This window comes from Gordonia sp. ABSL11-1 (genome assembly GCF_030315685.1).
Classification (GTDB): domain Bacteria; phylum Actinomycetota; class Actinomycetes; order Mycobacteriales; family Mycobacteriaceae; genus Gordonia.
Map to the genome: position 1 here is coordinate 230687 of NZ_JASXSI010000003.1, position 56003 is coordinate 286689.

Consider the following 56003-nt stretch of genomic DNA (forward strand, 5'->3'; position numbering starts at 1 on the left):
CCGGACAACCCCTGGAGTTTCTCGATGATCGGCCAGAGCAGGCTGACCCGGAAGACGTCCGGACTGTCGATCGCAGCGGCGGCTATCCGCTCGAGGCCGCCGCCGTAGTCGACGTTGCGGTGGGGCAGCTCGGCGAAGCCCGCGCCGTCGTCACCGGCGGCCCGACGGTACTGCATGAACACCGAGTTGCCGATCTCCAGATACTGACCGCCGTCGGAATTCTGGTGGGGGAAGCGACCATACGCGGTGTCGTGGACGACCTGGGGGAAGTAGTAGAAGACCTCCGAGTCCGGTCCGCCCGGGTCACCGACTGGCATCTCGTTCGGTCCGCCTGCCCGCGACCACCAGTTCTTGTCCTGATAGAAGGCGATCCGGGCACCCTGATTGCCGACGTCGTTGCCGTGTTCCTCGGTGATCAGGTCGACGCGATCGGCAGAGACGCCGGCCTTCTGGAACAGATCGGTCCATATGTCGGCGCTTTCCTCGTCGCGTGGGATGCCGTGTTCCGCATCTCCGGAGAACACGCTGACATAGATTCGATTCGGGTCGAGGCCGACGACGTCGACGAGGAACGACCAGAACATCGGTATCTGTTCGGCCTTGAAGTAGTCACCGAGACTCCAGTTGCCGAGCATCTCGAAGAACGTGGTGTGCCGGTTGTCGCCGACCTCCTCGATGTCCTGCGCGCGGACACAGGGTTGGACGTCGGCGAGGCGGTTCCCGGCGGGGTGTGTTTCGCCGAGGAGGAATCGCAGCAGCGGTTGCATGCCGCTCCCCGTGAACAGTGTCGTCGGATCGTCGTGAGGGACCAGCGATGCCCGATCGATGATCGTGTGGCCGCGTTCAGCCATCATCGCGAGGTAGGCGGCCCGGATCTGCTGTGCATCCATGACGCGATTCTCCGACTCTTGGGGATGACAATGGGCGGGAACCGGACAACTCTGATGGTCGCGGCCACCGCCCTACGAGGCAGGGTAATCGGACAAATGCCGAAAAGTGTGGCGAATGTTGACTGTGGCGAATTCGCGCTGCGACCGCACCGCCCGACGGCTCAGGACGATCGGGCCGAGAGCCGCGCCTGCGTCGCGTCGACGCGGTCGGCGTGGGTGTAGACGACCATCGAGTCGCCGCGTGAGAACCCGATGAGCGTGATGTGGCGTTCGTCGGCGAGTTCGGCGGCCAGCGACGACGGCGCGGACACGGCCGACAGTACCGGGATGCCGGCCATCGCCGCCTTCTGCACGAGTTCGAAACTGGCGCGCCCGGAGACCTGGAGAACGGTGTCGTGCAAGGGGAGTCGCTGCTGGGCGGTTGCCCATCCGACGACCTTGTCGACGGCATTGTGGCGGCCGACGTCCTCGCGGACGGCCAGCAGCGCGCCGGTCGTCGCGTCGAACAGACCCGCCGCGTGTAGCCCGCCGGTCTTGTCGAAGACCTTTTGTTCGTCGCGCAGCCGGGCGGGGAGGGCCAGCAGCAGCTCGGCGTCGATCGGTGTCATGAGGGCGCCGACGTCGAATGCCGAACGGGTCGTGACCGACTCGATGCTGTCCTTCCCGCATACGCCGCAAGCACTGGTGATGGGCAGATCGCGGGCGCGCAGCGTTGCCGGGACCGCGACGCCCGGTGCGAGTGTGATGTCGAGGACGTTGTAGGTGTTGGCGCCGTCGTCGTCGGTTCCCGCGCAGTACCGCGCCGTCATCACGGACTCTGCGGTGGTGACGATGCCTTCGGACACGAGGAATCCGATCGTGAGTTCGACGTCGTTGCCGGGGGTGCGCATGGTGACGGCGAAACGATCGCCACCGATGCGGATCTCCAGCGGCTCCTCGACGGCAAGGACGTCGGCACGCGCCGTCGGCGCGATGCCGCGGCGGATCCTGGTCACCCGTCGTCGGGAGGTGATACGTCCCACGAGGTCGACACTACTGCGAGGCGGCGGGGGAGCGTGCCCCTATCAGACGTCGAGGATCAGCGTGACCGGACCGTCGTTGACGAGGTGGACGTGCATGTGGGCGCCGAACATGCCGGTCGCGACGGTTGCTCCGGCATCGCGCAACGCCGTGACGACCTGTTCGACGAGCGGCTCGGCGACCGGCCCCGGAGCGGCCGCGTTCCACGAGGGCCGCCGCCCCTTGGCGGTGTTGGCGTACAGCGTGAACTGGCTGATCACGAGGATCGGTGCGTCGACGTCGGAGGCGGACTGCTCGCGACCGTCGTCGTCGGTGTCGAGGATGCGCAGACGCCAGATCTTGTCGGCCAGCCGCGCCGCCTGCTCGCCGGTGTCGTCATGGGTCACCCCGATGAGGGCGACCAGCCCGAGGTGGCCGGCCGGGAGATCGAGCGCGCCGACGGTCTCGCCGTCGACGACCACGGATGCCTCGGAGACACGTTGGACCACTGCACGCATGCGGACCAGGCTCCCACGCCCCGCGATCAGCGCGACGGCAACCCCTGATCGCGCAGACGCGCACGCAGGTCGTCACGGCCCTTGAGGCTGTGCCGATCGGCCAACCGGGACAGCAGGGGTGCGATCCAGCCCGCGTCGCGCTCGTACTCCCGGTTGTAGGCGGCCAGACGGGAGTCGTAGTCGGCGACCGCCTCGTCGCGGGAGGGATCGTAGGTCTCCTGATGCACGACGACCCGCTGCGGTAGTCGCGGCTTGATCCCGGCACGTTCCTCGGGGTCGGGCACCCCGACCGCGAGGCCGAAGGTGGCGAACACCCGCTGCGGCAGCCGCAACTCCGCGGCGACCTCGGTGGGTCGATTACGGAAGGCGCCGACGAACACCGCGCCCAGGCCCAGGGACTCGGCGGCGACGACGGCGTTCTGTGCGGCGAGGGAGGCATCGACGAAGCCGAGGACGGTGCTCTCGAGATAGTCCGTGGCGTCGAGTGCGGCGCCGTGGCGGTCGGCCACGCGAGCGGCCCGCCCGAGGTCGGCGAGCCAGACCAGTACCAGGGGCGCGCACCGCAGGAACTGTTGGTCGCCGGCCAGCGCGGCGAGGCGTGCGCGCCGGGCGGGATCGCGGACGGCGATCACGCTCCAGGCCTGCAGGTTCGACGACGTCGATGCGGACTGTGCGGCGGCGATGATCGACGTCAGCTGATCGTCGTCGACCGGGGCGTCCAGGAACTGTCGGACGGACCTGTGTGCGAGGAGCTGATCGATGACCGGAGACCGCAGCCGCAATGCGGTGAGGTCCGGATCCCGGTACCGCCGGCGGAGGAGGTCGGCGGTGACGGCGTACTCGGGTTCCGTGGGCGAGAGGGTCATGCGGGCTCCTTCATCGTCAGGACGGCTCGATCAACTCGCATGCGATGCGGCGTCGGCGCCGGCGAATCCACTGACCGGACGCGGCAGACCGAAATGCTCACGGAGCGTGGTGCCGGTGTACTCGGTCCGGAAGAGTCCGCGTTTCCGCAGCAGCGGGACGACGGTCTCGGTGAAGGCCTCGAGCCCACCCGGGTAGAACGGTGGCATCACGTTGAAACCGTCGGCGGCACCGTGGGTGAACCACTCGGAGATGGTGTCGGCGATCTGCTCCGGCGTGCCGGTCACCACACGATGCCCGCGCGCCCCGGCGAGGCGGTGCAGCAGGGCGCGGACCGTCGGCTTCTCCCGCGCGACGATCCCGGCGACCACCTGTTTGCGGCTGCGGGTGTTGTCGGTGACATCCCCCGCATCGCCGAAGATGTCCGGTGGGACCGGGGCATCGAGATCGAGTGAGGACAGGTCGACCTCGGTGATGCCGCGCAACTGATAGAGCCCGTAGGCCGGGACGGTGAGCTGGTTGAACTCCTGCTCGAGTGCCTTGGCCTCGTGTTCGGTGCCGCCGATGAACGGGCTGATGCCGGGCAGGATCTTGATGTGATCAGGGTTGCGGCCCAACGACTCCGCACGCGCACGGATGTCGGAGTAGAAGGCCTGGGCATGCTCGAGGAGTTGATGCGCGGTGAAGATCGCCTCGGCGTACTGCGCCGCGAACGCCCGTCCGTCGTTCGACGCCCCTGCCTGGACGAGGACCGGATGACCTTGCGGGGACCGCGGCGCGTTGAACGGGCCACGGACTGCAATGTGCTTGCCGACGAACTCGGCGCGATGGATCTTGTCGGTGTCGGCGTAGATCCCGGCGTCACGGTCGAGGACGACCGCGTCGTCCTCCCAGCTGTCCCAGAGCCGGACGGTCGCGTCGACGAACTCACGTGCCCGTTCGTAGCGGATGGCGGGGTCGGGATGGGCAGGGAGACCGAAGTTCTCGGCGGCCGCCTCGCTCGACGTCGTGACGATGTTCCAGCCTGCCCGACCCTTGGACAGGAAGTCCAGACTTGAGAAGAGGCGCGCGAGGTTGTAGGGCTCGTAGTACGTGGTGGATGCGGTGGCGATCAGGCCGATGCGTTCGGTCGCCGCCGCGATGCTCGTCAGCAGGGTCACCGGTTCGAGCCGGCCGGCGGTGCTGTACCGGGCCTCCGAGCGCAGTGCCGGCCCGTCCGCGAGGAAGACGGCGTCGAACCGGGCGGCCTCGGCGGTGCGTCCGATCTGCTGGTAGTAGTCGGCGTCGAAGATCCGCTCGGGCTGCGAGGACGGATGCCGCCACGCCGCCTCGTGATGGCCCGCGGGATAGATGAACGCGTTGAGGTGGAGTTGACGTTTCGGCTCGGCAGGCATGAGTTCCTATCTGGTCGTGGTGGTCTCGACACCGAGCGCCTCGAGGAGCGCTTCGCGGTGTGCGACGAATGCGGGATCGCGCAGTGAACGGCGGGTTCCCAGGTCGGTGAGGTCACGGTCTGCGACGAATCGTCCGTCGTCGAGGACGAGGACACGATCGGCGAGGGTGACCGCTTCGTCGACGTCATGGGTGACGAGAAGGACACCGGGCCGGTACTTCTCGCAGAGCCGACGCAGCAGGGTGTGCATCCGCAACCGGGTCAATGCGTCGAGGGCGCCGAACGGTTCGTCGGCGAGGAGGAGATCGGGCCGGCGGACCAGGGACCGGGCGAGTGCGGCGCGTTGCTGTTCGCCACCGGACAACTCGTTCGGCCAGGCGGTCTCGCGTCCGCCCAGCCCGACGTCGTCGAGAGCGCTCTGTCCAGCCGCTCTCGTGTCACGCCCGGTCAGTCCCAGGATGACGTTGGGCAGCACCCGCGCCCACGGCAGCAGACGCGAGTCCTGGAACACCACTGACGTCTCCTGCGCCACATCGAGTTCGCCGGAACCGTCGACACCCGCGTCGAGTCCGGCGACGGCACGCAGCAGAGTGCTCTTGCCACTGCCGCTGCGTCCGAGGAGTGCCACGAACTCACCCGACACGATCGTCAGATCAATGCCGTCCAGGACGGTACGATTCCCATAACGGCGGGTGAGATCTCGTGTGGCGAGCACGGTTCCGTGGACGTGCGCGTCCACGGCGGGGGCGATCAGCCCAGCGACCTGCGCCATGACAGGGCCCTCCTCTCGATCGCACGGACCACGACGTCACCGACGAGGCCGAAGACCGCGTAGACGACCAGTCCGACGACGACGATGTCCAACTGCCCGTACACGCGGGCCTGGTTCATGAGGTAGCCGACGCCCTGCGTCGCGTTGACCTGCTCGACGACGACCAGCGCGAGCCAGGAAATGGTCACGGCCAGACGGAGTCCGGTGAAGAACCCGGGCACCGCGCCGGGTAGCGCGACGCGTCGGATGAACTGCCACTGGGAGAGTTTCACGGTCTGCGCGAGCTCGACGTAGCGGACATCGACCCCGCGCAGCTGGGCATGGGTGTTGATGTAGACCGGGATCAGCACGCTCGTCGCGATGATGATGATCTTCATCTGATCGCCGATCCCGAACCAGAGGATCGCCAGTGGGATGATGGCCAGCGTCGGGATGGCACGCTTGATCTGGATGGGACCGTCGACGATCGCCTCGCCCACCCGGCTCAGTCCGGAGATCAGGGCCAGGACGACTCCGAGGACCACACCGATGACCAGGGAGATCGACGCCAGACGCAGGGACGCCAGGATGTTCTCCGGCAACCGCCCGTCGGACCAGAGTTCGGCGGCGGTGGCCGCGATCGTCCCCGGAGCAGGCAGGGTTCGTTCGTCGATGACACCCGCCGCAGAGCCGACGATCCAGATGAGCAGCAGCAGTGCCGGTCCGATGAGCCATCCCCCGGGGATACGACGGCCGGGGCCGAGGCGACGGCGAGCGGTGCCGTGACGGCGCTCCAGGACTGGGGTGGCCCCGTCGACCGACGATGTGATCCCGGTGGCGGGCTGATGGATTGTCGCCGATGTCATCGCGTCACGTCCTCCGGTTGGCGGGTCGCGCCGTACTTCGTCACGGCGTCGTCGACGACCGGCGCGAAGCGGAGATCGAAGAGATCGGCGGATGTCACCGGTTCGGGCAGGGCGTCGGCATTCTCGAGCAGATCGATGGTTCCCTGCTGTCGTGCGATGAGCGCGTCGTCGAGCGCCGGGATCGCCGTCGTGCCGTTGCTCTTCAGGATCTTCCAGCCGTCGGCCTCGGAGACCTTCTGATCGTCGACGTAGTAGGACTTGATCCATTCGGCCGGATGGGTGTTGGTCCACTGGAACGCCTGCACGAGCGTCGCTGTCAATGCACGCACGGCCGCGGCCTTGGCGGGTTCGGCCAGCGACTCCCCGCGCGCATAGACATAGCTGAGGCCCTCGTTGATCTTCCCGGCGACCGCCGGGTCCACGATGGAGGCGCCGTCGCGTCCGTAGTCGCGCAGGTAACGGGTCAGGCGTGGCTCGTTGAGCGGCGCGACGTCGACCTCGCCGGCACCGAGTGCCTCGGAGAACTCGGCGAGCTGAAGTCGGGTGAGTTCGACGTCGTCGGTCGACAGGCCGGCGTTCTGCAGGGCGCGGAGGACGACGACTTGCTGGGCCGTGCCCTCGGCGTAGGCGATCTTCTTGCCGCGCAGATCCTGGAGGGAACGGATCGTCGTGCCCGGGCTCGTGGCCAGGGACATGCTCGACGGTTTGACCTCGCGAGCGAGGACGATGGGGACCTGCTGTCCGGTCGCGGCCGCGTGGATGGGCGGGACGTCGCCCACCGGCGCGACGTCGGCGGTGCCGGCGCGGAACGCCTCCAGAATGGCCGGGCCGCCGACGAAATTGGCATACTCGACGGTGAACGGAAGCGTCTTCTCGAGTCCGCTGGCACGCAGAAGCGTCTGGATCTGGTTCTGCTGGTCGGCGACGACCAACGTCGCGCCCGACGGGATCTGGGTGGGAAGCGGTGTGTCGGTGTTCAATTCCGGTCCGTCGCTCGAGGAACAGGCGGACAGCGTCGTCACGACGGCGACGAGGAGGACCAGCCATGCGGATCTGTGGCGTCGAAAGCCGCGTGCGGCCATGGCCTTTGGTGTGGACAATGCGGTCACGTCTGGGATACCCCCGGGATGTCAGGCGTCGATCTGATGTCGATGGATCACCATCACCCGATGTGTCCGGCGTTCCAACCGTTAGACCCCCGCTGGTCTTTTGTCCGTTTCGTCTGTCCGTGTCGTCGCCGGGTGACGCCAGTGAGCGGAACCGTGTGGAATCTTCTGCGGGCCCCGCGTCGTTGACGTCGACATGACCAGTGACATCAGCACGAGCACCTCGGACCCCGGCGGCGATTCGGCCAAGGCCGCGCACATCGCGAGATTCGGCACACACGGCACGTGGGGATGGCACGGGCGCTTCTCGGCCGACGAGGCACGTCAGATCGAGGAACTGGGCCTCGGCACCATCTGGCTGGGCGGCTCACCCACGGATCTACAGCCCGTACGGGCGATCCTCGCGGCCACCGATCGCATCACCGTCGCCACCGGCATCGTCAACATCTGGAACACCGACGCCGCTGTCATCGGCGACGAGTTCCACGCTCTGGAGGCCGATTTCCCCGGCCGCTTCTATCTCGGCATCGGAGCCGGACATCCGGAGGCCACCGCCGAGTACCGCAAGCCGTACGACGCGGTCCGCGACTACCTCGACGTGCTGGACGAGAAGTCGGTGCCGGTGCACCGACGACTGCTCGCCGCACTCGGGTCGCGGATGCTGCGCCTGTCGGCCGACCGCGCCCTCGGCGCCCATCCGTACCTCACACCACCGGCCCACACGAAGGGGGCTCGCGACGAACTGGGCGCCGGCGTGCTCCTCGCTCCCGAGCACAAGGTCGTCGTCGACACGAATCCGGTCGCGGCGCGGGCCGTGGGTCGTCCGCCGGTGGATCAGCCGTACCTGCACCTGCGGAACTACACGTCGAATCTGAAGCGGCTGGGCTACACCGACGCCGACATCGCCGACGGCGGCAGCGACGAACTGATCGACGCCCTCGTCGCGCATGGTGACGCGGCGTCGGTGCGCGCACAGGTAGATGCGCATCTCGCCGCCGGCGCGGACCACGTCGCCATCCAGGTGCTCGGATCCGAGACACCCGTCGACGAGCTCACCGCGATCATCCGGGCGTGACGGTCCCCGGATCGGTTGCACGCCAGGGTGTCGGACCGGAACCGCTGGAAATCACCGGAGAACTCCAGACCGACAACACTGGGGAGCGGGTTGCGCTTGGCGCGGGTCAGGTCAACGCATAGGTGACGGTCACCGAGAAGGTCAGGGTCTGCTGGCCGGGCTCGACGGGGACCGGTGCGGCCGCCACCGACGAATCCCGTTGCAGGGGAGCGGGTTGCTCCTGCCCGCTCGTCGTCTCGGAGATCTTCTGGACCTTGCCCAGCGAGTCGCCGGCGAGGGACGCGTACTGGTCGGCGCGCGACCGGGCGTCGTCGAAGGCGGCCTCCCGGGCCTGTTTCATCAACTCGGCGTCATCGTCGATCGCGAACGTCACGTTGCTGATCCGGGTGTTGTCGCCGCCGGCGGTCGCGGCCGCCGCGAGGATGTCGGACGCCTTCGCGATGTCGCGAATCGTCACGCGGATCGTGTTCGTCGCCTGATAGCCGGAGATCTCGCTCGATCCGCCTGGCGTCGCGTTCGAATAGCGGGGACTCAGATCGACCTGTTGGGTCGCCACGTCCTTGCGGTCGACGCCCTCGGCGACGACCGCGTCGGTGACCTTGGTGACCTGCGCGCTCGACTCGTTCAGTGCGCTGGAGACGTCAGCGGCGGTGGCCTCGACACCGATGTCGGCGCGCAGCGTGTCCGGCACGCCGGTCACCTTGCCGTTGCCGACGACGGTCACCGTGCGGGGATCGTCACCGCCGTCGTCTCTTCCGCACGCACTCAGTCCCAGTGCGGTGATGAGCGCGACGCCGAGTACGGCGATCCGGACGGGGCGGCACCCTCCCGGCCTCATACCGGTTCCTTGAGGAGCAACGCGAGGGCCCACCCCACGATCGAGATCACGATCGCGCCCAGGATGGCTGACCAGAAGAAGCTGTCGACCTCGAGTCCCCAATGGGTGGTGTTGCGGGTGATCCACGCGGTGATCTCCAGCATGAAGGCGTTGATGACGACGTGGATCAGCCCCAGCGTCAGGATGTACAGGGGGATCGAGAGCAACTGCACGATCGGTTTGATGATCGCGTTCACCGCGCCGAAGATCAGCGCCACCACGACGACGATCCCGACCTTCTCCCACGTCGTCGAACCACCGACGAAGTCGAGACCGGGCACGATGAGGGTGGCGATCCAGAGGGCGAAGCCGGTGAACGCGGAGCGAATCAGGAACGCGGACATGGGCACAGTGTGCCAGGAGACTCGCCGAACACCCAGCACACGTGTGTCCCGTGCGGGAAGATCGTCCGATGAGCGCCACCTTCGACGGCTGACCGACGTCGATGTCGCCATGGCGGGCGCGTCCGCCGCTGCGCTGACCCTCCTCGGGCCCGATCGCTCAGATCTGGTCGCGGCGTGCAGTGATCAGTGCACGTATCGCGTCGTCGGGTGGGGGAGCGGGCTATCGCGTAGATGGCCTCGACCGCATCGCGATCGGCGGCGTCGAGTCCGGCCGGATAGTCGTCGACGGTGCCCATGGTCTCATTTTCCCGCGTCGACGCGGATTCGGTGCCGTTCCGTGAGCTCCGACATCGAATCGAGGAGCTTGCCGAGTGCATGCAGCTCGGCGATCGGCCGGTCGTCGAACAGGATCTGCCCCTCCTCGACCATCGGCCCGTACGCCGACCAGACCCGTTGTCGTCCGTCATCGGTCATTTCGACGAGGACCTTGCGTCGGTCGGTCGGCGCGGCGGTCCGTCGGATGAAGCCATTGTCGACGAGCCGATCGATGAGTGCGGTCGTCGCGGCCGGCCGCAATCCGGTGGCGGTGGCGATCTCGCCTGCGGTACACGGTCTCTCCGACACCCAGTCCAGACAGCGCATGTCGGCCGGACCCACGCCCAGCCTGCGCGCGACCGCGTCGTCGAATGACTGGACCGTGCGCTGATACCGCTGCATCGCCCGGCCGACCTCGGCCGTCGCTGCTTGACGGGTGCCGCATTGATCCGCGACGGTGAGCTCGAGCTGGCCGGCGACAACACCTACGACCTGCCGACGGTGCCGATATGGCATCGCGGTCGGATCGGGCTGATCGGCGACGCCGTCCACGCACCCGCCCCGAGTTCGGGCCAGGGGGCCTCGATGGCGCTCGAGGACGCGGTGGGAATGGCGTCGAGTCTGGCCGGCGCCGACACGCAGGCCGGATTCCGGGCATTCGAGCAGACACGACGGCAGCGCGTGGAGAAGATCGTGGCGATGGGCGCGCGGGCGAGCAGCAGCAAGACGCCGCGTGGTCGCGCCGCATGCTCAATGACACCGCCATGCGGCTGATGTTCCGGTATGTCGTCACCGAGCGGTCACAAGAGTGGATGTTCGATCGCCGGGTGCGGATCGAGGCCCCGGCGGGCGCCCGCGACGTCGATCCGGGCCGACGCTGAGCGCGATCGCCGTTCCTGGCGGTTTGGACTGTCCTGCCAGTTCGCGTAGCATGGAACGTCGGTGTGCGTCGCATGCCGGTGCTTGCGTGTCCTCGGCCCCACGGCGGAGGGGCAGACGGGTCCGGCGGTGATCACCCTGATGGTTTCGGTCACCCGATCCGGTGCCATCACCCTAACGGATAAACATTGATTCAACCCGGCTTCGCGTCACGGTCCCGCTACCGCGGTCACCGAGGCCGCCGAGCCAGGATCGCGGAGGACATGGCGAAAAAAGACGGGGCCATCGAGGTCGAGGGACGAGTCATCGAACCCCTGCCCAATGCGATGTTTCGCATCGAGCTGGAGAACGGTCACAAGGTCCTCGCCCACATCAGCGGCAAGATGCGGCAGCACTACATCCGCATCCTGCCCGAGGACCGGGTCGTCGTGGAACTCTCGCCCTACGACCTGGGTCGCGGGCGCATCGTTTATCGGTACAAGTAAGACTTCCCCCAGATAGGGGTGAGGACAGATCAGGCGCGGCTTCGTCGTGCCTGGACCATCGAGGAGAAGCGGACGTGAAGGTTCAGCCGAGCGTCAAGCCGATCTGCGAGAAGTGCAAGGTGATCCGCCGCAACGGTCGGGTCATGGTGATCTGCGAGAACCTGCGTCACAAGCAGCGTCAGGGCTGATCATCGGCACCCCTCGGGGTCGCTTGAGACGTCGCGCCGGGAGCGAAGCGAGCGGGCGACACAGTTACAGACAACTGAATACACCTACAGAGCTGAACAGATTCTTGTGAAGCCCTCCTGGCACCAGCACCGACATACGGGTCGGCGCCCACCTCCGGTTCAGAGGCCGGAGCCCTCCGCAGAGAGAGGGGCGGACCAGGAGCAGACCTCTGAGGAGTGAAGGAAACGCCACATGGCACGTGTTGCTGGTGTGGATCTCCCGCGCGAGAAGCGGCTGGAGATCGCACTGACCTACATCTACGGAGTTGGTCGTACCACCTCCAAGGAGATCCTGGACGGAACCGGGCTCAGCCCCGACCTCCGTGCCAAGGATCTGACCGACGCAGACGTCGCAAAGCTGCGTGAGTACATCGAGAACTCGGTGAAGGTCGAGGGTGACCTGCGTCGCGAGGTTCAGGCCGACATCCGTCGCAAGATCGAGATCGGCTGCTACCAGGGTCTGCGCCACCGTCGTGGCCTGCCCGTCCGTGGACAGCGCACCAAGACCAATGCCCGCACTCGCAAGGGCCCGAAGAAGACCATCGCCGGGAAGAAGAAGTAATGCCACCCAAGTCACGAAGCGCAGGCCCCAAGAAGGGCACCCGCCGTCGCGATAAGAAGAACGTCCCGCACGGCAACGCACACATCAAGTCGACGTTCAACAACACCATCGTGTCGATCACCGACCCCAACGGCGCCGTCATCAGCTGGGCGTCCTCGGGTCATGTCGGCTTCAAGGGCTCGCGCAAGAGCACCCCGTTCGCGGCTCAGCTCGCAGCCGAGAACGCTGCGCGCAAGGCCCAGGAGCACGGCGTCAAGAAGGTCGACGTGTTCGTCAAGGGACCGGGGTCGGGTCGCGAGACCGCCATCCGGTCGCTGCAGGCCGCCGGTCTCGAGGTCGGCACCATCTCCGATGTCACCCCGCAGCCGCACAACGGTTGCCGTCCGCCCAAGCGGCGCCGGGTCTAGCGGGAAAGGAAGAGAATAGAAAATGGCTCGTTATACCGGCCCCGCAACAAAGAAGTCCCGTCGTCTGCGCGTCGATCTCATCGGCGGCGATCAGGCGTTCGAGCGTCGCCCCTACCCGCCCGGCCAGCACGGTCGTTCGCGGATCAAGGAGAGCGAATACCTGCAGCAGCTGCAGGAGAAGCAGAAGGCCCGCTTCACCTACGGAGTGATGGAAAAGCAGTTCCGTCGCTACTACGAAGAGGCCAACCGTCGCAACGGCAAGACCGGTGACGAACTGCTGAAGATCCTCGAGACCCGCCTCGACAACGTCGTCTACCGCGCCGGCCTGGCCCGGACCCGTCGTCAGGCCCGTCAGATGGTCACGCACGGCCACTTCACCGTCAACGGTGTCAATGTCGACGTGCCCAGCTATCGGGTCAGCCAGTACGACATCATCGACGTCCGTCCGAAGTCGCTGCAGACCGTGCCGTTCCAGATCGCCAAGGAGATCCAGGGCGACCGTCCGGTCCCGGGCTGGCTGCAGGTGGTCCCCTCGACGCTGCGCATCCTCGTGCACCAGGTGCCCGAGCGCGCGCAGATCGATGTGCCGCTGGCCGAACAGCTCATCGTCGAGTTCTACTCGAAGTAATCGCCCTGCAGCACAACGCTGCTCGGTTCACCCTCGAGGCCGTCATATAGCGGTCGGCCAAAGGAGAAACACGAAATGCTCATCTCACAGCGACCCACCCTGACCGAGGAGATCATCGCCGACGACCGGTCGAAGTTCGTCATCGAACCGCTCGAGCCCGGCTTCGGCTACACCCTCGGCAACTCGCTGCGCCGTACCCTGCTCTCGTCGATCCCCGGAGCTGCGATCACCAGCATCCGCATCGACGGTGTCCTGCACGAGTTCACCACCGTCCCCGGGGTGAAGGAAGACGTCACCGACATCATCCTGAACCTCAAGGGCCTCGTGGTCAGCTCCGAAGAGGACGAGCCGGTCACCATGTACGTGCGCAAGCAGGGTCCGGGCACCGTCACCGGCGCCGACATCGTGCCTCCGGCCGGTGTCACCGTGCACAATCCCGACCTGCACATCGCGACCCTGAACGACAAGGGCAAGCTCGAGATCGAGCTCGTCGTCGAGCGGGGCCGTGGCTACGTGCCGGCCGTGCAGAACAAGGCGTCGGGCGCCGAGATCGGCCGTATCCCGGTCGACTCGATCTACTCGCCCGTGCTCAAGGTGACCTACAAGGTCGAGGCCACCCGTGTCGAGCAGCGCACCGACTTCGATCGTCTGGTGCTCGATGTCGAGACCAAGAACTCGATCAGCGCCCGCGACGCCCTGGCGTCGGCCGGCAAGACCCTGGTCGAGCTGTTCGGTCTGGCTCGCGAGCTCAACGTCGAGGCCGAGGGCATCGAGATCGGGCCGTCGCCGGCCGAGGCCGACCACATCGCGTCGTTCAGCCTGCCGATCGAGGATCTCGAGCTGACCGTCCGGTCCTACAACTGCCTGAAGCGCGAGGGTGTCCACACCGTCGGCGAGCTGGTGGCACGGACCGAGTCGGATCTGCTCGACATCCGCAACTTCGGGCAGAAGTCGATCGACGAGGTCAAGGTCAAGCTGCATGCTCTCGGACTGTCACTCAAGGACAGCCCGGCCAGCTTCGACCCGTCGCAGGTCGCCGGTTACGACCCGGCGACCGGAACGTGGTCGGATGACGCGTCGTTCGACGCCGACTCCGGTGAGGATTTCGCTGAAACCGAGCAGCTGTAAGGCGCTCGCCCAACCCTGACTTCCGCATCACTGCGATCGGGAGTCTCTCCTAGGAGAAGAGAAATGCCCAAGCCCACCAAGGGTGCCCGCCTCGGCGGGTCGGCCAGCCATCAGAAGGCGATGTTGGCGAACCTCGCCACCTCGCTCTTCGAGCACGGCCGGATCACCACCACCGAAGCGAAGGCGAAGCGGCTGCGCCCGTACGCCGAGAAGCTGATCACCCACGCCAAGGCCGGTTCGCTGGCCAATCGGCGTGAGGTGATGAAGGACATCCGTGACAAGGATGTCGTGCACACCCTGTTCGCCGAGATCGGTCCGTTCTTCGCAGACCGTCCGGGCGGCTACACCCGCATCATCAAGACGCTGCCGCGCAAGGGCGACAACGCCCCCATGGCCGTGATCGAGCTGGTGCGCGAGTCGACCGCGTCGAGCGAGGCCAGCCGGGCCACGCGCGTCGCCGCCTCGAAGAAGGCCGCCGAGGACAAGCTCTCGGAGACCGAAGACGTCGTCGCAACCGAGGATGACGCCTCGGCCGCCGACGCGGAGAACCCGGTGGAGGCCGTCGAGGCCGACGCCACCGACGCTCAGGTCGAGAACGCCGAGGCCGTGGCCGAGGCCGTCGACGACGAGTCGTCCGCGGCGACCGCCCCCGATGCCGAGGCAGCGGGCGCGGACGTCGACGGCGGCAAGAAGTAAGAAGTCGGACGCCTGAGTCCGCACGTCTTGTCAGAGCCCGCCGTCACCATCTCCGGTGACGGCGGGCTCTGTCGTCTCCGGCTCGACATCTCCTACGACGGCACCGACTTCGCCGGGTGGGCAGCCCAGGTCGGGCAGCGGACGGTGTGCGGTGCCCTGCAGGACACCCTGGCCACCGTCCTGCGTGTTCCCGTCCGATTGACGGTGGCCGGCCGCACCGACGCCGGGGTGCATGCGACCGGCCAGGTCGCGCACACCGACATCCCCGCGTCGTCGCTGGATACGCGGTCGATCGACGGGGACCCGTCGCGGCTCGTCGGCCGGCTGGCGAAGATGTTGCCCGACGATGTGCGGGTCCGACGGATCGCCGCGGTGAGCACCGACTTCGATGCCCGTTTCTCGGCGCTCCGGCGCCACTACAGCTATCGGCTGACCGACTCGGTGTGGGGCGCCGAGCCGATCGCCGCCCGCACGACGGCGACCTGGCGTCGCCCCCTTGACGTCGACGCGATGAACGACGCCTCCCGGACCTTGATAGGCCTCAATGACTTCGCGGCCTTCTGCCGGCGGCGGGAGGGCGCCACGACGATCCGGGACCTGCAGCGCTTCGAGTGGACGATCGATTCCGACGGGGTGTTGATCGGACGGGTCAGCGCCGACGCCTTCTGCTGGTCGATGGTTCGGTCGCTGGTGGGCGCCGTCGCCAGCGTCGGCGACGGTCGTCGCGACGTCGACTGGTGTCGTGGACTGCTGGCGGAGCGGACGCGGAGCAGCACGGTCCCGGTCGCCGAGGCCCGGGGTCTGTGTCTCGTCGGCGTCGACTATCCGTCGGACGCGGAACTCGCCGCGCGCAACCAGATCACCCGTGACGTGCGGTCGCCGGGCGGCTGCTGCGGGGACTGACCCCGCGCGTGTGCGGGATCTCCGACGCCCGGGTGGGCAGTCATGCGGCGGCCATCGCGGATACGAAGAGGTCAACTCGCCGGTCCGTGGTGGCGGCCGAACTGCATCGTCGGGCGGCGCGGACCACCGCGTGAGGGCGACGGCTGTACGAAACGGTGATCGGAGGAGTCGGCGGTGCGGGGTCAGGACCGCAGCGGCAGTCCGTTGCGGTCGCGCACGCTGCCGGTCAGCATCATGATGCCGTCGATCAGGGCCCAGAGGCCGACGCCCATCAGGATGAACAGACCGACGATGAACACCAGGGTGATCCAGCCGAGGATGGTCAGGCCCAGCTGGATGCCGCCGGTCTGGTTGTCGCCCAGGTAGAAACGACCCACCCCGAACGTGCCGAGGAAGATCTGCAGGAGCCCGGCGACGATCTTGGACTTGTCGGAGTAGGGCAGCCCGGACATCGGATCACGCCCGAACGGTGCGGAGGGATCCATCCCGGGCACCCCACCGTACGGAGTGCCGTAATTGACATAGGGCTGACCGCCGTATGGCTGGCCGCCGTATGCCTGGCCTCCCTGAGGCACGCCGTAGGGCTGACCGGCCGCGCCGTACCCCGCGGGGTTGCCATAGGGGTCGCCGTACGGATTCGGCTGCGAGTAGGGATTCGCCTGTCCGTACGGATCGCCGGACGTGCCCGCGCGTGGGTCGCGGTACGGATCGTCGGAGGAGGGGCCCGGATAGCTCATCGGCACATCATCGCACGATCACCTGACATACCGGCACACGTCATACGGCCGGATGACCGACCACCATCCGCCGGACGGTCAGGTCGCGCTGCGACCGTCCTCGATCGCCTCCAGGACGGCCTCGACGGTCTCGTCGTCCCCGACGAACTCCTCGGGTCGCTGACCTTCGCTCATCAGGTGGCGCCAGTTGACGGGATCGAACACCACGGCGTCGTGGCGGTCGATGAAGTCGATGACGAGCTTGGCGAACCTCTCCGGATCGGACCGGAACGGGAAATGGCCACAGCCCGTGAAGGTCTCGAGTTCGGAATGCGGGATGGCGGAGTGTGCGAGCAGCGCGTGCTGATAGGGGATCACGGTGTCCTCGTCACCCCAGATCAACAACACCGGAAGACGCTCGGTCAAATAGCATCGGTCCATCATGGTGACCACCTGGCCGCGCCAGTCGACCACGGCACGCAATGTGCGCAGGAACGCCGACGACGCCGTCGGATCGGTCAGATCGCCGAGGACGCGGACGAGGTCCTCGTGATCGTTGAGCAGCCTCCGCGGCGAGACCGCGTTCGGCACACCGGGGATCCGTGGAGCGGCGGCGAGGGTCCGGGCGCCCAGCCGCAAGGCGGGCACGACGCCCGGCAGTCGGAGCATCGTGAGGATCTCGTGGGCGACCGGGGTGGAGACGAGACGTAGTGCGGGGTTCACATCACGCGTCACGCCACCGGCCGCCACCAGCACCAGCCGCTCGGCGAACCGCGGGAACTGATAGCAGAACTGCATGGCCACGCCACCGCCGAGGGAGTGCCCGACGACGGTCACCTTCGAATGTCCGAGAACCACCAGCAGATCGCGCATTCCGTTGGCGAAGGCCGGGACCGAGTAGTCGGCGCGGGGCTTGTCCGACAGACCGTGACCCAGCAGATCGGGCGCGATGACCGTGTAGTGCTGCGCCAGCGTGGGGATCACCTCGTCCCAGGTGGACGAGTTGTCGCCGATGCCGTGGATAAGGAGCAGTGCGGGTCCGCTCCCGGCGATGCGGTAGGCCCGACGGTAGCCGTGGATGGTGTGATACTCGATGCGGACGTCGGTGTCGACGACCGGACGCAGCGCTGGGGCCTTCGGCGACGTCGCACGCGGCCGTCCGCGGGCGCCCCCGGTGGGCGGGTGGGTGGTTCCGGACACGGTGGCTCCTCGTGGATCACGTCTCAAGTACGCGCTCGTCTCGCGGTGCTGCCGCGGCGGCGTCCTGACCCCGAGTAAACCCTACGTTGGCACATTCTGCCCAGGATGTTGCATCGAGTTAACGTCGGTTGAACGCTGGTGCGCCGTCTGCCGTCGCAGCGGTCGGGTGGGGTGCCTGCCTGACTAGGCTGGACATGATGAATCCGTTCGATGTCGACAGCTTCCTGGCCACCGGTGGGCTGATCGGTCTCTGTGTCCTGATCTTCGTCGAGACCGGGCTGCTGATCGGCTTCGTCTTTCCCGGGGACTCGGTTTTGTTCACCGCGGGTGTGCTTGCCGCGCAACCGGATCCGTTTGCACCGTGGTGGCTGCTGTGCCTCACGGTCCCGGCCGCGGCGATCATCGGCGATCAGTTGGGTTACGTCATCGGCCGACGTCTGGGCTCGGGTGTCGTCGAGGGGCGGGTGATGCGGATGATCGGCCCGGAGCCCCTGGAGAAGACACATCGGTATTTCGAGCGCTTCGGCGCCGTGACCGTGTTCTTCGCCCGGTTCATCGGGATCGTGCGGACCCTGACGCCCGTCGTCGCCGGCTTCACCGGCATGTCCTATCGGGTGTTCACGCTGTTCAGCGTGCTCGGCAGCATCGCCTGGGCGGCAGGCCTGATCATGCTCGGGTACTGGCTCGGTCAGGTGGCGATCATCCGCGATCATCTCGAGCTGTTCATCATCGCGTCGGTGTTGACGGTCGTGGTCCCCACCGCGATCCACTTCGGGCGCCGGTGGCGTGCGTCGCGGAAGGTCCCCGACGACGACCCGGCTGCGTGACGCGGCCGGTGTCGGCGGGACCGGTGATCAGATGACGGTGAACGTATCGCTGACCGTGACGTTCCACGTCATCTGCGTGCGATCTGCGAGCTACTGGTAAAACGGTTCGTCGCGGTCGGCGGATGCCGCCGAGAAGTCGTCGGCGATCGTCGCGGCGAGCTCGGCGAACGCCCGGCGGGTGTTCTTGCCGACCAGTTCGAGGTCGACGTCGGCGCCCTCGGAGAGGTGATCGTCGAACGGGATCTTGTGCACGGCGCGGCATCGGGTGAGGAAGTGCTGGCCGAGTTGATCGGTGTCGATCGTCGACGCTCCCGGCCGTGACGAGCTGAGGACGACGACCGCCCGCGACACCAGGTGTCCGTAGCCGTGGGCCTCGAGCCAGTCGAGTGTCGCGCCCGCACTGCGCGCGCCGTCCATCGCCGGTGAACTGACCAGGATGATCGCGTTCGCCATGTCGAGGACACCGTTCATCGCGGAGTGGCTCAGACCCATATAACATCGTCAACCGCTATGATCCTGGCATGACCACCGCACGACGCCGCGCCGCGATCTACACCCGGATCTCTCTGGACCGAACGGGGGAGGCCCTCGGGGTTGCCCGCCAGGAGGAGGACGCCAAGGCCATTCTGGCCGAGCGCGGTTGGACCCTGGCCGGGGTCTGGAGCGATAACTCCATCTCGGCGTCGGACGCGCGCAAGGTCCGGCCGGGATATGACGCGCTGGTCAAGGCCTACGACGCCGGAGCGTTCGACGCGCTGGTCTGCTACGACCTGGACCGGCTCACGCGCCAGCCGCGGCAACTGGAGGACTGGATCGACGCGGCCGAGGCCTCCGGCCTGGCGCTGGTGACCACGAACGGGGAGGCCGACCTCACCACCGACGCGGGCAGGTTGTTCGCGCGGATCAAGGCCGCGGTGGCGCGCGCCGAGGTGGAGCGCAAGTCCGCACGCCAGAAACGCGCCGAGGCCCAGCGCGCGGCGTCGGGTAAGGCCCCGGTCAAGGGTCACCGGCTCACCGGGTACGCGCACGGTGGCGCGGTCATCCCCGAGGAGGCCAAGGTGGTCCGCCGGATCTTCGCTGAGTTCCTGGCCGGTGGCGCGGTCCACGGGATCGCCAAGCGGCTGGAGGCCGATGGGGTGCCGACCCGGTCCGGTCGTCGGTGGCACCCGGCCACCGTCAAGACCATCCTCACCAACCCGCGTTACGTCGGCCGGGTGGTCCACAACGGTGAGGTCCTGGCCGGTGTCGTCGGCCAGTGGGAGCCGATCATCGACGGGGCCGATTTCGACCTGGTCCAGGCCACGTTTGCCGCGCCGGAGCGCAAGGCCCGCGCGGTGAGCACGGCGCGGAAACACCTCGGGTCCGGGCTCTACCGTTGCGATGAGTGCCGAGGCCCGATGAAGCTGGCCGGAGGACGGTCCTACCAGTGCCACGGCCACGTGTCTCGGGTCGCTCACGTCGCGGACGGCCTGGTCCGGGAGGTCGTGGCCGAGCGGCTCCGCCAGGCCGACGCGGCCGAACTCCTGGCCCCGGCCCAGGCCGACATGGCCCCGCTGGTGGCCGAGGCCGAGCGGCTCCGGGCACGGATCGCGGTGGTGGATGAGGAGTACCTGGCCGATGAGATCGACGCGCGGCTCCACCGGACCAAGGTGGAGCGGCTCCGGGTCCAGCTCACAGAGGTGGAGCAGCAGCTCGGGAGCCAGCGCAACGGCTCGGCGTTGGGGTCGGTGCTGGGTACCGAGGACCCGGCCGCGGCGTTCCTGGCCGCCGACCTCATGGCCCAGCGCGCGGTGGTTGACGCGCTGGCCGAGATCCGGCTCTGCCGAGGTGTCCGAGGCCGCAACAGGTTTGACCCGTCCACCGTGGTCATCGACTGGCGATAGCCGACACCAGAGCGTTGGCCCTGAACGGGGCGGCGTCACCCTGGCGCAGCGTGGCCAACTTGGCGGCCTTGCGCTCCTCGGCACCCACGGCCATGATCCGGCGGCCGAGGGCCACCAGCTCACCCACGGTCACCTACGCCACCGGCCGCGTGATCCCGGCCGCGCACGACGGGCACGGGACGCCGGGGCGGATCTCATGCTTGGCCCGCGCGTACCCGACCGTTACGACCTTGCGCGACGGGGTCCGGCCGGTGGGGACGTGTCCGGCGTCGGCCGCCGAGGACCCCGACGCCGCGGAGCTGGAGCCCGAACGCGTCGGCGCGTCACGGCCACCCTGGCGGTCTCCCGACGCCGCCGGTGCGGTCCGGGCCGCTCCCGAGGTCGCGCGGCGTTCCTGGCGTTGGGTGCGGGACTCACCGCGTTCCTTGTGCAGCGCGGCCAGCTTGGCGGCCGACGCCGCGGCGCGGTCCACGCCGACCTGACCGCCGTCCCGGAACCCTGAGACGTGGACGTTGACCAGGTCCACGTCCCCGATGATCGGAATGTCTCGGACACCGGCGCGCACGCGTGCGCCGTTGCCCTCCGAGGTCATCTCCCCGTCAAAGTGTCCGCCGAGGAATCCCATGTGAATCTCCCTGTGTCAGTGAGCTATTGACCAGACCGGCGGCCTCGGGAGAGGAGTCCGAGGCCGCCGGTGGTGTGCGGTTGTGCGGTGGGACTTACGCGGCCTGGGTGGCCACCTTCACCACCGCGCTCGGCTGATAGACCGAGACACCGAACCGACCTTCGACGCGGAGCTGCACCTGGTTCCGGGCGAACAATTCACCTGACTCGGTGGACCATTCCACGTCGATCCCGCCGACCGTATCGACGCTCACCGCGTTCGGGTCGAGCACCAGCGCGGTCTTGGCGGGGAGCGCCGTCGAGAGGACCGCGCGGAGTCCCCAGATACGCCGCTCACCCTGGTCCAACGGAACCCCGCGGTAGGACAGGGCCGCGTCGGTGGTGGCCAGCAACTCCAAGGCCTCCCAGTCGTCCGGGCGGATCACCAGGACGCTCGGCGCGTAGCCCAAGGCCTCCTGTGCGGTGATCGCCTTGCGGACCGAGGTCAGCACGTTGGTGGCGAACGCCTGGACCTGAATTCCCGAAGTGTTGAGGAGGCCCGTCTGGTTTGCGCCGGTGCCGGTGCCGTTCAACACCTGCGCCTGGACCGCGACATCCAGGCCGTACAACATCTCGTCGGTCACGAACTTGACCAACTGGCCCGCGTCGGCAAGCACAAACTTGTCAATCGGCTCACTCAGGTGGGCGATGACGCTGACCGTGTTGTCGATGGTCTGGGTCCCCATCGCGCTGACAGGCTTCTCGTCGCCCTCGGCCACCGCGGCGGCGGCCAGAGCGCGCGACGCCTGGCGAATGAACCGGTACGTCGGCGCGGTCCGGCGCTCGGTCGGGACCACGTCGAGAATCGACACCGCCGGTCGTCCGGTGGCGATGACACCGGGCATGACTGGGATGTCGGTGACCACCTGGCCGGAGCTGGTGAGGGCCTTGGTGCCGACGCCACCGTCGTGGAGCGCGGTCTGGCCGGTCATCTTGGCGGTGATCGCCTGGGCGGCGGCCTTGCGGCCGGAGCCGAGCGGGAGGTACTTGGTGGTTTCCACGGTGGGGATCTCCTTGTGGGACTTGGTCTTACGTGTCTTGGTGTGGATGCCGACGCCGGTGGCGTCGAATGTCTGGAATCCGGTGGCGGTCTCCTGGTCGTCACCGAACTTGGCTCGGAACTCGTCGCCGGAGCACTTGCCGCCCATAACGTCATGGGCGAACTGGAGACCCCAGCGCTGCGACGGGGTCATGTCGCCCCACTTCTCGACTTCCGACTTCCAGCCGTGCGCGGCGCGGAGCGCCTTGGCGACCTGACCGGCCTCCTCTGGACTCAGGTCACGGCCCTCATCCTCGGCCGCGGAGATGAGCGCCTGGGCCTCCTCGGTCGCCCGCTCCAGCAGCGCCAGGAAACGGTCCCCGAGCGACTGATCGGTGTCGTCGGCCGGGTCCGTCTCGTTGTCGTCCTCGGTCTCGTCGGCCGCCACGAACTCCGAGGCCTTCCCGCTGACCGCGGCGAGCGCCTTCCGTGCGATGACGATGACGGACTTGTCCTCGGCATTGTCGCCGGACTTGGACGCGGTAATCACCGCACGGTCGTTGGCAGGACGGAGGACCAGGGACACCTCCATGAGGTCGAGATCCCGGAGTTCCTGGACACCGTCCGAGGCCTTCACCGCGTCACGGGTGGCATACCCGATGGACAACGTGGTGATCCGCCGAGCCTTCACGGCCTTGTACGCGGCGGCTCCCTCGGGTGTGTCGGTATCGAGCGCGGCGTGGATCTCCAGTCCCTCGTCCGTCTCACGGGCTGACTTGATCTCCCCGACGAACGCCTTCGGATCGGTAGCCCGGTGCATCCACAGAATCGGGGTCACCTGCCCTCCCGACGCCATGGCGTCGAGACTCTTGGCGAACGCTCCCGGCATGACTCGGTCGCCTTGGATGTCGGTATTCCCGAACGTGGACGCGTACCCGATGAACTCACCCTCGGCCAGTCCAGAGGTCTTGATCCCGGCAAGCGGGACTTGCTTATGCTTCACTGAAAGTGCCTCCTAGACACTGGAATTGGAGTAACTCAACAACGCCGATCTACGCCCACTGGGCGGATGTGCGTCGGATCTCGCTGGCGGGTGTCTGGCGGGGTCTCGCTGAGACCTGGCCGACGCGCTGGCCGCGTGCTCCGGCGACAACGATACCCGGTCAATCGCCAGTCAGGACGTATCCCGACACGCGGAGCAGACCGGCGACGCTCACCACCGAGGAGTGGATGTCCTCGCGGCCGTCCACGCGTCCGTCCGGCCTGGTGATGACCACCTGGGCGGTTCGGTGTGGCGCAGTCGGCCAGCGGGTGATCTGGATGTGGGTCCCGTCGTCGGCGCGGAAGTCATGATGATCGTGGACTCCGACGCCGCGCACGCGGTGCGATGTCGTGCCAACGGCGCGGACGGGTGTGAGGGAGGTGTTCACGGTCGGTCCTCCTGCCGCTCCAAGGCCACCTGGGCCAGCTCGGCGGCGTCGTCCGGCGTGGTCACGTTGGCGCGGAACTGAGCCAAGGCCAGCGCGAGACGGCGGACCTCGTGGATGTCGTCTCCGGCGTCCTCAATGGCGTCGAGCGCGGCCGGAATATCGCCGTCCACCAGCGCGAGTATCGCTCGCGCGGCGAGGACCGAGAGGCCCTGTAGGGGTTCTGTGCTCATGGTGAGCGGATCTCCTTGTGTGTTAACGGTTGTGGTCAACATGGGTGGGTGTTTTCGCTGGTCAGCGGGCCGGTTTTTTCACGCCGACACACCGGCGGAGTGTCCATCGGGGACGCGATCCAGCGATTGCAACCCCTACCGGGGGGGTCATGCTGGCTCCCAGGCCGCCGGAGACGGCCCAGGACCGGCGCGGGGTCACCAGACCCGAGACGGGACGCCGAGCGTCGTACGGACGGGCTTGGACCCTCGCGCCCGGTTGCAATCGGAGTGACTGGCGCGCCAATTTCCCGGATCGTCGGTCAGTTCCGGGTGGGTCGCTCTGGCGTAGAAGTGGTCAAGCTCGAACGAATTGGGCTCACCACCGGGGAGCGAATAATCTATGCCGCCACCACATAGGTGGCAATGTGCTTGCGCAGCTTCACATTTGGCGCGGAATCGGTCCCGCGCGTTGCGGTACTTGCGCCCGCTGATGTCGCCGTTCGAGGGCTTGCGTCGTCTTGTCATCGGTGTTGTCTCCTGGATCGGTTGATACTGGGCCGGATTCGCCTCCTGGCGCTCCGGGAGCGTTGTGGGGTACTCGGTGGTGGCTCTGCCTCGGGCAGTGGCTCGGCGTGCTGGTGGCGTGCCCGCTGGGCTCGGGTGATCGGGAACGGGTTGACCGTTGGTGGTGGCCAACGGACCGGCGGGCTTGCGGTGGCCGGTGAGTCCATCGGCCCATGACCAGCACGACGCGCGGGCAGGACACGCGCGACACACCACCTGGCAGAACTCCCACCGCTCCCGCTCGTCGCGGTAACCGAGATCCTCGGCGTGCTGGTCCACGTCGAACTCCCCGACGTAATCGACACACCGAGCGCCGTGGAGGTTGGCGCTCCCGCGCAAGATCGCGGCGGCCAGTGCGATGGGGCCGCCTTCTGGCCGTTGCTGCCGACGCCTGGCGGGAGCGGTCATCGGCCAGTGCCGTCCTCGGTGGTCTGCTCACCCATCGCGATGAGGAGATCTCCCAGGCCAGACTCCGGTGTGCGTTCGACATCGACCGGCACGACGGTGGGGAACGCATGATCTCGAAGCGCGCCGAGGAGGAACCGCGCCGACGCCTCGGCGGCCTCACGACGCGAGTACGTCCCGTCCAGCCGCAACATGACATCGAACGATCCGGGCGTGGTCTCCACGACGCGGAGCGGTCCCTGGCGCATGGCCTCCGACGCCAGAGCGCGGAGCATGACCTGGAGGATGACCTCACGGCCGTCTTCGGGTGGGTAGGTATCCAATGCCAGAGTGGGGTTGTTGGTGCTCACGGTTAGGTTCTCCTGGGTTGTGGGTGGGGTGTGTAACGGGCTCCGCGGATGACCGGCGGAGGCGGGGATCGGAGTCGGTGCGGTCCCTCCCCTGGGTGGTGGACGCGAGGGACGCACCTCCCCAGGCCGGGGCCTCGGGACGCGGGACGCGGTAGAAGATTCAGAACCTTCTGACCTGCACATCCCCGGCTCGTCCCTCGTCCCCCTACTAGAGGGGGGGACGCGGGACGCGGTAGTGGGGACCCGCGTCCGGGACGCAGTGGGACGCACCAGGGACGCAGGGACGCAGTAGCCGGGATTCATGCGGCACCGGCCTGGCCGAGGTCCTCGGCGCTGACGGCCTTGGGGTTGACGTAGTGGTCCCGCAGGAGCCGGAAACGGGCTCCCGTGGCCTCGATGTACTCCTCATTGGCCAGGGTCTTGACGTGGTCCCGGATTCTCTGGGACTTGCCCTTGACGCTGCTCTCGATCTCGTTCTGTGAGAACAGGAACTCCTCCGCGCCGGTGTTCGACGCGGTGTGTTCGTCACGTCGCCGGACGATCTCGGCCCAGATCCGGGCCATGAGGTCCTCATCGCGCGCGGTGCCCTTGGAAGTGACGGGCATGTCGGCGTCGAGCGTGGTGGCCGGGGCCTCCATCGTGAGCGTGAGCCGGTCGGGATCGGTGCCGTCCACGACGACCTCACCGACCACTTGCATGTGTTCGCGGCCCTTGGCGGCGCACCGCGGCCGGACATATCCCGGCCGGTCCTTGCCGACCCGGACCCGGAGCTTGCCCTTGTGCCCGCGCCGCGGCTGGTCGATGACCTCCACGGTGTACGCGGCCCCGGTGATGTCAGCCATTTTGGCCTGGGCACCAATGGCCCAGCGTCCGCGGCCGTCGTCGCTCTTGGTGACGTGGTCCACCATGACCAGAGGCGCGCCGGTGGCCTCGGCCAGCTTGCGCGGGAGTGCCCGCGTCCACGCGTTGACATCGTCGTTGCTCATCCCGGACAGGTCGAACGTGCCCAGGGACGCGGTGACGCCGTCGATGATGATGAGCGCGTAGTCCCCGGCCAGGATCTCGTCCCAGGCCGTGGGGTTGGCGTCGGGCCGGTCCTCGGGTCGGCGGTAGTCGAACAGCCCGAGGATCGCCTCATCGTCCGCGCCCATCTCCCGGAGCCTCCCGACCACCGAGAACTGGTCGGATTCGTAGTCCAGGAACAGAACCCGGCCGCCGGAGTTGATCGTGGCGACGGCCTCGGCCTGCATGAGCAGGGACTTGCCGGACTCCGATTCCCCATGGATGGAGTGAGTCAGTCCGGGATAGAGCAGGTGGAGCCCGTCGTCCCGACGCCACCGCACGGGGACCACGGGCTTGGCCTTGCCGCGGACGATGTCGGTGAGGTCGATCCGCTCCCAGGAGCCGGGGACGCGCGTCCGGGACGCGGCCGAGGTCGCCAGGTCGGCGGCCGACACCGCGGTCCCACCGGCGGGCCGGTCGATTCCCAGGCCGTTGAGAGCCTCGGCCAGGTCCCCGCCGTGCCAGGTGTGCGCGACGAACTGGGCCTTGGTGAGATTGCTTGTCCCCCAGTCATTTTGAACCGTACTGCTCCACACGTGGAGCTGATCGTTGCCGCGGTCGCACGCGTCCCCGTGGGCAACCGCGGACTTGGGATCGGCAGAGCCACCCGGCCGGGTCCAAGTCGGGCACCCACACCGCTCGGGCACGTCGTGCAGGGTCCAACCGGCCTCGGTGAGGAGTTCGTCCCAGGTGACCGAGGCGGCCCACGCGTCGATGGGGTGATCGGAGGTTGCGCGGTCGAACTCGCCCGGCTCACGCACCGAGGAGGCCGACGCGTCGATGAGGTCCAGGACCGCGGTCGGCGCGGGCAGGATCTTCCCGGTGACCCGGTAGGGTCCCTCGGCGCGGACGCTCGGCGGCATGACCGCGTAGGAGTCGCGAACCTTGAGCGTGGCCTGGTGGTCACCACCGCGGACGGGGACCCCGGCCGGTGCGCGTTCGGGGATGAGGTACCCGGCGGGGAGCTGGAGGTACCAGTGGCCGCCGTTCTTGTGGACCCAGGCCCCGGCGGCGTCCTGGACGCCGGGGGAGGACACGGTGGCCGCCGGGAGATCTCCGCCGACGTTGGCACGCCACCATGCCCGCCATGCGCCCACCTCGGCGTCGTTGTCGGCGTCCACGATGACCAGACCGGAGCCCTGGCCGACCCGGACGCCGACGCTCAGCGCGGCCCCGGTCTCTCGGTCACGGTTGGCCCAGTGCTGGCGGACGTAGGCCTCGGCCAGATCCGGGTCCGAGGTCGCCAGGTAGAACCCGGTGCGCTCGGCCGTGCGGACCCCGCGGGCCTTGAGCATGTCGATGTTGTCGGGCTTCTTGTCGGCGCGCGTGAGGAGGATCTCCCATCCCGCGCGGGTCAACTCCCGGACGTAGGCCACCTCGGCCGCGGTGTCGGTCAGTGCGCCATGTTCGAGCAAAATCGGACCGCGGTCCGGTATTCTGGCGTGACCGGGTGTTAGTGATGTTCCGCCCGGTTGGTTGGTGAGACTGGGACGGTCCTCGGCTGGCGACTGGCCGAGGGCCGTTTCCGTTTTCGTGGGCACGTGAGTGCCTCCTGGTTCTCGTAAGTTCTTGCGGCCCAAGGCCATTGACGTGTTCGCGCGCGGTCGGGTTGGTGAATGGCGAAACGTCACGTGACGCGTGGAGCCGAGACCTGGGAGTCCGCCGATTCGGTCGGTCTCGGTCGGACCTCGGCGGCCAGGACGCGGGCCATGGACTCGGTGGCGTCGGCGGGCACCGAGGCCAGGACGCAACCGGCTGGAGGTCGGTGACGGGTGGCCATGGTCGTCACGATGAGCGCCGTCCACGTGCCGAGCGCGAACGCGAGCGCGGCGACGGCCGCCAGGACCGCGGCGCTCACGCCGAGGCCTTGAGGACGGCGGTGATTCGCGCGGCCTGGTCAGCGGTCAGCGGCGGGGCCTTGGCGACCAACGCCGCGACGTGTCGGCGTCGCTCCTTGGCCTCGGCCTGGTCGGCCAGCTCGGCGCGGAACCGCTCCAGCTCGTCGGCGTCAATGCGGACCTTGCGAGGTCCGAGCCGGACGGTGGTGATTCGGCCTTGTTCGATGTACCGCGTGAGGGTGCGGTCGGAGATGTCGAGATCGGCGGCAACCTGTGCCTTGGTGAGCAACCGCCGAGGGAGTGTCCGGGTGGACATGTTGTGCTCCTGGGATCACGGGTGAGAGATCACTCCGTGAGCTGCCAGGATCGGCCCGGTACCCATTTTCAAGCGCTTCGCCGTGGTCACTAACGATGTGCCAGGTACTCAAGCCTTGGTCGCGGAAAGCGATAAGACAGACAATACATAGCGCGAGAGTTGCGGTCAATCACCCGAGATCCGTTGCGCTGCAAGCTAACTACGTGCGTTAACACTCGGGTGGAACGGCCTACTGTTACGCGACGCTAGATAGCGGTTCGTGATGTGTCTTGCCGGTACCGCAGTCGGTGATGATGATGTTGTAGAAGCGCTGCAGGATGCGCATCACCCCGCGGTACTCCTCGTCGCTGAACGCCTCGGCCATTGCCGGATCACGTTCGGACGCAAGCACTTCGAGTCGACTGGGAGCCTGCGACGTGTGTGCGCGGACATCGGAGTAGCGGTACACGTTCTCGTCGGCGAGCAGATCGCGCACCGTCGAGCGGGTCTGTTGCGGTACCCGCTGCGCGAGGGTGCCCAGATCCGGGTTGGCGTCGACGGCGATGACGCGATCCCCGCGCAGGGAGGCGAAGGTCGAGCCCAGGCCCACCGTGGTCGTCGTCTTGCCGACGCCGCCCTTGAGGGACAGGACCGCGATCCGGTAGTCGCCGCGGACGGGGCGGTTCACCCGCTCGAGGAGATGCTTGTACTCGATGTCCGCCTGGGACTCTCCGGGATTGATCGCGCCCGCGGACATGGTGTGCACGGCGCGACGCCAGCCGCGGCTCGGTGCGCGCCTGGCCTTGCGGATCAGCGCCACCTCGTCGAGTGCCGGGCCGGCGTGCGGGTCACCGTAGCCGGGTGGAGTCATCGGATACCCGTTGCCGTACGGCGCACCCGGGCCCACCGGGGGTGTCATCGGTCCCGAGGCGGGTGGCGCCGGCTGCGAGGGATACGGCTGTTGATGCGGGGGAGGTGTCGGTGCCGGCGGGGGCGGACCCGGCTGATACGGCGGTGCCGGATACGGGGCCGGTGGCATGGGGGGCGACGGGTGCGCGGGTGGCCCCTGCTCGAAGGTCTGGTCCGCGGCGGGGCCCGGTCCCGGAGGCTGCGGTGGACGTGGCGCCTCGCCGGTCGGGCCGGTGCTGTGCGGCGGGATGGGCTGTGACGGCCCAGGTGCGGACGGCCCGGCGAGGTCGTCGCGCGAGGCTCCCGGCGACGGTGGGGTGGGTTGTGGGCGTTCCGGATACGGGCCGGTCGTCGGTGGAGACGGACGCTGCTCGCGCGACGACGGTGCGGACTCGGGCGGCACCTCGAGCGACTCCAGATCGGCGAACTGGAGCCACGGTGGGGGCGCCGGCACGCCGGAATTGTCGAAACTCCCGGAGTTGTCGTACGTCATTCGGATGGATCCCCCTGTGAACGGTTCGATGGTGTGAATTCCATCGTTCGCGGAGAGTCTACCGAAGGCAGGGCGATCCGCTGCACGGCGTCAGCCGCCGCCCGGGCGGCTGACCAGCCACGTTGCCGGCTGTGCGGGATCGGTCACCGGGGGTCGTCGATTCAGATGACCTGCTGTTCGACCAGGGACGACATCGTGGCGTCGTCGAGGCCGAGCAGGCCACGGTAGATCTCGTCGTTGTGGACGCCGGGGCGGGGCGGGCCGGCCGACCGGACATGACCGGGCGACTCCGACAGCTTCGGCACGATCCCCGGTCCGAGGACATCGCGGCCGAGCCGCTCGTCGTGATGCGGCACGAGCATCTCGCGTGCGAGCATCTGCGGATCCCGGACCACCTCGGCGACGGTGTTGACCGGGCCGACGACGACGCCGGCCGCGCCGAGGATCTCGATCAGCTCGTCGCTGCTGTGGGTGATCGCCCAGTCGGCGATGATGCCGTCGAGTTCGTCCTGGTTCTCGCCGCGCGCCTGATGATCGGCAAACCGGGGATCCGACGCGAGTTCGGGCCGGTCCATGGCCCCGCAGAGCCGGCGGAAGACGGTGTCCTGGTTCGCCGCGATCACCAGTCGCAGGCCGTCGGCGGCGAGATACAGGTTCGACGGCGCGATCCCGTCGAGGCGTGTGCCCGACGGCCCACGGATCACCCCGGCGAGGTCGTAGTCGGCGATCGTGGACTCCTGCACGGCCAGGCATGCCTCGGTCAGGGCCGTGTCGACCACCTGTCCTCTTCCGGTCACAGTGCGTCGATGCACTGCGGCGAGCGCACCCTGGACCGCGAACATGCCGGCAAGGGTGTCGCCGAGCGACAGCGCGAGCCGCGGCGGCGCCTCCCCCGGGTAGCCGTTGAGATAACGCAGACCGCTCTCCGCCTCGGCCACCGAGGCGTATCCGGCCCGACCGGCCGCCGGACCGGTCTGGCCGTAGCCGGACACCCGCACCAGTATCAGGCCTGGATTCCGTTCTGCCACAACGTCATAGCCGAGATCCCAGCGTTCGAGGGTGCCCGGGCGGAAGTTCTCGACGATGATGTCGGACCGGTCCACCAGTTGCAGGAAGAGATCGCGTCCGGCGGGTGCCCGCAGGTCGAGGGTGATGGCCTTCTTGTTGCGCGCGTGGACCGTCCAGTAGGCGCGTTCGCCGTTCGCCTCGGCCTGGCCCCACGTGCGGATCGGGTCCGGGGCCCCAGGGGCCTCGACCTTGATGACCTCGGCGCCCATGTCGCCGAGCAACCTGCCCGCGAACGGACCCGCGATCAACGTGCCCAGCTCGAGGACGCGGAGACCGTCCAGTGCTCCCTGCGGAGAAACGTCGGTGTGCGTCACCTTGTCAGCATCGCCGATGCTGCGTCGTCGGCGGTCCCCGGGTACCGGATGGCCTCGGGGCCCCGACCTCGTACGAGGCGTGCAGCAGATGTCGGCGTTCCCGGGATTCGTTCGAACGAAGGGAAACACCGATGTCGTGTGGTCGCCGTAGGGCTGATATGGCAGGATCTGCGGCAAGAATGACCGGGCATCGGTGGCTCGGTCGTGCCGGGGTGGGCCTGGGGGAATCGGGCCGCACGATCGGTCGGGGGCCGGGAATCCAGTGTGTGGCGGATCGAGGGGAACCGACCGCGACCGCGGTGCGTCCAAGTACTGACGGCTCGATCGACGGACACGAGGTCCATGGCGCACGAAGGGGGGTCGGATCGTCATGTCGATACACGGACACACGCACTCCGACAGCACAAGACAGCACGCGGAGGGTTCCGCCGACGACGACATCGATCCGTATGCGTTGTCGACGGCCCGGTCGCGGTCCGGTGCGATCGCGGTGACCACCACCTCGCAGGGACTCCCGGTCTCGATCCGTCTCGACAACTCGGCGCTGGCCAAGGATCCCTCGGTACTCGCCGGCGAGATCCTGCGGTTGTGCCGGCAGTCGGCGATGGCCGCCGGCATCCGGCTGCGTGAGCAACTGATCGCCTCGGGTGCGGCGCGAGACGTCGTCGACGCGATGAAACTGTCGCGACCGGACGACCTCGCCCGCGCCGAACAACTCGACGATCACGACGGCGGCGCCCCGACATCGTGGCTGCGACCGGTATAGGGGGTATCCGATGAGCTGGGCGATGGACGAGCTCGAGGCGCGCGCGAATGCGCAGCTGAACAGCCTGCACGACCTGAACGAGAGATACGCCGCCATCGTCGTGCGCGAGACGTCGGCCGACGATCTGGTGACCGTCGAGGTCGACGGAGTCGGTGCGCTGACCGGCCTATGGCTGGCCTCTGGCGCGAACGAACTGGGCGCGACGCGGCTCGGCGAGCAGATCGTGGCGACGTCGGCGCTGGCAGCTCAGCGCGCCTTCGCGAAACGTGCCGTGATCACCGAGGAGTTCACCGAGTCCTTCGCCGAGCTGCTGGGCACCCGCCCGGTCGACGGATGACGGGCACCGTGGTCGGCGAGTCCGGTGGTGCACAGCCGCGAAAAGACGGTGGAACCAGATGGAACTCCGGTGCGTCCAATGATCAGACGAGCCGGAAGAGCAGGACAACGGTGAAGGGGAGGGAACAGCGATGGACAACGTGACGGTCGTGCCCGAGGTGGTCGAGACGTTCGGTGCGACGAGCGCTGCGATGGCGGCCGCTGTCGGCGCCGCCGGGTCGATCAATGCCGCGGCGAACACGGCGGTGATGGTCCCGGTGTTCGGTGTCATCGGTCAGGAGTTCCTGGCCTCGTTCATCGTGGCCCAGGCCAACCACCTCCTGTCCGTCGGCAATCTCGCCGCGGTACACGCGGGTAGCGCCGCGGCCACGTTCGCAGGGCTGGCGCAGTTCCAGGCGGAGGACGCGTCGTCGGGTGCAGCGATCCGATCGGTCCTGTGACCGGGTCGCCCATTCCCGGCCTGCCGGTCGGGATCCCCGATGTGCCCGCGATGTCGCGGATGACCGTGCAGGAGATGATCAACGCCTCTCCACTCGGGCCGATCCTCGACACGCCAGTCGGTGATGTGCTCGCCGGACACGGCCTGCCGCCCCTGCCGACCCTGCCGCCTCCGGGCCCACCCCTGCCAGGTCTGCCGCCGTTGCCGCCGATCAACATCGAGATGCTGATCAAACCGATGACCGATCTGCTCGGCGGCTTCGGCACCGGTGACCTGTCGGGCGCCGACTTCGATCCGTCCGCCATCTTCCAGAGCCTGTCCAAGGTTCTCGAGACGAGCATGTCGATGAGTTCCGGTGCTGTGAAGGCACTCGACAAACTCTGGACCGGGACGGCGTCGACGGCCGCGGTGGGGAAGTCGGCCACCGCCACCGCGGACACCGCCAACGTCACCACCCAGGGCACCGGGATGTCTTTCGACATCCAGGCAGCTGCCGGCATCGTCGGCGCGGGCCTGGCCGCGGTGCAGGCGATCATCGCCGCGACGATCGGCAAGATCGCGACCACGATCCCGATCATCGTCACACCGGTCGGGCAGGGTCTGGCCGCCGGATTCGCCACCGAAGGACTTGCCGAGGCCACCACTCAGGTCGCGGTCACCCGAGCTCAGCTGCTGGGACCGACCGCCAAGATGACGGCGAACGGCGCCCAGGTGCCGGTCACGAACGCACCGGCACCCACGGGCGCGGCACAGTCGCCGTTCGCGGTGGCCAGCACGGTGCTCGACGGGGTGTCGCCTGCCGTGTCGTCGGCCACGGAACTGCCGTCGATGATCGCCTCACCGGTCAGCAGTATGTTGTCGTCGGCGAAGGTCGACCCGTTGACCACGGGAAGAGCCGATCCGGCGGGCAAGAACCGCGGACCGGATGGCGGCGGGCCGGGTGGCCCCAGCGGCAAGGGCGGTGCCACCGGTGGCGGGGGAGCAGTCGGCGCGATCGGCGCGGGCCCGTCCACCCCGCTCGCGCCGAGACCTTTCATGAGTCCGAGTCCGGGGATGACCGAGCCGGCCGGTCTCGGACCGCAGCAGACGGCGCGTTCTGCGGTCACCAGTACGGGCACCGTGCCTGCGTCGATGGCACCGATGGGTGCAGCTGGAACCGCACGCGGCGCCGGTGCGTCCAATGAAGAGCACCAGGTTCCCGACTATCTGGTGACCGAGGACAACGGACAGCGGGTCGTCGGCGATGTGCCCGACGCCGTGCCCGCCGTCATCGGATACGACGAAGACGAGGGCGAGGCGACGGCGTCGCCCGACATCGAGCTCCGGCTCGGGCCGCCGCCCGGCACCACCCAGTCCTGACCTGCACGACCCGACCCGCACGACCCGACGAGGAGAGTCATGACCGACGCACAGCTGAATGTTGATCCCGCCGAACTGATCTCGGCGGCCGGCCGACTCGACGCTCTGGCCGGCCGACTCGAGCGGACGCTCGGTTCGGTCGCGCCCGAACTCACCGTGCCCGCAGCGGGCCGCGACGAGGTGTCGCAGACATCTGCGGCCACGTTCACCGCCGTCGCCGAGGCGTTCACGGCGGACTCGGCCGGTGGGGTGGAGGAACTCCGCAAGATCGCCGCCGTCCTCCGTGCCCAGGCCGACGGCTACACCCGCGGCGAGGACGAGGCGGCGGCCGGCCTCCGCGGCTGAATCCCATCGTCCACCGACACGACACGCACTGACGGAAGGAGAGCCATATGGCCGGATTCACCGGCGTCGTCTGGGACGCACGCAGCACGGAGCGGCTCTCCACCGAGCTGGGCGAGGGGGCGGGCGCGGGGCCGCTCACCCAGGCAGGTCTGTCCTGGTCGCATCTCGCGGCGGAGATGTCTTCGGCGGCTGCGGAATACAGCTCCATCCTGGTGGCGCTCGGAGTGCACTGGGATTCGTCGCACACGAGTGCCACCTTCGAGAAGCTGACCCGGCTCGCGGGATGGTTTGCCGAGGCGGCCGCGACCGCGGGCCGCAACGCCGTGCGGGCCGAGACACAGGCCGCAGCGGTCACCGTCGCCCGTCTGACCATGCCCGATCTCGTCGAGGTCGACATCGCGGAGAAGGCGATGCAGACCGCCACCACACTGGGCGTCATCGCCCCCGCACTCGTGGGTGCGGCCGCGCACGCCGAGCGCGCCCTGCACGATCAGCGGATGCGGGCCGCACGGGTCATGGAGACCTACGAGTCCGCAACCGAACCGGCCGCTCGCCCGTGGAAAGACGGTGCGCCGGCACCGAATTTGGTGTCGGCGGCACCTCTCGGTGCCGAACGCGCCGCGCACGAGGCGGCCGCACGTGCGGCCGCCCGTCCCACGCCGCCGATCCCTTCCGTGCCGACGCCGATGCCGGCCGGCGGCGTCTCGTTGGCCGTCGCCGCGGCGCCGGAGAAGACACGGTATGCGCCGACGATCGTCGCCGCGGGCTCGCCGCAGGCAGCCGCATCGGCACCGGTGGCCCCGGCCGGCGCGGCAGCGGGCACGCCGTCGGGCCCGATGGCGCCGATGGCTCCCCACGGGGCTGCAGCGGCCGATCGCGTGGTCGCACGGGGGCCGGTCGCCGATGACGTCGCCGACGAGCCGGAGGCCCGAGCTGGTGCCGCCGACGACACCGACCCGCCCACCTGGGCGGATCTCGTGACCGCGGAGAAGTCTGTGGTGCAGCATGTCTCGGAGAACGCGGCGACCCGCTCGCTCGACCCTCGCTACCTCGACGAGACCCTGTCTCTCGGCTCCGGCAAGGGGGTATGAGATGCGGTCGCCCACCGCTGATCGACGCGTCACCCTCGCCGCCGGGGCGCTCCGCAGACTCGGCGACGAGGCAGGGGTGCAGACGTGGCCGGTGGTGCTCGACATGTGGAGTGCGTCCGATGACGCCGACGAACTCGCCGCCGCGGAGGCGGAAGCCGATCGTGATCTCCGCGATCTCGGTGTCGTCGAGGGCGGTGAACCGATCGCATGGATGGCCACCGCACTCCGGGTCCTCGGGGCCGCGGAACGGCAGCTGGAGATCCGCACGATGACGTCTGCCACGTCGGAGGGCGACGTGCCTCGGATGCGTCGGGTGTGCCTGGCGCGCAACGGTCACGACCATGTGCTGGCCGCACGGGACGGCGCCACCGTCGACGTCAGGCTCGTCGACATCAACTCGGCCGACGAGGTGGGTGGATTCGTCGCCCGAGACCTGGACTCCGGTGCACCGCCCGCATCGTTCGCGGGGTTCAGTGCGCCCGCAGACGATCTCGCCGGGCGCCTCGCCGACTGCACGTCCGCGCACCAGGCCGCGGATGCGCTGCACGCACTTGGCGCACCCGGGTCCGACGCGGTCGTCATCGCGGCGGCGCTGATGAGCTGCCATACCCGTTCGGAGATCGTCGCGGTCTCCTGGTCCGGTGGGCTCAGTACGCAATCTTCTGGGGCACTGGCGGTCTTCGACACCGACAGGGGTCGGGTCGTCGCCAGTCCCAGCAAGTCTCCGGACGGGCGGGTGTGGACCACCCTCTCTCCGGGTGGTGGTCATCGGATCGCGCAGGCCGTCGGCCTGCTGATCGAGACCCTGCCCGAGGGACGGTGGATGCCGTGACCCGAGCGGGGGAACTGTCAGGGTATCTGTGCGCTCGACGCCGAGAGCACCGCGAGCGGGCCGCATCGCGCTGATACCACCGGGGCATCGCATTGCGGTGCCGTCACACAGGAGGAAACGATCATGACAAGTCCGGGTAACGGATTGAATCTCGATGTTGTTGCCGCACAAGCGTCGTCGCAGTCGATCAGTGGGATCGTCGACACGATGCGCGGTATTCTCCGGCAGGTGCAGGGCTCTGCCGACAGCGGTATGGCGACCTGGGGCGGATCGGCCGCCAAGTCGTACAACACCACGCAGACGGACTGGAGCGCCACCGCGGCGAAGCTCCAGGCCGCGCTCGACGAGATCGAGGGCAAGCTGACCACCGGTTTCAAGGGGTACGCCGAGCACGACGACGACCTCGCGCAGTCGATCTCGGCCAGCACCGGCGGCCACCTCACCCTCTGACATCGCCTCACCCACCTCACAAGGAGTTCTCATGTCTGATCCCATCAAGTACGACTTCGCCGGCCTCGACACCCTCTCGGGTGACCTGAACAGGCACTTCGCCGCCCTCGGCAACCTGGCCGACCAGCTCAAGAGCGAGGTCAACAAGCTCAGCGGCAACTGGACCTCCCCAGAAGGTGCCGAGGGGTACCGCGTCGCCCAGGCGCATTGGGACAAGCTGTACGAGGAGGCCCGCATGCAGCTCGGCAGCCTCGGCAAGGGTGTCGCGAACGCATCGGACCGGATGTTCCACGCTGACAAAGCGGTCGGGGTGAGCTTTCACGGCTGACCGTACGTCGACGAGAGCCCACCTGATCCGAGCGGTCAGGTGGGTCTCGTCGTCTCCGGGACAGAGGACCGCGACGATCCGAACCGCCAATCACACCGCGCGTCACCGGGGCGTGGACTAGCGTAGGGGATCGCTTCACCAGACGTTCGTGACGAGCGAGTCGGGCAGCGATCCTGTCACCGGCTCGGATAGGGGAGGTCCGCCGGATGGCAAATCCGCTCACCCGCAGGAAATCCATCGAGCAGTCGATGGCCGATACTGACGAGCCCGAACACAGTCTCCGCAAAGAACTGTCGGCGTGGAATCTGATCGTCTTCGGTGTGTCGGTGGTGATCGGCGCCGGCATCTTCACGATCACCGCGTCGACCGCCGGCAACAAGGCCGGACCTGCGATCTCCGTGTCGTTCATCATGGCCGCGATCGCGTGTGCCCTCGCCGCGCTCTGCTATGCCGAGTTCGCGTCGACCGTCCCGGTCGCCGGGTCGGCCTACACGTTCGGATACGCCACGTTCGGCGAGTTCCTCGCCTGGATTCTCGGCTGGGACCTGATCCTGGAGTTCGCGGTCGGCGCCGCCGTCGTCGCCAAGGGGTGGTCGAGTTACCTGGGCAGCGTGTTCGGTTTCGCCGGTGGCACGGCGGAGATAGCGGGACGTGACGTCGACTGGGGCGCCATCGTGATCATCGCCGTGGTCACGACGCTCCTCGTTCTCGGAACGCGGCTGTCGTCCCAGGTCTCGGCCGTGATCACGGCGATCAAGGTCGCGGTGGTCCTGCTGGTCATCATCGTCGGCTTCTTCTACATCAAGGCCGACAACTACACCCCGTTCGTGCCGCCGTCCGAGACCGGCGCGGGCACGGAGAAGTCGGTCGACTCGACGCTGTTCTCGCTGGTCACCGGTGGTGGCGACAGCGCCTACGGTTGGTATGGCGTGCTCGCCGCGGCATCGATCGTGTTCTTCGCCTTCATCGGCTTCGACGTGGTCGCGACCACGGCCGAGGAGACCCGCAACCCCAAGCGCGACGTTCCTCGCGGCATCCTCGGCTCGCTGGCGATCGTCACTGTGCTGTACGTGCTCGTCACGATCGTGGTCACCGGCATGGTCAACTACAAGCAGTTGGCCACGGGCGACGACGGCGACTCCAAGAACCTCGCCGACGCGTTCGCTCTCAACGGGGTGACCTGGGCGGAGAAGATCATCGCGATCGGCGCACTCGCGGGTCTGACGACTGTCGTCATGGTCCTCATGCTGGGCCAGTCGCGTGTGCTCTTCGCGATGTGCCGAGACGGCCTTCTGCCCCGTTCGATGTCGAAGACCAGTGAGCGTTTCGGTACGCCCGCCCGACTGACGATCCTCATCGGTGTGGTCGTCGCCGTCGTCGCGGGCTTCTTCCCGATCGACAAGCTCGAGGAGATGGTGAACGTCGGAACGCTGTTCGCGTTCGTCGTCGTCGCGGCCGGCGTCCTGGTGTTGCGGAAGTCGCGGCCAGACCTCGAGCGCGGTTTCACCGTTCCCGGCGGCCCGATCATCCCGGTGCTGGCCATCATCGCCTGCGTGTGGCTGATGCTGAACCTGTCGGCGCTCACCTGGATCCGATTCGTCATCTGGATGGTGATCGGCGTGGCCGTCTACTTCCTGTACAGCCAACGGCATTCGATGGTCGGGAAGCGCGAACGCGGCGAGGTCGCCGACACCGTCGCGGCCGCGGACTCACCACCGGAACGCTGACCCTCCTCGGCCATCGGCGATCGGGTGGGAGCCTGCGCAGCGGGGTCCGATAGCCTGAGTCGAACGCTTTCCGCGCTGGAAGAATGACAGCGCCCGACGCGAACGACAAGGGGATCAGATGACGACTGCGCAGGCTCTGCAGGCCGACAGCCGCAACGGGATCGACTTCAAGGTGGCCGACCTGTCCCTCGCGGACTTCGGCCGCAAGGAGATCGAACTGGCCGAGCACGAGATGCCCGGCCTGATGTCCCTGCGGCGTGAGTACGCGGATGTGCTGCCGCTGAAGGGCGCTCGTATCTCCGGGTCGCTGCACATGACCGTGCAGACCGCGGTGCTCATCGAGACCCTCGTCGCGCTCGGTGCCGAGGTGCGCTGGGCGTCCTGCAACATCTTCTCGACCCAGGATCATGCTGCCGCGGCGATCGTCGTCGGTCCGCACGGCACGCCGGACGAGCCGAAGGGCGTACCGGTCTTCGCCTGGAAGGGTGAGTCGCTCGAGGAGTACTGGTGGGCGGCCGAGCAGATGCTGACCTGGCCGGGCGAGCCCGCCAACATGATCCTCGACGACGGCGGCGACGCGACCATGTTGGTCCTGCGTGGCGCCGAGTTCGAGAAGGCGGGCGTCGTGCCGCCCGCCGACGACGATCACCCGGCCGAGTACAAGGTGTTCCTGGAGCTCCTACGCGCCGGGTTCGAGGCGGACAAGACCAAGTGGACGACGGTGTCGGAGTCGGTGCAGGGCGTGACCGAGGAGACCACCACCGGGGTGCTGCGGCTGTATCAGTTCGCCGCTGCGGGTGAGCTCACCTTCCCGGCGATCAACGTCAACGACTCGGTCACGAAGTCGAAGTTCGACAACAAGTACGGCACGCGGCACTCGCTGATCGACGGCATCAACCGCGGCACCGACGTCCTCATCGGCGGCAAGAAGGTGCTGATCTGCGGGTACGGCGACGTCGGGAAGGGCTGTGCGGAGTCGCTGGCCGGGCAGGGCGCGCGTGTTCAGGTCACCGAGATCGACCCGATCAATGCGCTGCAGGCACTGATGGACGGATTCGACGTCGTCACCGTCGAGCAGGCGATCGGTGACGCCGACATCGTGATCACCTCCACCGGCAACCTCGGGATCATCACGCTCGCGCACATGAAGCAGATGAAGAACCAGGCGATCCTCGGCAACATCGGTCACTTCGACAACGAGATCGACATGGCCGGCCTGGAGAATTCCGGTGCCAAGCGGATCACCATCAAGCCGCAGGTCGATCAGTGGATCTTCGACAGCGGCAAGTCGATCATCGTCCTGTCCGAAGGTCGCCTGCTCAATCTGGGCAACGCGACCGGGCACCCGTCGTTCGTGATGAGCAACAGCTTCTCGAACCAGGTGATCGCGCAGATCGAGCTGTGGACCAAGAAGGACGAGTACGACAACGAGGTCTACCGGCTGCCGAAGCATCTCGACGAGAAAGTGGCCCGCATCCACGTCGAGGCACTTGGTGGCACCCTGACGAAGCTCACCAAGGAGCAGGCCGAGTACATCAACGTCGACGTCGAGGGCCCCTACAAGCCCGAGCACTACCGCTACTGAGGTATCCGACGTCGGGTCGCCCGAGACCGGTGACCCGACGTCGGTGACCCGACGCGAGGGGGGACGGACCGAGCGAGGCCGAGTCTGAGGAACGACCCACCGACCCCGCGAACCTACGTCCCGATATCCGGTTCGGAACCCGGGCACACGAACCAGACGCCGTTTTCTCGGGCGAAGTTCTCCTCGTTCTGCTTGGTGGTCGACCGTTGGTTGCCGAGTTCGACATGGGTGCTCACCTTGGATTCGGCGGTGTCCCCGGTGATGGTGACCTGGGACAGGTCCTCGAGGACGACGTTGCCGGTGATGTCGAGGGGTTTGGTGACCTGAGGTCGGACCGAACTGCAGACAGCGGCTTGGATGCGGCTGACGTCACGTGAGTTGACCGCGTCGACGAAGGCCTGCATGGCGGTCCGGATGGCGCTGACGTCGGACTGGCTCGGCCGTGACTGGCCGGTGTCGGGATCCGGTGTCGAGCGCAACGTCGTTGTCGGAGCGACCAGTTCGTCGTCGGACGGGCCGCCGGACTGGATACCGACGGTGATGATCAACGCGGCGATGGCGACGACGGCGACCACTCCGCCGACGACGGCCGCGATCACCCCACCGTTGCCTCGCGGTGGTCGTGGCGGCGGGTAGGGCAGAGGAGGGGAACCGGGGAACGGGCCACCGGGTGGGAACGGGGGCTGGCCGGGTGGGAACGGGGGCTGGCCGGGTCGCTGGAAGTTGCCGGGTGACGGCGCGAAAGGCTGCTGCCCGTAGGGCTGCTGCGGATTGGGCTGCTGCGGATTGGGATACTGCGGTGATTGCGGTCCCGGATAGGTGGGCTGCTGCCCCGGATGCGGCTGCTGCCCCGGAAATGACTGCGGATAGGACTGCTGGGGCGCTGCAGACTGCCCGGGATTCTGCGACCCCGCATGCGGCGGCGGGTTCTGGGGTCCGCCGGGACCGGGCTCCGGGCCGGGCGGATACGACGATGCACCGCCGCCAGGTGGTGGCTGTTGGGTCATTCGGCGTGTCCTTCCCGCGATGGGGCGTGTTTCAGGCTATCGAAATCCCAGGTGTTCGGCACAGGCGGTCATTCGGGCGACAGATGCCGTGCCAGCTCGGGGATGGGGGTGTCGGCCGTGGACAGCCAGGGGGACATCCAATTCGTCTGCGCCAGCTGTCGATACACCGCATCGACACGCAGTTGGAGGTCGCGATCGCGCTCGTACAGGTCACGCTGACGGGCGTCGTCGAGCGCCGCACGACGTTCGGCCCGGCCCATCGCGACCTCCGGCGCCACACCGAGGAGCATGTGCCGGTCGGGTACCGGCAACTCGAACCGGCCGAACTCGAGGTCGCGCACCCAGGCGACGACCTCGCCGTCGGCACCCTGGCCCAGCCGGGCGGCGTTGTAGGCGGCGTTGGATGCGACGTACCGGTCGAGGACCACGATGTCGTTCTCCACGACGGCTTTCCGGATCTCGTCCGCGGCGCCCGCCCGGTCGAGTGCGAACATCACCGCCATCGCATAGACGCTCTCACGGAGGTCGCCGTGCCGACCGTGCAGGGCCTCGGACGCGATGTCAGCGGTGACCGAGGCGCCGTAACGCGGAAAGGTCAGCGTCCACACTCGTTTTCCGTTGTCCCGCCAGTGGTCCACGAGCGCGGACACCAGCGTGTTCTTGCCCGCACCGTCGAGTCCCTCGACTGCTATGAGTTGGCCCACGAGGGCGATGGTAACGGCCACGGTGTCGTCGTCTCGGGCGCCCCGCGCGACACCTGCTGCGTCACTGGTCACCGCCACCCGAAGTCACCATACCGGCGCGTCCTCTCCGCGGTTCGGTCACGAAAGTGTCACCATTGAACGCATGAAACCGCGCATCCTTGTCGTCGATGACGACGCCGCTCTCGCCGAGATGCTGACGATCGTGCTCCGGGGTGAAGGTTTCGAACCGTTCGTGGTCGGTGACGGCACGCAGGCACTGACGGCGGTCCGCGAGATCCGACCCGATCTCGTCCTCCTCGACCTCATGCTCCCCGGGATGAACGGCATCGACGTGTGCCGCGTTCTGCGCGCCGATTCCGGAGTCCCGATCGTCATGCTGACCGCCAAGTCGGACACGGTCGACGTCGTCCTCGGTCTGGAGTCGGGCGCCGACGACTACATGGTGAAGCCCTTCAAGCCGAAGGAACTCGTCGCGCGGGTCCGCGCCCGACTGCGTCGGACCGACGAGGAGCCGGCGGAGTTGCTGTCGATCGGGCCGGTCGAGATCGACGTCCCGGCCCACAAGGTGACCCGCGACGGTGTGCCCATCTCGCTGACTCCGCTCGAGTTCGACCTGCTGGTCGCACTGGCCCGCAAGCCGCGCCAGGTGTTCACCCGCGATGTGCTCCTCGAACAGGTGTGGGGCTACCGTCACCCGGCGGACACTAGACTCGTCAACGTGCATGTCCAGCGTCTCCGAGCGAAGGTCGAAACCGACCCGGAAAATCCTGAGGTCGTCCTGACTGTGAGGGGGGTCGGCTACAAGGCCGGCCCGCCGTGATCGGTCGACCCCGCCGTCGCGTCAACAGCACCTTCGGGCGCATCACCCGCGCCGCCGGCAGAGTCGGTCGAGCCTTCGGCCGCATCTGGCGGCGATCACTGCAGCTGCGTGTGGTGGTGTCCACGTTGGTGCTGTCCTTTGTGGTGATCCTGATCCTCGTGTTCGTGTTGATCAGCCAGATCACCGATCGACTCCTCGACGTCAAACTCGCTGCAGCGACCGAGGAAGTCGAACGCGCACGCATCGCGGTGGAGCGTGATCTCACCAGCAGCGACGGCAACATGTCCGTGCAGAACCGGCTCCGCCAGACCCGCTCGCTCCTGACCGACCGCGACGTCGACACCAGCGAGAACTCCGGCACCGTCGGCACCTTCGACACCGTCCTGCTGGTACCCGGCACCCGCGACGACGGCAGCGACAGCGGAGTCGGTCCGACCACCGAGATCCCCGGCAACCTCCGCGACATGGTGCAGGGCGGTCAGGTCGCCTACCAGTACTCGTCGATCCCGAATGCATCCGGCGGCATGGAACCGGCCCTCATCGTCGGGACGCCGACGAACGCCGCGGTCCCGGGGCTCGAGCTGTATCTGGTGTTCCCGCTGACCAGCGAACAGAACACCGTCGACCTCGTGCGTGGCACGCTGCTCACCGGCGGCGTGGTGCTACTCGGTTTGCTGGCCGCGGTGGCGTGGCTGGTGTCGCGGCAGGTGGTGCTGCCCGTCCGATCGGCCTCGCGGATCGCGGTGCGGTTCGCCGATGGCCGACTCAAGGAACGAATGCCCGTCCGGGGCGAGGACGACATGGCGCGCCTGGCGATGTCGTTCAACGACATGGCCGAGAGCCTGTCCAAGCAGATCACCCACCTGGAGGAGTTCGGCGGGCTGCAACGTCAGTTCACCTCGGACGTCAGTCACGAGCTGCGCACCCCCCTGACGACCGTGCGTATGGCCAGTGACGTCCTCTACGAGGGGCGTGACGAGCTGGACCCGGTGCGCAAGCGGTCGGTGGAGCTGCTCGACAAGGAGCTCGACCGGTTCGAGACGCTGCTCAACGAATTGCTCGAGATCTCGCGACATGATGCGGGCATGGCCGAGCTCGCGGCCGAGCGGATGGACATGGCGATCCCGATCGACGGTGCGCTGGCGACGGTCAGTCATCTCGCCGAGGAGACCGGGACCGAACTGGTGCTCGATCTCCCGGCCGAGCCGGTCATCGCCGAGATCGATCCGCGACGAGTGGAGCGCATCCTGCGCAATCTGCTCGCCAACGCCATCGACCACGGAGAACGCAAACCGGTCACGCTGACGATGCGGTCGGACGGCGATGCGGTCGCGATCACTGTGCGTGACAACGGCATCGGCCTGCGTCCCGGCGAGGAGAAGCTCGTGTTCAACCGGTTCTGGCGTTCGGACCCGTCGCGGTTCCGGCGTTCGGGGGGCACCGGGCTCGGTCTCGCGATCAGCATCGAGGACGCCCGGCTGCACCAGGGCCGGCTCGAGGCGTGGGGTGAACCCGGCAAGGGTGCGTGCTTCCGGCTGACACTTCCACTCGTGCGTGGCCACAAGGTCCTCGGCAGTCCGCTTCCGCTCAAACCGGTCGGCGGCTATCCGAGGTCGTCGTCGACGGCCTCGCGCGCTGCCGGCGTGCCCAAGGCCACGGCAGTGCGGATCGATCCGGAGTCGGGTCAGGATGTCGCGGGCCCGCGCGCCGACAGCAGTACCGGCGGAGGTGGGGATGTCTCGTCCTGACCTGGACGCCGCTCGACGACACGTACGGTCCGTCCGGGCGCGAGGGCACTCGGTGGCGACGACGGTGGTGCTCGTCGTCCTCGTCGGTGTCCTCGCTGCGTGCGGGTCGATCCCGAACAGTTCGTCGCCGCAGCCCATCACCGCGTTCGCCCGTCAGGGACCGACGAACGCGGTGCCGGTCCCGCAGCGCGACATGGACCCGGAGTCCTTGGTGCGGGCCTTCCTCAAGGCCACCGCGGATCCGGATGGCGGTCATCGTGCCGCGCGGAACTTCCTCACCACCTCGGCATCGGAGCAGTGGGACGACCGCGGCGACATGCTCGTCGTCGACGAGATCAACGTGTTCGTCGACCAGCGCAGCGAGGACGCTGTGCGCCTGCGTCTCATCGGCGACAACGTGGGCACATTGAGGTCCGATGGGCAGTTGCTCCCGGCCACCGGACGCGTCGAGACCAGTCTGGCGCTCACCCGCGTCGGCGATGAATGGCGGATCGACGGACCGTTGCCGAACGGGACGATGATCGACCGCAATCAGTTCGACGCCGCCTACCGTGCGGTGACCCTGTACTTCACCGATCGCAACCTGCAGCGGTTGGTGGCCGATCCGCGATGGCTCTACGCGGGCACCGACACCGAGCCGACCGTCCTGATCAACCGGCTGATCGCGGGTCAGGCCACCGACCTCGACGGATCGGTCGACAGCGGGTTCCCGAACGGTGCCGCGCTACGCGGTCCGGTCACCCAACTGTCGGGCGGCGGCGTGCGGATCGACCTGACGGGCATCGGATCGAGTTCGGTGCGGGACCGGACGGCCCTGGCGGCGCAGATCATCTGGACCCTCGACGGCGCCGACATCGGCGGACCGTACGTGATCAACGCCGACGGCGGTCCGCTGATCCCGGAGCGCGCCTCGGGGTGGCAGACCGCGGATGTGAAGTCGTTCGACCCCACGGCTGCACCCACCACCGACGTCGGCCTCAACATCATCCGATCGGGGTCGTTGCTGAAGGTGACCGACACCGGGACGGTGCCGGTCAGCGGGGCGCTCGGCTCGAGCAAGTCGGTGCGATCGTCGTCGATCTCCGCCGACGGCCGGCGGACCGCGGCGGTCATCGCACGGGGTGGGACCGATCCCCGGCGCGATCTCGCGATCGGCGCATACGGTGCCGAGCCGGGCCCGGTGGTCACCGGTACCACGATCACGCGACCGTCGTTCGGCTCCGACGCCGACTCCGTCTGGGCCGTCGTCGACGGGAAGCCCGTTCAATGGGTTCGTGAGGAGACCGGCGCGAGTGACCGGCTGACCACCGTCGATGCCGCGTCGATCGCGACCGTCGCCCGCGGGGCGATCACGGAACTGCAGGTGTCCCCGGACGGGGTGCGCGCGGCTCTCGTCGTCGGCGGCCAGGTGGTGTTCGCGGTGGTCTCCACCAACGCCGAGGGTGCGGTGTCGCTGACCAGTCCGCGGATCGCCGCGTACAACATCGGCAACCGGGCGGTGTCGCTGGACTGGGCGTCGCCGACGACATTGATGATCGCGCGAGATGCACCCGAATCGCCGGTTGTGCAGCTGTCCATCAACGGCACGCCGGCCGTCGGATTGCTCTCCGGCAACCTGTCGCCGCCGGTGCGGGCGATCGTGGCCAACCAGTCGACGGTCTACGTCGGCGACTCCCGCGGCGTACTCCGGTTGGGCAGTGCGAACGGTCAACCCGATCAGTACTGGACCGAGGTGGAATCAGCGATGTCGCCCGGAGCCATCCCCGTGCTGCCCTGAGACCTCACGCTCCTGCGACGACCAGCACGGCGTGCACGGTGACACCGTGCCATGCCAGCACCCGGACCGATTCGGCGGAGGTGGCCCCGGTGGTCAGGATGTCGTCGACGAGCACCACGGCTCCGCTGGTGGCGGGCCCGGGATCGGTCCACGGATATCGCAGACGGATCGCGCCGGACAGATTGCCGACCCGACGCCGTGCGTCGAGCCCCACGGAGTCGCGTGCCCAGGATGACGTGACCAGCAGATCGAGCGAGCGTACCCGCGGGCCGAGCCGGCCCGCCGCAACCCGCGACATCGAGGCGACCGGATCGCCGCCACGACGTCTGGCCGAGGACCGGCGGGTGGGTGCGGGGATGAGAGTGAGCGTGTGGCCGTCGGGGATCTCACCCCAGTGACCCAAGGTGATGACCCCACGCGCGAGCGCGCGGCCCAGAGGGGCGATCAGGTCGCGTCGATCGTGTTCCTTCACCGAGACGAGTGATCGTCGGTACGGCCCCCGGTAGCGACCGAGGGCCCACGCGTCGACCGGGAGTTCGATGCGCGGCTCGAGCCGGATCGGCGTGTCGGCAAGTGTGGCAGCGCAGTCGGGACACCATGGCGAGCCCGGGGTGTCGCAGCCGCCGCAGATCGTCGGCACGACCAGGTCGGTTCCCGAACGCAGGATCGTTGCGAGGAGGGACGCCACGCCGGACCGCCGACGGTTCACCACGCCACGATGTCATCCACGAGGTCGTCGAATCGTCCTGAGAACTGCGCTCACCGAGATCTGTGGACGGATCGGCGCCCTGTGGAACGATTGCCAGGCAACGCCGGGGAGGCCGTCGGTGTGTCGTCCGAGTGACGTCGCGGTGACGAACGACCTCCTCGCGCAGGACTTCTGTCCCGACCTGGGTCCCGACACGCCTCACGTTGAGCCGAAACGTGGCCAGGAAGCAAACATCGGGCTACGGTCGAAGGCACAACAGGTAACCCCCGCTTTTCACGAGGAGGTGAGGCCCCTGCCAGTGAGTGCCAGCCGTCGGCTGGCATGGCCACGATTCCCATCCGATGACGACGAGAGCGTCAGCGCGACAACAGATCTGATCCGTCGCTGTATCCAGTGCCACCAACTGACTCGGGCGCGCGGCCGCCCCGAAGGTACACGCAGGAGCGGGCCACCGCCGACGGCGACCTCCCACAGCGGCATCATGCCGCCCTCCGTGGCAGAACTGACACGCTCACACGACTCTTCACACGTGGTCGGCCGGGAACCATCAGAAGGAGGTAGTTGTTCATGTCAACAGTCATCCATCGCAAAGGCCACCGCGAATCCAAGGTCGGTGAGCGTCCCCCAGAGACCACCCGCGACAGCACCGCCGATGACTCCTCATCGGCCGACGAACGGGCCTTCGACCAGAGTTTCGCCTTCGTCCGCCCGGCCGGCACGGTCAACTCCGCCGAACCCGCCGAACCCACCGCCAAGGTCGACATCAGCGGCCGCAACGTCGAGATACCAGACCACTACCGCATCTACGTCGGCGACAAGCTCGCCCGTCTCGAGCGGTTCGATCCCTCCATCTTCCGATTCGACGTCGAGCTGAACCACGAACGCAACCGCCGCCAATCCAAGGTCTGTCAGCAGGTCGAGATCACGGCGGTCGGCAAAGGTCCCAAGGCGCGTGCGCAGGCGTGCGGTGAGAACTTCTACGCGGCGCTCGAGGCCGCGCTCGACAAGCTCGAGTCGCGCCTGCGTCGGGTCAAGGACCGTCGGCGGGTCTCCTACGGCAACCGACGGCCGATCTCCGTGGCCGAGGCGACCGAGATCGGTGCGCCGCTGCTCCGGGACGGCCAGATCACAGCACAGCCCGACGCGGACACCGACGCCACCGAACCGGCCTGGGACGACGGCGTCGAACTCCACGAACCGGGCCAGGTGGTGCGGGTCAAGGAGCACGAGGCCGTGCCGATGTCGGTGGACGACGCTCTCTACGAGATGGAGCTCGTCGGTCACGACTTCTTCCTCTTCCACGACAAGGAGTCCGACAAGCCGTCCGTCGTCTATCGGCGTCACGCCTTCGACTACGGCCTGATACGTCTCGCCTGAGACCGATCAGGTTGCACTAAGGCGACCTGAGTACCATGGAATCCGGCCTGTACCGAGCTGCAGGCCGGATTTCGTGTGTTGTCGACATGAGTGAGGGACTCGATCAACGGTGCTGAACAAGCTGCTGCGCGTCGGTGAAGGCCGGATGGTCAAGCGTCTCGATGCGATCGCATCGCACGTGGAGACCCTCTCCGACGAGGTCGAGGCGCTGACCGACGCCGAACTCCGGGCGAAGACCGACGAGTTCAAGGAACGTCTGGCGGACGGGGCATCGCTCGACGAGCTGCTGCCGGAAGCCTTCGCGGTCGCCCGCGAGGCCGCCTGGCGGGTGTTGGAGCAGAAGCACTTCCACGTCCAGATCATGGGCGGGGCCGCGCTGCATTACGGAAACATCGCCGAGATGAAGACAGGTGAGGGCAAGACCCTCACCTGCGTGCTCCCGGCCTACCTGAACGCGCTGTCCGGTGACGGCGTGCACGTGGTCACCGTCAACGACTACCTCGCCAAGCGCGATGCCGAATGGATGGGTCGCGTCCACCGGTTCCTCGGACTGGACACCGCGGTGATCCTCACCGGGATGAACTCCGAGCAGCGCCGCGAGGCCTACGCCGCCGACATCACCTACGGCACGAACAACGAGTTCGGCTTCGACTACCTGCGCGACAACATGGCGCACTCGCTGGCCGAACTCGTCCAGCGCGGCCACAACTTCGCGATCGTCGACGAGGTCGACTCGATCCTCGTCGACGAGGCCCGCACCCCGCTGATCATCTCCGGTCCGGCCGAGGGATCGAGCAAGTGGTATGTCGAGTTCGCGCGGATCGCGCCGTTGCTCGAGAAGGATGTGCACTACGAGGTCGACATCAAGAAGAAGACCATCGGTGTGCACGAGGCCGGTGTCGAATTCGTCGAGGATCAGCTCGGTATCGACAACCTCTACGAGGCGGCCAACTCGCCGCTGGTGAGCTACCTGAACAACGCCATCAAGGTGAAGGAACTCTTCCACCGCGACAAGGACTACATCGTCCGTAACGGTGATGTGCTCATCGTCGACGAGTTCACCGGTCGCGTCCTCGACGGGCGTCGGTTCAACGAGGGGCTGCACCAGGCCATCGAGGCCAAGGAGCGCGTCGAGATCAAGGCCGAGAACCAGACTCTCGCCACGATCACTCTGCAGAACTACTTCCGCATGTACGACAAACTGTCCGGCATGACAGGCACGGCCGAGACCGAGGCGGCCGAATTCGACCAGATCTACAAGCTCGGCGTGCTGCCCATCCCGACCAACAAGCCGATGATCCGCAAGGACCAGACCGACCTCATCTACAAGACCGAGGAGGCCAAGTTCGACGCGGTGGTCGACGACATCACCGAGCGCCATCAGCAGGGGCAGCCGGTCCTCATCGGCACCACCAGCGTCGAGCGGTCGGAATACCTGTCCCGCCAGCTGGCCAAGCGCGACATCCCGCACAACGTGTTGAACGCGAAGTTCCACGAGCAGGAGGCGCAGATCATCGCCGAGGCCGGCCGTACCGGTGCTGTCACGGTCGCCACCAACATGGCGGGTCGTGGTACCGACGTCGTACTCGGCGGCAACCCCGACATCATCGCCGACACCCGCCTGCGCAAGGCCGGACTCGACCCGGTGAACACGCCGGACGAATACGAGGCCGCCTGGCCGGAGGCCATCGAGGTCGCGCGCAGCGCAGCCGCCGAGGAGGCGGAAGCGGTCAAGGAGGCCGGCGGACTGTACGTGCTCGGCACCGAACGTCACGAGTCCCGCCGAATCGACAATCAGCTCCGCGGCCGTTCGGGTCGTCAGGGCGATCCAGGCGAATCGCGGTTCTACCTGTCCCTGGGTGACGAGCTCATGCGTCGCTTCAACGGTGCGGCGCTCGAGTCGATCATGAACCGCGTCAACCTGCCCGACGACGTCCCCATCGAGGCGAAGATGGTCACCAAGGCCATCCGCAGCGCGCAGACGCAGGTCGAGCAGCAGAACTTCGAGGTGCGCAAGAACGTCCTCAAGTACGACGAGGTGATGAACGAGCAGCGCAAGGTCATCTACGCGGAGCGCCGCACGATCCTCGAGGGTGAGGATCACGCCGCCGAGGTCCAACGGATGATCGACGATGTCGTCGGCGCCTACACCGACGGTGCGACGTCGGAGGGCTACGCCGAGGACTGGGATCTCGACGAGCTGTGGACCGCACTGCGTGCGCTGTATCCGATCGCATTGCAGCCCAAGGAGGTCGTGGGCGAGAACGAGTTCGGTGAGCGTGACGACATCACGGCCGAGGAACTCAAGGAGATCCTGCTCGACGACGCCCACAAGGCCTACGACAAGCGCGAGTCCGAGATCGACGAGATCGCCGGCGAAGGTGCAATGCGCCAGCTCGAGCGGACGATCCTGCTGACCGTGCTCGACAGGAAATGGCAGGACCACCTCTACGAGATGGATTACCTCCGCGAGGGCATCCACCTGCGTTCGATGGCCCAGCGCGACCCGGTCGTCGAATACCAGCGCGAGGGATTCGACATGTTCAGCGGCATGCTCGAGGGTCTCAAGGAGGAAGCACTCGGATTCCTCTACAACGTGCAGGTCCAGACCGAGCAGGCCGCCCCGACGGCCGAACCCGCCCCCGCGGCGGCACCCACCCCGGAACCCGCGCTCGCGAACGCAGGTGGCGTCGCCACCCCGTCGGCGGCCGAGCCGGAGCAGCAGGTTCCGCCCGCGCTGCGGGCAGTCGGTGTCGAGCAGTCCGAGGTGCCGATGACCTACTCGGGACCCGCCGAGGGTGGCGGCACCGAGGTCCACTCCGCGGAAGAGGAGCTCGAGGATCCGGCACTGGTGTCGGCAAGCCGGCGCGAACGTCGCGCGGCCGCACGTGATTCGGCCAAGGGCACCCGCACCAAGCCGCCGAAGTCGAAGAAGCGCCGTCGCTGAATCCCGCTCGCGCCCGCGGGCGTCACCCGTCCTCACGACGAGGGGGAGTGGGTAGGCGTGGATGTCGCGTATCGCGCACTCCGGCAGACGGGTTGTCTGATCGGGCCGTCGGATACGCGGCATCCTGTGATGCCGGGTGTCACACTGTGGAATTGTCAAGGTACGCATGCGGTCCCGGCGTGGCCGGGTGCGGGGGAGATGGTCTGTCGGGTGTGGTCAGGCGGCGGCGGGCATGTTGTCGAGGGTCAGGGTGCGTCTGCTGTAGCTGGGTATCGCTCGTCGGCGGGGGTCGACGGTGGCGGGTGGGGTGAGCCAGGCGTGCCGGTCGGCGCCGATGAACACATCCCACCCGTTGTGGTGGACGTCGGCGTGACAGGACGGGCATAGCAGGCACCCGTTTTCCAGGCAGGTGTCGCCGCCGTCGGCCCAGTGCACGATGTGATGCGCCTGGGTGCGGCTGGCAGGTGCCCCGCATTTGATGCAGCACTTATCCCGGATCAGGAGCGCTTTGCGGTGGGCGGGTGTGAACAGTCGTTTCTCTCTGCCGACGTCGAGCGGGACGGTTTCGCCGTCGACGATGATGGTGGTGATCGCAGGGTCACAGGCGAGGGCTTTCATGGTGGCAGGGGTGACTGATCCCATGAACGGCAGCTCTGCCAGTGTCGGTGTGTCGGCGGGAATGGTCAGCAACACCTGTGTTCTCGGGGCCAAAGCCCGCTCGGGATCGCCGCTGCGGGCGGCGATGTCGAGCACAGCTTCGAGGGCGTCGGCGAAGCGGCGTTCGGTCGATCGGGCATCGGGGGAGCCGTCGGGTTCAGGTCGGGGCGCACCGTAGTGTTCCATGGCGACGTGGAACTTCTCCCCGACTTCGGTGTCGAGGTCGGCCTCGACGTGCAGGCGCCCGTCAGTGGTCTTGCTTTTCGTGAGCGTGTTGATGGAGCGGTCCTCAGAAGCGGGCAACCCACCGGTGTCGTCGGCGATCTGATTGCCCAGGGTGCGGGCGCGGTCGAGGATGTCGGCGGGGGTGGCGCCGGAGAAGTGTTGTCCGAGAAGATCTGTCACATAGTTTAGACGCATCGCATCGTCGATCGGTTCCGGTGATCTTTTCCCGATGTGCTCGATGCCGCGGACGATGGCGTCAGCGTGTTCACCGGACAGAACGCCGTCAGCGGCGTGCGCGGCCAACGTGGGCAGGGTGGTGAGCGATCCGGCGACACGGATGAGCCGTTGCGCGGCGGCGGGCGCTACTCCCATGACGATCAACAACTCTCGGGTGCTACGTCCGTGATCCTTCGCCACCCGCAACCGTTCGAGCGCAGCGGTCAGCACCGCGGCGTGATGGTCGATCAGGTTACGCAGCGTGAGCAAGGCCCGCATGGCGTCGAACGCCTGCGGACCGGACATGTCGTCGTCGACGGAAAGGTCATGGACCCTGTCAGAGATGTTCGAGATGTCGTCGATGATGCTCACAGCGGTCCCCCAAGAGTCGACAGATCAGGTCAGCAGGAGACTCATCGGATTCTTGGGGCCACACCCAGGGGGTGTGGCGGTAACGCACATCAACTCGAACCTGCTGACACCAATCTATCGAACACATGTACGAAGCGCAAGGGAATCCGGAGACTTTCTCGTCCCAGGGGCCCACCGCCTGCGCCCTTGGCCTCATCGCCTGACGCCGACGGGCTCGACTTCGGGCGACGGGTCTGGGATTCGATAGCGGCCGATCTTCTCTTGCACGTTTACGTAACTCGTAGAACAATCTTCGAGAAAATCCGTGTTCGCGCACAACGTCGAGAACCGCCTGCTCGCGGCATCGGGCTCTCAGGCTCGGGTGGGCTGGGCGTGTAGTTCGCGCAGGATCTGTTCGACCCGATCGTTCACGCTGGTGCGCGGCAGGACGATGATCTGGTAGCCGAGTTCTTTGTAGCCGCGAACGAGGCGCTCGTATTCTGCTGTTGCTTCGGCAAGCGAATGTCTGCGAGCGGCGTATGTGGACCAGATCGCCTCCCACGGCGGTGTGAAGAACACGCGGTGGCCCACTCTCCCATCGATGTCCTGATGCGGAAGTGTCACCGATGTCCTGCGAGATGACACCCATCTGACGAATTCGGCCCGAGGTGGAACCGCCGACGGCTCCCGTGCGTCCGATAAACATGGAGACGCCTCGAGTCCTGATCCGACCGGCACCGCAGTACGAGCCACCCCTGCGCGCCTCCGGCGGCACCGGGGGTGTGACGCCCCCTCGACCGGTGCCGCGAGAGCGACCGCCGACGCCACCACCGACGACCGGCAGGGCGTTGTCGACGGCGACGACCGAGGCCCGTCGATTCGCCATCGCGACCGTGACGCTCGTCCTCGAGGTGCTCGATCGCCGACGAACGGCCTCCCAGCTCGAGCCGCACGTGACCCTGTGTCTCCTCGATCAGCTCACCGTCCTGTCGCGATCGACAGCGCCGCCGAGTTCGGCGTCCCTTCGGCGTGTGCACATCCAGATGGGTGGTCCGGGTGCCGCGGAGATCTTCGGGAGCTTCGAGCGGGGTGGGCGTGTGCTGGCGTTCGCCGCGCGGATCGAACAACTGCCGTGCCGCGTCCGCACGCCACCCGAGAAACGCAGGCGCACCCTGCTGCCTCGACTCGTCGAATACCGTTGGCATCTAGTCGATTTCGCGATAGCGTGATAGGTGCCGTGCGCGGCGACCGTCAGAGACCGGCACCGGACGGCGACACGAGGATCTTCACGGCGGTCTCGTTGCGATGGATGAGCGTGTCGAAGCCCTTGTCGATGAGGTCGTCGAGCGCGATCCGATCGGTGATGAACGGGGCCAGGTCGACCTTGCCCTCCTCGACGAGCGCGATGGCGGCCGGGTGTGAGTTGACGTAGGCGATTGTGCCGCGCATGTCGATCTCCTTGAGCACGAGCTTCTGCATCTCGACCGAACCCGGATGCCCCCAGATGGAGACGACGACCAGAACGCCGGTGGGCTTCAGGGCGTCGAAGAGGGTGTCGAGGGCGGGCTGTACCGAGGTGCACTCGAATCCCACATCGGCCCCGCGGCCGCCGGTGATCTCGAGTACGCGTCCGACCACGTCGTCGCCGGTGGGATCGACCATGTGATCGCCGACGCCTGCGTCTGCCGCCTTCTGCCGCCGGAGCGAACTCGGCTCGCTGATGATCGTGGTGATGCCCTTGGCGTTGCAGACGGCGGCGGTGAGCAGCCCGATCGGGCCCGCGCCGGTGATGAGTGCGACGGCTCCCGCTCCGGCGCCGCTACGTTCGACCGCATGACACCCGACGGACAGCGGCTCGATGAGCGCTGCCTGATCGAGAGGGATGTCCGATGAGATCCGGTGCACCCAGCGGCGTTTGACAGCGATCTTCTCGCCGAGTCCACCACCGCACCCGCCCAGGCCGATGAAGTTCATGTCGGGGGAGAGGTGATAGTCGTGGCTGCTCGGTCCGGTGTCCACGTCGTCGTGCAGGATGTACGGCTCGACGACGACGTGATCACCGATGGCGACGTCGTCGACGCCCGGTCCGACGGCGCTCACCACGCCCGACATCTCGTGCCCGAGTGTGATCGGGGCGCTCTCCTTCGAGATGGGCTGGGGGTGTCCGGCCGGCGGTATGAAGATCGGCCCCTCGGCGTACTCGTGCAGGTCGGTGCCGCAGATCCCGCACCACGCCACGTCGATCCCCACCATGCCCGGGCCCACCTCCGGCTCGGCGATGTCCTCGATCCGGATGTCGCCCCGGTCGTAGTAGCGTGCAGCCCGCATGGTGCTCTCCTCGTCGTCGAAGGCCGTTACCGGCCCCTGCGACTCCACTCCCGCCGCGGTGGTGGGTCAACCGTTGCATCGGGTTGCAGATCCCCGGGGCACTACGATCATCGATGTGGTGAACCGACTCTCCCCGCGCGACGCGATGTACTACTTCCTCGACGAGTCCGGGTCCACCACACACCTCGGAGCGCTGCTGATCCTCGATCCGCAGGGATCCGACGCCACCGCCTCGCGCTCCTCGCGCAGCACGAAGACCGCGGACACCGGTGCGAAGAAGTCGCCTTCGGCGAGAGCCACCCCGGACGCCGGATCCGAGCGCCCCACGGTTCTGCCGCTCGACTACCCGCGGCTGGTCGCGCTCGTGGAGAATCGCCTCCAGTTGGTGCCCCGCTATCGGCAGGTGGTCCGCGAGGTCACCCTCGGGCTGGCCCGGCCGGTGTGGGTCGATGACCCGGACTTCGACATCAACTTCCACATCCGGCGCTCGGGCCTGCCCCGACCTGGCGACACCGCACAATTGCAGGATCTGATCTCGCGGGTCATGTCGCGTCCGCTCGACCGCACCCGGCCGTTGTGGGAGATGTATCTGATCGAGGGGTTGCCCGACGGCAGGCTCGCCATCCTCACCAAGACGCACCGCTGCCTGGTCGACGGCGGCGGCGCCCGCGAGATCAGTGAGGTCATCTGCGACGAGACGCGCGCGGTCGAGATGCTCGCCGAGGACCTGTGGATGCCGGGCGCGCCGCCGGGAACCGCAC

Annotated in this window: 60 protein-coding genes and 2 pseudogenes (2 of these 62 running past the window's edge); 30 read left to right on the forward strand and 32 right to left on the reverse strand. The window is 67.7% G+C overall.

The genetic code is table 11. The annotated features are described in order from the left end of the window. From QSJ19_RS04990 to QSJ19_RS05025, 8 genes are all read right to left on the reverse strand, one after another. Positions 1-890, reverse strand: partial view of an alanine--tRNA ligase-related protein gene (locus tag QSJ19_RS04990; RefSeq protein WP_286318722.1) — the 5' portion only. It extends 532 nt beyond the left edge of the window; only the first 890 of its 1422 coding nucleotides appear in the window; the start codon lies at positions 888-890; the stop codon falls past the left edge of the window. A 161-nt stretch (positions 891-1051) separates the two neighbouring features. Then, positions 1052-1912 carry a formate dehydrogenase accessory sulfurtransferase FdhD gene (gene fdhD, locus QSJ19_RS04995; protein ID WP_286318724.1) on the reverse strand — a complete coding sequence of 287 codons (861 nt, stop codon included), beginning with the start codon at positions 1910-1912 and terminating at the stop codon, positions 1052-1054. A gap of 42 nt (positions 1913-1954) precedes the next feature. Continuing rightward, a complete protein-coding gene (gene dtd, locus QSJ19_RS05000) occupies positions 1955-2407 on the reverse strand; it encodes a D-aminoacyl-tRNA deacylase (protein WP_286318725.1) in 453 nt (150 codons plus the stop codon). A 26-nt stretch (positions 2408-2433) separates the two neighbouring features. Beyond that, positions 2434-3273 carry a nitroreductase family protein gene (locus tag QSJ19_RS05005; protein ID WP_286318726.1) on the reverse strand — a complete coding sequence of 280 codons (840 nt, stop codon included), beginning with the start codon at positions 3271-3273 and terminating at the stop codon, positions 2434-2436. 30 nt (positions 3274-3303) lie between these two features. Beyond that, complete coding sequence (locus QSJ19_RS05010; protein ID WP_286318728.1) at positions 3304-4665, reverse strand: LLM class flavin-dependent oxidoreductase; 1362 nt, start codon at positions 4663-4665, stop codon at positions 3304-3306. A gap of 6 nt (positions 4666-4671) precedes the next feature. Next, complete coding sequence (locus QSJ19_RS05015; protein WP_286318729.1) at positions 4672-5436, reverse strand: ABC transporter ATP-binding protein; 765 nt, start codon at positions 5434-5436, stop codon at positions 4672-4674. Then, entirely contained in the window at positions 5415-6281 is an 867-nt protein-coding gene (locus QSJ19_RS05020) for an ABC transporter permease (RefSeq protein ID WP_286318731.1), read from the reverse strand. Before QSJ19_RS05020 ends, QSJ19_RS05015 begins: the two co-directional genes overlap by 22 nt. Then, positions 6278-7390 carry an ABC transporter substrate-binding protein gene (locus QSJ19_RS05025; protein ID WP_286318733.1) on the reverse strand — a complete coding sequence of 371 codons (1113 nt, stop codon included), beginning with the start codon at positions 7388-7390 and terminating at the stop codon, positions 6278-6280. The genes QSJ19_RS05020 and QSJ19_RS05025 overlap by 4 nt, the downstream gene beginning before the upstream one ends. Before the next feature lie 193 nt (positions 7391-7583). Here QSJ19_RS05025 and QSJ19_RS05030 point away from each other — a divergent pair, with 193 nt between their 5' ends. After that, positions 7584-8462 (forward strand): LLM class F420-dependent oxidoreductase, encoded by an 879-nt coding sequence (locus tag QSJ19_RS05030; RefSeq protein ID WP_286318735.1) that lies wholly within the window; start codon positions 7584-7586, stop codon positions 8460-8462. A 106-nt stretch (positions 8463-8568) separates the two neighbouring features. On the opposite strand, the gene QSJ19_RS05035 is transcribed toward QSJ19_RS05030, so the two are convergent. The 3 genes from QSJ19_RS05035 to QSJ19_RS05045 all read right to left on the reverse strand — a co-directional run bounded on the left by QSJ19_RS05035 (position 8569) and on the right by QSJ19_RS05045 (position 10400). After that, positions 8569-9300 (reverse strand): SIMPL domain-containing protein, encoded by a 732-nt coding sequence (locus QSJ19_RS05035; protein WP_286318738.1) that lies wholly within the window; start codon positions 9298-9300, stop codon positions 8569-8571. Further along, positions 9297-9683, reverse strand: coding sequence for a phage holin family protein (locus tag QSJ19_RS05040; RefSeq protein WP_286318739.1), 387 nt, complete (start codon positions 9681-9683; stop codon positions 9297-9299). Before QSJ19_RS05040 ends, QSJ19_RS05035 begins: the two co-directional genes overlap by 4 nt. Positions 9684-9983: 300 nt before the next feature. After that, positions 9984-10400 (reverse strand): MarR family winged helix-turn-helix transcriptional regulator, encoded by a 417-nt coding sequence (locus tag QSJ19_RS05045; RefSeq protein WP_286318740.1) that lies wholly within the window; start codon positions 10398-10400, stop codon positions 9984-9986. Between the two features lie 27 nt (positions 10401-10427). Between QSJ19_RS05045 and QSJ19_RS05050 the strand changes: the two genes are divergently transcribed. From QSJ19_RS05050 to truA, 9 genes are all read left to right on the forward strand, one after another. Further along, the gene (locus QSJ19_RS05050) at positions 10428-10772 is read left to right on the forward strand and encodes an FAD-dependent monooxygenase (RefSeq protein ID WP_286318741.1); all 345 of its coding nucleotides are present in this window, start codon (positions 10428-10430) and stop codon (positions 10770-10772) included. Between the two features lie 368 nt (positions 10773-11140). Further along, positions 11141-11362, forward strand: coding sequence for a translation initiation factor IF-1 (gene infA / locus QSJ19_RS05055; RefSeq protein WP_005170487.1), 222 nt, complete (start codon positions 11141-11143; stop codon positions 11360-11362). Between the two features lie 74 nt (positions 11363-11436). After that, positions 11437-11550: a 50S ribosomal protein L36 gene (gene rpmJ, locus QSJ19_RS05060; RefSeq protein ID WP_005207978.1), complete on the forward strand. Its 114-nt coding sequence runs from the start codon at positions 11437-11439 to the stop codon at positions 11548-11550. A gap of 232 nt (positions 11551-11782) precedes the next feature. Next, positions 11783-12151, forward strand: coding sequence for a 30S ribosomal protein S13 (rpsM, locus tag QSJ19_RS05065; RefSeq protein WP_187589731.1), 369 nt, complete (start codon positions 11783-11785; stop codon positions 12149-12151). Further along, positions 12151-12558 (forward strand): 30S ribosomal protein S11, encoded by a 408-nt coding sequence (rpsK, locus tag QSJ19_RS05070; RefSeq protein WP_005170497.1) that lies wholly within the window; start codon positions 12151-12153, stop codon positions 12556-12558. Before rpsM ends, rpsK begins: the two co-directional genes overlap by 1 nt. 22 nt (positions 12559-12580) lie before the next feature. Further along, a complete protein-coding gene (gene rpsD, locus QSJ19_RS05075) occupies positions 12581-13186 on the forward strand; it encodes a 30S ribosomal protein S4 (RefSeq protein ID WP_286318743.1) in 606 nt (201 codons plus the stop codon). A 75-nt stretch (positions 13187-13261) separates the two neighbouring features. After that, on the forward strand, positions 13262-14314 hold the full coding sequence (locus tag QSJ19_RS05080; RefSeq protein ID WP_187589733.1) for a DNA-directed RNA polymerase subunit alpha: 1053 nt from the start codon (positions 13262-13264) through the stop codon (positions 14312-14314). Between the two features lie 63 nt (positions 14315-14377). Beyond that, a complete protein-coding gene (gene rplQ, locus QSJ19_RS05085; protein WP_286318744.1) occupies positions 14378-15010 on the forward strand; it encodes a 50S ribosomal protein L17 in 633 nt (210 codons plus the stop codon). 27 nt (positions 15011-15037) lie between these two features. Further along, on the forward strand, positions 15038-15913 hold the full coding sequence (gene truA / locus QSJ19_RS05090) for a tRNA pseudouridine(38-40) synthase TruA (protein WP_286318745.1): 876 nt from the start codon (positions 15038-15040) through the stop codon (positions 15911-15913). 182 nt (positions 15914-16095) lie between these two features. Here the strand turns inward: truA and QSJ19_RS05095 are convergent, their stop codons facing one another. Further along, on the reverse strand, positions 16096-16650 hold the full coding sequence (locus QSJ19_RS05095; protein ID WP_286318746.1) for a TM2 domain-containing protein: 555 nt from the start codon (positions 16648-16650) through the stop codon (positions 16096-16098). A 78-nt stretch (positions 16651-16728) separates the two neighbouring features. Then, positions 16729-17829, reverse strand: a complete 1101-nt coding sequence (locus QSJ19_RS05100; protein WP_502876094.1) for an alpha/beta fold hydrolase — start codon at positions 17827-17829, stop codon at positions 16729-16731. Positions 17830-18026: 197 nt separating this feature from the next. Here QSJ19_RS05100 and QSJ19_RS05105 point away from each other — a divergent pair, with 197 nt between their 5' ends. Continuing rightward, complete coding sequence (locus QSJ19_RS05105; RefSeq protein WP_286318747.1) at positions 18027-18656, forward strand: DedA family protein; 630 nt, start codon at positions 18027-18029, stop codon at positions 18654-18656. A gap of 90 nt (positions 18657-18746) precedes the next feature. Here the strand turns inward: QSJ19_RS05105 and QSJ19_RS05110 are convergent. Then, positions 18747-19154 (reverse strand): annotated as a pseudogene (locus QSJ19_RS05110) (MinD/ParA family ATP-binding protein); the annotation flags it as partial. Between the two features lie 23 nt (positions 19155-19177). Here QSJ19_RS05110 and QSJ19_RS05115 point away from each other — a divergent pair. After that, entirely contained in the window at positions 19178-20539 is a 1362-nt protein-coding gene (locus QSJ19_RS05115; protein ID WP_286318748.1) for a recombinase family protein, read from the forward strand. On the opposite strand, the gene QSJ19_RS05120 is transcribed toward QSJ19_RS05115, so the two are convergent. From QSJ19_RS05120 to QSJ19_RS05175, 12 genes and pseudogenes are all read right to left on the reverse strand, one after another. After that, complete coding sequence (locus tag QSJ19_RS05120; RefSeq protein ID WP_286318749.1) at positions 20523-20672, reverse strand: hypothetical protein; 150 nt, start codon at positions 20670-20672, stop codon at positions 20523-20525. The genes QSJ19_RS05115 and QSJ19_RS05120 overlap by 17 nt on opposite strands. Then, entirely contained in the window at positions 20673-21164 is a 492-nt protein-coding gene (locus QSJ19_RS05125) for a hypothetical protein (RefSeq protein WP_286318750.1), read from the reverse strand. Between the two features lie 94 nt (positions 21165-21258). Further along, a complete protein-coding gene (locus tag QSJ19_RS05130; RefSeq protein ID WP_286318751.1) occupies positions 21259-23184 on the reverse strand; it encodes an HK97 family phage prohead protease in 1926 nt (641 codons plus the stop codon). A 160-nt stretch (positions 23185-23344) separates the two neighbouring features. Then, a complete protein-coding gene (locus QSJ19_RS05135; protein ID WP_286318752.1) occupies positions 23345-23611 on the reverse strand; it encodes a hypothetical protein in 267 nt (88 codons plus the stop codon). After that, a complete protein-coding gene (locus QSJ19_RS05140) occupies positions 23608-23841 on the reverse strand; it encodes a hypothetical protein (protein WP_286318753.1) in 234 nt (77 codons plus the stop codon). The genes QSJ19_RS05135 and QSJ19_RS05140 overlap by 4 nt, the downstream gene beginning before the upstream one ends. A 195-nt stretch (positions 23842-24036) precedes the next feature. Continuing rightward, complete coding sequence (locus QSJ19_RS26750; RefSeq protein ID WP_353507116.1) at positions 24037-24792, reverse strand: HNH endonuclease; 756 nt, start codon at positions 24790-24792, stop codon at positions 24037-24039. Then, entirely contained in the window at positions 24789-25139 is a 351-nt protein-coding gene (locus QSJ19_RS05150) for a hypothetical protein (protein ID WP_286318754.1), read from the reverse strand. The genes QSJ19_RS26750 and QSJ19_RS05150 overlap by 4 nt, the downstream gene beginning before the upstream one ends. Before the next feature lie 299 nt (positions 25140-25438). Continuing rightward, positions 25439-27616, reverse strand: a complete 2178-nt coding sequence (locus tag QSJ19_RS05155) for an AAA family ATPase (protein WP_286318757.1) — start codon at positions 27614-27616, stop codon at positions 25439-25441. A gap of 212 nt (positions 27617-27828) precedes the next feature. After that, positions 27829-28059 carry a hypothetical protein gene (locus QSJ19_RS05160; protein ID WP_286318759.1) on the reverse strand — a complete coding sequence of 77 codons (231 nt, stop codon included), beginning with the start codon at positions 28057-28059 and terminating at the stop codon, positions 27829-27831. Beyond that, the gene (locus QSJ19_RS05165; protein WP_286318763.1) at positions 28056-28355 is read right to left on the reverse strand and encodes a helix-turn-helix transcriptional regulator; all 300 of its coding nucleotides are present in this window, start codon (positions 28353-28355) and stop codon (positions 28056-28058) included. The genes QSJ19_RS05160 and QSJ19_RS05165 overlap by 4 nt, the downstream gene beginning before the upstream one ends. A 262-nt stretch (positions 28356-28617) precedes the next feature. After that, positions 28618-29736, reverse strand: a pseudogene (locus QSJ19_RS05170) (MinD/ParA family ATP-binding protein); the annotation flags it as partial. A gap of 161 nt (positions 29737-29897) precedes the next feature. Then, positions 29898-31118, reverse strand: a complete 1221-nt coding sequence (locus tag QSJ19_RS05175) for a CaiB/BaiF CoA transferase family protein (RefSeq protein ID WP_286318765.1) — start codon at positions 31116-31118, stop codon at positions 29898-29900. A gap of 370 nt (positions 31119-31488) precedes the next feature. On the opposite strand from QSJ19_RS05175, the gene QSJ19_RS05180 reads away from it, so the two are divergent. The 11 genes from QSJ19_RS05180 (at position 31489) to ahcY (ending at position 40376) form a co-directional block, all read left to right on the forward strand. Further along, the gene (locus QSJ19_RS05180; protein WP_286318766.1) at positions 31489-31884 is read left to right on the forward strand and encodes a hypothetical protein; all 396 of its coding nucleotides are present in this window, start codon (positions 31489-31491) and stop codon (positions 31882-31884) included. 10 nt (positions 31885-31894) lie between these two features. Further along, positions 31895-32221: a YbaB/EbfC family nucleoid-associated protein gene (locus tag QSJ19_RS05185; protein WP_286318768.1), complete on the forward strand. Its 327-nt coding sequence runs from the start codon at positions 31895-31897 to the stop codon at positions 32219-32221. 130 nt (positions 32222-32351) lie between these two features. Then, positions 32352-32660, forward strand: a complete 309-nt coding sequence (locus QSJ19_RS05190) for a type VII secretion target (RefSeq protein ID WP_286318770.1) — start codon at positions 32352-32354, stop codon at positions 32658-32660. Next, complete coding sequence (locus QSJ19_RS05195; RefSeq protein WP_502876095.1) at positions 32657-34018, forward strand: hypothetical protein; 1362 nt, start codon at positions 32657-32659, stop codon at positions 34016-34018. Before QSJ19_RS05190 ends, QSJ19_RS05195 begins: the two co-directional genes overlap by 4 nt. Positions 34019-34057: 39 nt before the next feature. After that, positions 34058-34363 carry a PE family protein gene (locus QSJ19_RS05200; RefSeq protein WP_286318771.1) on the forward strand — a complete coding sequence of 102 codons (306 nt, stop codon included), beginning with the start codon at positions 34058-34060 and terminating at the stop codon, positions 34361-34363. A gap of 47 nt (positions 34364-34410) precedes the next feature. Further along, entirely contained in the window at positions 34411-35454 is a 1044-nt protein-coding gene (locus QSJ19_RS05205; protein WP_286318772.1) for a PPE domain-containing protein, read from the forward strand. Position 35455: 1 nt separating this feature from the next. Then, complete coding sequence (locus QSJ19_RS05210; protein WP_286318773.1) at positions 35456-36286, forward strand: ESX secretion-associated protein EspG; 831 nt, start codon at positions 35456-35458, stop codon at positions 36284-36286. A gap of 123 nt (positions 36287-36409) precedes the next feature. Next, the gene (locus QSJ19_RS05215) at positions 36410-36736 is read left to right on the forward strand and encodes a WXG100 family type VII secretion target (RefSeq protein WP_286318774.1); all 327 of its coding nucleotides are present in this window, start codon (positions 36410-36412) and stop codon (positions 36734-36736) included. Between the two features lie 31 nt (positions 36737-36767). Next, positions 36768-37064 (forward strand): WXG100 family type VII secretion target, encoded by a 297-nt coding sequence (locus QSJ19_RS05220; protein WP_286318775.1) that lies wholly within the window; start codon positions 36768-36770, stop codon positions 37062-37064. A gap of 206 nt (positions 37065-37270) precedes the next feature. Continuing rightward, positions 37271-38791 (forward strand): amino acid permease, encoded by a 1521-nt coding sequence (locus tag QSJ19_RS05225; RefSeq protein ID WP_286318776.1) that lies wholly within the window; start codon positions 37271-37273, stop codon positions 38789-38791. Positions 38792-38909: 118 nt separating this feature from the next. Further along, positions 38910-40376, forward strand: coding sequence for an adenosylhomocysteinase (gene ahcY, locus QSJ19_RS05230; protein WP_286318777.1), 1467 nt, complete (start codon positions 38910-38912; stop codon positions 40374-40376). A 113-nt stretch (positions 40377-40489) separates the two neighbouring features. On the opposite strand, the gene QSJ19_RS05235 is transcribed toward ahcY, so the two are convergent. Both QSJ19_RS05235 and QSJ19_RS05240 read right to left on the reverse strand, forming a co-directional pair. Next, positions 40490-41383 (reverse strand): Rv0361 family membrane protein, encoded by an 894-nt coding sequence (locus tag QSJ19_RS05235; protein ID WP_286318778.1) that lies wholly within the window; start codon positions 41381-41383, stop codon positions 40490-40492. Between the two features lie 68 nt (positions 41384-41451). Then, positions 41452-42087 carry a dTMP kinase gene (locus QSJ19_RS05240; protein ID WP_286318779.1) on the reverse strand — a complete coding sequence of 212 codons (636 nt, stop codon included), beginning with the start codon at positions 42085-42087 and terminating at the stop codon, positions 41452-41454. Positions 42088-42229: 142 nt separating this feature from the next. Between QSJ19_RS05240 and mtrA the strand changes: the two genes are divergently transcribed. The 3 genes from mtrA to lpqB are packed head-to-tail and all read left to right on the forward strand — an operon-like array spanning position 42230 to position 46432. After that, positions 42230-42907 carry an MtrAB system response regulator MtrA gene (gene mtrA / locus QSJ19_RS05245; RefSeq protein WP_004023513.1) on the forward strand — a complete coding sequence of 226 codons (678 nt, stop codon included), beginning with the start codon at positions 42230-42232 and terminating at the stop codon, positions 42905-42907. Beyond that, positions 42904-44655, forward strand: a complete 1752-nt coding sequence (gene mtrB, locus QSJ19_RS05250; protein ID WP_502876096.1) for an MtrAB system histidine kinase MtrB — start codon at positions 42904-42906, stop codon at positions 44653-44655. The genes mtrA and mtrB overlap by 4 nt, the downstream gene beginning before the upstream one ends. Continuing rightward, positions 44642-46432, forward strand: a complete 1791-nt coding sequence (gene lpqB / locus QSJ19_RS05255) for an MtrAB system accessory lipoprotein LpqB (RefSeq protein ID WP_286318780.1) — start codon at positions 44642-44644, stop codon at positions 46430-46432. The genes mtrB and lpqB overlap by 14 nt, the downstream gene beginning before the upstream one ends. Before the next feature lie 4 nt (positions 46433-46436). On the opposite strand, the gene QSJ19_RS05260 is transcribed toward lpqB, so the two are convergent. After that, on the reverse strand, positions 46437-47141 hold the full coding sequence (locus QSJ19_RS05260; protein ID WP_286318781.1) for a ComF family protein: 705 nt from the start codon (positions 47139-47141) through the stop codon (positions 46437-46439). Positions 47142-47708: 567 nt separating this feature from the next. Between QSJ19_RS05260 and hpf the strand changes: the two genes are divergently transcribed. Then, on the forward strand, positions 47709-48518 hold the full coding sequence (gene hpf, locus QSJ19_RS05265) for a ribosome hibernation-promoting factor, HPF/YfiA family (RefSeq protein WP_286318782.1): 810 nt from the start codon (positions 47709-47711) through the stop codon (positions 48516-48518). A gap of 109 nt (positions 48519-48627) precedes the next feature. Next, a complete protein-coding gene (gene secA / locus QSJ19_RS05270; protein ID WP_286318784.1) occupies positions 48628-51465 on the forward strand; it encodes a preprotein translocase subunit SecA in 2838 nt (945 codons plus the stop codon). A 216-nt stretch (positions 51466-51681) separates the two neighbouring features. On the opposite strand, the gene QSJ19_RS05275 is transcribed toward secA, so the two are convergent. Then, the gene (locus QSJ19_RS05275; RefSeq protein WP_286318785.1) at positions 51682-52935 is read right to left on the reverse strand and encodes an HNH endonuclease; all 1254 of its coding nucleotides are present in this window, start codon (positions 52933-52935) and stop codon (positions 51682-51684) included. Positions 52936-53286: 351 nt separating this feature from the next. Continuing rightward, the gene (locus tag QSJ19_RS05280) at positions 53287-53538 is read right to left on the reverse strand and encodes an AAA family ATPase (RefSeq protein ID WP_286318787.1); all 252 of its coding nucleotides are present in this window, start codon (positions 53536-53538) and stop codon (positions 53287-53289) included. A gap of 80 nt (positions 53539-53618) precedes the next feature. On the opposite strand from QSJ19_RS05280, the gene QSJ19_RS05285 reads away from it, so the two are divergent. Next, complete coding sequence (locus QSJ19_RS05285) at positions 53619-54143, forward strand: Rv3235 family protein (protein ID WP_286318789.1); 525 nt, start codon at positions 53619-53621, stop codon at positions 54141-54143. Between the two features lie 22 nt (positions 54144-54165). Here QSJ19_RS05285 and QSJ19_RS05290 read toward each other — a convergent pair whose 3' ends face one another. Further along, positions 54166-55242, reverse strand: a complete 1077-nt coding sequence (locus QSJ19_RS05290) for a 2,3-butanediol dehydrogenase (RefSeq protein WP_286318791.1) — start codon at positions 55240-55242, stop codon at positions 54166-54168. 115 nt (positions 55243-55357) lie between these two features. Between QSJ19_RS05290 and QSJ19_RS05295 the strand changes: the two genes are divergently transcribed. Continuing rightward, a protein-coding gene (locus QSJ19_RS05295) for a wax ester/triacylglycerol synthase domain-containing protein (RefSeq protein ID WP_286318793.1) crosses the window boundary here: on the forward strand, positions 55358-56003 show its start. The gene runs 878 nt beyond the window's last position; 646 of the gene's 1524 nt are visible here — the first part of the coding sequence; it begins with the start codon at positions 55358-55360; its stop codon lies off the right edge, out of view.

Coding starts and splice junctions, on each gene's coding strand:
- dtd (WP_286318725.1), bottom strand. CDS start 2,407: ATGCGTGCAGTGGTCCAACGTGTCTCCGAGGCATCCGTGGTCGTCGAC.
- QSJ19_RS05005 (WP_286318726.1), bottom strand. CDS start 3,273: ATGACCCTCTCGCCCACGGAACCCGAGTACGCCGTCACCGCCGACCTC.
- QSJ19_RS05010 (WP_286318728.1), bottom strand. CDS start 4,665: ATGCCTGCCGAGCCGAAACGTCAACTCCACCTCAACGCGTTCATCTAT.
- QSJ19_RS05015 (WP_286318729.1), bottom strand. CDS start 5,436: ATGGCGCAGGTCGCTGGGCTGATCGCCCCCGCCGTGGACGCGCACGTC.
- QSJ19_RS05020 (WP_286318731.1), bottom strand. CDS start 6,281: ATGACATCGGCGACAATCCATCAGCCCGCCACCGGGATCACATCGTCG.
- QSJ19_RS05030 (WP_286318735.1), top strand. CDS start 7,584: ATGACCAGTGACATCAGCACGAGCACCTCGGACCCCGGCGGCGATTCG.
- QSJ19_RS05035 (WP_286318738.1), bottom strand. CDS start 9,300: ATGAGGCCGGGAGGGTGCCGCCCCGTCCGGATCGCCGTACTCGGCGTC.
- QSJ19_RS05040 (WP_286318739.1), bottom strand. CDS start 9,683: ATGTCCGCGTTCCTGATTCGCTCCGCGTTCACCGGCTTCGCCCTCTGG.
- QSJ19_RS05045 (WP_286318740.1), bottom strand. CDS start 10,400: ATGCAGCGGTATCAGCGCACGGTCCAGTCATTCGACGACGCGGTCGCG.
- infA (WP_005170487.1), top strand. CDS start 11,141: ATGGCGAAAAAAGACGGGGCCATCGAGGTCGAGGGACGAGTCATCGAA.
- rpsM (WP_187589731.1), top strand. CDS start 11,783: ATGGCACGTGTTGCTGGTGTGGATCTCCCGCGCGAGAAGCGGCTGGAG.
- rpsK (WP_005170497.1), top strand. CDS start 12,151: ATGCCACCCAAGTCACGAAGCGCAGGCCCCAAGAAGGGCACCCGCCGT.
- rpsD (WP_286318743.1), top strand. CDS start 12,581: ATGGCTCGTTATACCGGCCCCGCAACAAAGAAGTCCCGTCGTCTGCGC.
- QSJ19_RS05080 (WP_187589733.1), top strand. CDS start 13,262: ATGCTCATCTCACAGCGACCCACCCTGACCGAGGAGATCATCGCCGAC.
- rplQ (WP_286318744.1), top strand. CDS start 14,378: ATGCCCAAGCCCACCAAGGGTGCCCGCCTCGGCGGGTCGGCCAGCCAT.
- QSJ19_RS05095 (WP_286318746.1), bottom strand. CDS start 16,650: ATGAGCTATCCGGGCCCCTCCTCCGACGATCCGTACCGCGACCCACGC.
- QSJ19_RS05105 (WP_286318747.1), top strand. CDS start 18,027: ATGAATCCGTTCGATGTCGACAGCTTCCTGGCCACCGGTGGGCTGATC.
- QSJ19_RS05115 (WP_286318748.1), top strand. CDS start 19,178: ATGACCACCGCACGACGCCGCGCCGCGATCTACACCCGGATCTCTCTG.
- QSJ19_RS05125 (WP_286318750.1), bottom strand. CDS start 21,164: ATGGGATTCCTCGGCGGACACTTTGACGGGGAGATGACCTCGGAGGGC.
- QSJ19_RS05140 (WP_286318753.1), bottom strand. CDS start 23,841: ATGAGCACAGAACCCCTACAGGGCCTCTCGGTCCTCGCCGCGCGAGCG.
- QSJ19_RS26750 (WP_353507116.1), bottom strand. CDS start 24,792: ATGACCGCTCCCGCCAGGCGTCGGCAGCAACGGCCAGAAGGCGGCCCC.
- QSJ19_RS05165 (WP_286318763.1), bottom strand. CDS start 28,355: ATGTCCACCCGGACACTCCCTCGGCGGTTGCTCACCAAGGCACAGGTT.
- QSJ19_RS05180 (WP_286318766.1), top strand. CDS start 31,489: ATGTCGATACACGGACACACGCACTCCGACAGCACAAGACAGCACGCG.
- QSJ19_RS05185 (WP_286318768.1), top strand. CDS start 31,895: ATGAGCTGGGCGATGGACGAGCTCGAGGCGCGCGCGAATGCGCAGCTG.
- QSJ19_RS05190 (WP_286318770.1), top strand. CDS start 32,352: ATGGACAACGTGACGGTCGTGCCCGAGGTGGTCGAGACGTTCGGTGCG.
- QSJ19_RS05200 (WP_286318771.1), top strand. CDS start 34,058: ATGACCGACGCACAGCTGAATGTTGATCCCGCCGAACTGATCTCGGCG.
- QSJ19_RS05205 (WP_286318772.1), top strand. CDS start 34,411: ATGGCCGGATTCACCGGCGTCGTCTGGGACGCACGCAGCACGGAGCGG.
- QSJ19_RS05210 (WP_286318773.1), top strand. CDS start 35,456: ATGCGGTCGCCCACCGCTGATCGACGCGTCACCCTCGCCGCCGGGGCG.
- QSJ19_RS05215 (WP_286318774.1), top strand. CDS start 36,410: ATGACAAGTCCGGGTAACGGATTGAATCTCGATGTTGTTGCCGCACAA.
- QSJ19_RS05220 (WP_286318775.1), top strand. CDS start 36,768: ATGTCTGATCCCATCAAGTACGACTTCGCCGGCCTCGACACCCTCTCG.
- QSJ19_RS05225 (WP_286318776.1), top strand. CDS start 37,271: ATGGCAAATCCGCTCACCCGCAGGAAATCCATCGAGCAGTCGATGGCC.
- ahcY (WP_286318777.1), top strand. CDS start 38,910: ATGACGACTGCGCAGGCTCTGCAGGCCGACAGCCGCAACGGGATCGAC.
- QSJ19_RS05235 (WP_286318778.1), bottom strand. CDS start 41,383: ATGACCCAACAGCCACCACCTGGCGGCGGTGCATCGTCGTATCCGCCC.
- mtrA (WP_004023513.1), top strand. CDS start 42,230: ATGAAACCGCGCATCCTTGTCGTCGATGACGACGCCGCTCTCGCCGAG.
- lpqB (WP_286318780.1), top strand. CDS start 44,642: ATGTCTCGTCCTGACCTGGACGCCGCTCGACGACACGTACGGTCCGTC.
- hpf (WP_286318782.1), top strand. CDS start 47,709: ATGTCAACAGTCATCCATCGCAAAGGCCACCGCGAATCCAAGGTCGGT.
- QSJ19_RS05285 (WP_286318789.1), top strand. CDS start 53,619: ATGGAGACGCCTCGAGTCCTGATCCGACCGGCACCGCAGTACGAGCCA.
- QSJ19_RS05290 (WP_286318791.1), bottom strand. CDS start 55,242: ATGCGGGCTGCACGCTACTACGACCGGGGCGACATCCGGATCGAGGAC.